The sequence below is a fragment of the Vibrio phycocola genome, from assembly GCF_053850235.1.
The window spans coordinates 115,343-173,013 of record NZ_JBSQDJ010000006.1 but is presented as its reverse complement, the minus strand read 5'-3'; the positions used below and the strand labels follow the sequence as shown (position 1 = coordinate 173,013).

At 40.4% G+C, this 57,671-nt stretch carries 60 protein-coding genes and 2 riboswitches (2 of these 62 running past the window's edge); of the genes, 33 read left to right on the top strand and 27 right to left on the bottom strand.

From position 1 onward, the window contains the following. From nifE to ACWU4D_RS09710, 8 genes are all read right to left on the bottom strand, one after another. Positions 1-138 carry the beginning of a nitrogenase iron-molybdenum cofactor biosynthesis protein NifE gene (gene nifE, locus ACWU4D_RS09745; protein WP_456051230.1) on the bottom strand. It extends 1,287 nt beyond the left edge of the window, so 138 of the gene's 1,425 nt are visible here — the first part of the coding sequence; the start codon lies at positions 136-138; the stop codon falls past the left edge of the window. A 288-nt stretch (positions 139-426) separates the two neighbouring features. Next, the gene (locus ACWU4D_RS09740) at positions 427-729 is read right to left on the bottom strand and encodes a hypothetical protein (RefSeq protein WP_456051229.1); all 303 of its coding nucleotides are present in this window, start codon (positions 727-729) and stop codon (positions 427-429) included. Beyond that, positions 722-1,414 (bottom strand): NifB/NifX family molybdenum-iron cluster-binding protein, encoded by a 693-nt coding sequence (locus ACWU4D_RS09735; protein ID WP_456051228.1) that lies wholly within the window; start codon positions 1,412-1,414, stop codon positions 722-724. Before ACWU4D_RS09735 ends, ACWU4D_RS09740 begins: the two co-directional genes overlap by 8 nt. Before the next feature lie 15 nt (positions 1,415-1,429). After that, on the bottom strand, positions 1,430-1,651 hold the full coding sequence (gene nifT / locus ACWU4D_RS09730) for a putative nitrogen fixation protein NifT (RefSeq protein WP_456051227.1): 222 nt from the start codon (positions 1,649-1,651) through the stop codon (positions 1,430-1,432). 64 nt (positions 1,652-1,715) lie between these two features. Then, a complete protein-coding gene (gene nifK, locus ACWU4D_RS09725) occupies positions 1,716-3,281 on the bottom strand; it encodes a nitrogenase molybdenum-iron protein subunit beta (protein ID WP_456051226.1) in 1,566 nt (521 codons plus the stop codon). 77 nt (positions 3,282-3,358) lie between these two features. After that, positions 3,359-4,828, bottom strand: a complete 1,470-nt coding sequence (nifD, locus tag ACWU4D_RS09720) for a nitrogenase molybdenum-iron protein alpha chain (RefSeq protein WP_456051225.1) — start codon at positions 4,826-4,828, stop codon at positions 3,359-3,361. A 49-nt stretch (positions 4,829-4,877) separates the two neighbouring features. Next, the gene (nifH, locus tag ACWU4D_RS09715) at positions 4,878-5,759 is read right to left on the bottom strand and encodes a nitrogenase iron protein (protein ID WP_456051224.1); all 882 of its coding nucleotides are present in this window, start codon (positions 5,757-5,759) and stop codon (positions 4,878-4,880) included. Positions 5,760-6,135: 376 nt separating this feature from the next. Continuing rightward, entirely contained in the window at positions 6,136-6,687 is a 552-nt protein-coding gene (locus ACWU4D_RS09710; protein ID WP_456051223.1) for a carboxymuconolactone decarboxylase family protein, read from the bottom strand. 152 nt (positions 6,688-6,839) lie between these two features. Between ACWU4D_RS09710 and ACWU4D_RS09705 the strand changes: the two genes are divergently transcribed. The 3 genes from ACWU4D_RS09705 (at position 6,840) to ACWU4D_RS09695 (ending at position 8,491) form a co-directional block, all read left to right on the top strand. Next, positions 6,840-7,430: a TetR/AcrR family transcriptional regulator gene (locus ACWU4D_RS09705; protein ID WP_456051222.1), complete on the top strand. Its 591-nt coding sequence runs from the start codon at positions 6,840-6,842 to the stop codon at positions 7,428-7,430. An 88-nt stretch (positions 7,431-7,518) separates the two neighbouring features. Further along, positions 7,519-8,178 carry a Crp/Fnr family transcriptional regulator gene (locus ACWU4D_RS09700; RefSeq protein ID WP_456051221.1) on the top strand — a complete coding sequence of 220 codons (660 nt, stop codon included), beginning with the start codon at positions 7,519-7,521 and terminating at the stop codon, positions 8,176-8,178. Between the two features lie 103 nt (positions 8,179-8,281). After that, positions 8,282-8,491: a YgaP family membrane protein gene (locus tag ACWU4D_RS09695; protein WP_456051220.1), complete on the top strand. Its 210-nt coding sequence runs from the start codon at positions 8,282-8,284 to the stop codon at positions 8,489-8,491. A gap of 133 nt (positions 8,492-8,624) precedes the next feature. Here the strand turns inward: ACWU4D_RS09695 and ACWU4D_RS09690 are convergent, their stop codons facing one another. Further along, positions 8,625-9,086 (bottom strand): TetR/AcrR family transcriptional regulator, encoded by a 462-nt coding sequence (locus tag ACWU4D_RS09690; RefSeq protein WP_456051219.1) that lies wholly within the window; start codon positions 9,084-9,086, stop codon positions 8,625-8,627. Positions 9,087-9,427: 341 nt separating this feature from the next. On the opposite strand from ACWU4D_RS09690, the gene ACWU4D_RS09685 reads away from it, so the two are divergent. Next, positions 9,428-9,730, top strand: a complete 303-nt coding sequence (locus ACWU4D_RS09685; protein ID WP_456051218.1) for a YfcZ/YiiS family protein — start codon at positions 9,428-9,430, stop codon at positions 9,728-9,730. Positions 9,731-9,848: 118 nt separating this feature from the next. Beyond that, positions 9,849-10,457 (top strand): hypothetical protein, encoded by a 609-nt coding sequence (locus ACWU4D_RS09680; RefSeq protein WP_456051217.1) that lies wholly within the window; start codon positions 9,849-9,851, stop codon positions 10,455-10,457. Between the two features lie 24 nt (positions 10,458-10,481). Here ACWU4D_RS09680 and ACWU4D_RS09675 read toward each other — a convergent pair whose 3' ends face one another. After that, on the bottom strand, positions 10,482-11,600 hold the full coding sequence (locus ACWU4D_RS09675) for a 1-acyl-sn-glycerol-3-phosphate acyltransferase (protein ID WP_456051216.1): 1,119 nt from the start codon (positions 11,598-11,600) through the stop codon (positions 10,482-10,484). A 177-nt stretch (positions 11,601-11,777) separates the two neighbouring features. On the opposite strand from ACWU4D_RS09675, the gene ACWU4D_RS09670 reads away from it, so the two are divergent. After that, positions 11,778-12,389, top strand: a complete 612-nt coding sequence (locus ACWU4D_RS09670) for an AraC family ligand binding domain-containing protein (RefSeq protein ID WP_456051215.1) — start codon at positions 11,778-11,780, stop codon at positions 12,387-12,389. 79 nt (positions 12,390-12,468) lie between these two features. On the opposite strand, the gene ACWU4D_RS09665 is transcribed toward ACWU4D_RS09670, so the two are convergent. Next, entirely contained in the window at positions 12,469-13,614 is a 1,146-nt protein-coding gene (locus ACWU4D_RS09665; protein WP_456051214.1) for a YcbX family protein, read from the bottom strand. Positions 13,615-13,825: 211 nt separating this feature from the next. Here ACWU4D_RS09665 and pyrC point away from each other — a divergent pair, with 211 nt between their 5' ends. The 3 genes from pyrC to ACWU4D_RS09650 all read left to right on the top strand — a co-directional run bounded on the left by pyrC (position 13,826) and on the right by ACWU4D_RS09650 (position 16,505). Beyond that, on the top strand, positions 13,826-14,863 hold the full coding sequence (gene pyrC, locus ACWU4D_RS09660; RefSeq protein WP_456051213.1) for a dihydroorotase: 1,038 nt from the start codon (positions 13,826-13,828) through the stop codon (positions 14,861-14,863). Between the two features lie 394 nt (positions 14,864-15,257). After that, the gene (locus ACWU4D_RS09655) at positions 15,258-15,794 is read left to right on the top strand and encodes an acyltransferase (RefSeq protein WP_456051212.1); all 537 of its coding nucleotides are present in this window, start codon (positions 15,258-15,260) and stop codon (positions 15,792-15,794) included. An 84-nt stretch (positions 15,795-15,878) separates the two neighbouring features. Next, positions 15,879-16,505, top strand: a complete 627-nt coding sequence (locus ACWU4D_RS09650; protein WP_456051211.1) for a glutathione S-transferase family protein — start codon at positions 15,879-15,881, stop codon at positions 16,503-16,505. A 100-nt stretch (positions 16,506-16,605) separates the two neighbouring features. Here the strand turns inward: ACWU4D_RS09650 and ACWU4D_RS09645 are convergent, their stop codons facing one another. Further along, complete coding sequence (locus ACWU4D_RS09645) at positions 16,606-19,449, bottom strand: EAL domain-containing protein (protein ID WP_456051210.1); 2,844 nt, start codon at positions 19,447-19,449, stop codon at positions 16,606-16,608. A gap of 270 nt (positions 19,450-19,719) precedes the next feature. Next, the gene (locus tag ACWU4D_RS09640; protein WP_456051209.1) at positions 19,720-20,625 is read right to left on the bottom strand and encodes a DUF808 domain-containing protein; all 906 of its coding nucleotides are present in this window, start codon (positions 20,623-20,625) and stop codon (positions 19,720-19,722) included. A 182-nt stretch (positions 20,626-20,807) separates the two neighbouring features. Between ACWU4D_RS09640 and ACWU4D_RS09635 the strand changes: the two genes are divergently transcribed. Continuing rightward, on the top strand, positions 20,808-21,731 hold the full coding sequence (locus tag ACWU4D_RS09635; protein WP_456051208.1) for a M14 family metallopeptidase: 924 nt from the start codon (positions 20,808-20,810) through the stop codon (positions 21,729-21,731). On the opposite strand, the gene ACWU4D_RS09630 is transcribed toward ACWU4D_RS09635, so the two are convergent. Beyond that, positions 21,714-22,520, bottom strand: coding sequence for an AraC family transcriptional regulator (locus tag ACWU4D_RS09630; protein ID WP_456051207.1), 807 nt, complete (start codon positions 22,518-22,520; stop codon positions 21,714-21,716). The genes ACWU4D_RS09635 and ACWU4D_RS09630 overlap by 18 nt on opposite strands. A gap of 174 nt (positions 22,521-22,694) precedes the next feature. Between ACWU4D_RS09630 and ACWU4D_RS09625 the strand changes: the two genes are divergently transcribed. Beyond that, positions 22,695-23,147 (top strand): dCMP deaminase family protein, encoded by a 453-nt coding sequence (locus ACWU4D_RS09625; RefSeq protein WP_456051206.1) that lies wholly within the window; start codon positions 22,695-22,697, stop codon positions 23,145-23,147. A 48-nt stretch (positions 23,148-23,195) separates the two neighbouring features. On the opposite strand, the gene ACWU4D_RS09620 is transcribed toward ACWU4D_RS09625, so the two are convergent. From ACWU4D_RS09620 to ACWU4D_RS09610, 3 genes are all read right to left on the bottom strand, one after another. Next, positions 23,196-24,221, bottom strand: a complete 1,026-nt coding sequence (locus ACWU4D_RS09620; protein ID WP_456051205.1) for a 2Fe-2S iron-sulfur cluster-binding protein — start codon at positions 24,219-24,221, stop codon at positions 23,196-23,198. 58 nt (positions 24,222-24,279) lie between these two features. Continuing rightward, positions 24,280-25,941 carry a hydroxylamine reductase gene (hcp, locus tag ACWU4D_RS09615; protein ID WP_456051204.1) on the bottom strand — a complete coding sequence of 554 codons (1,662 nt, stop codon included), beginning with the start codon at positions 25,939-25,941 and terminating at the stop codon, positions 24,280-24,282. A 184-nt stretch (positions 25,942-26,125) separates the two neighbouring features. Further along, on the bottom strand, positions 26,126-26,740 hold the full coding sequence (locus ACWU4D_RS09610) for a LysE family translocator (RefSeq protein WP_456051203.1): 615 nt from the start codon (positions 26,738-26,740) through the stop codon (positions 26,126-26,128). 166 nt (positions 26,741-26,906) lie between these two features. Here ACWU4D_RS09610 and yjeH point away from each other — a divergent pair, with 166 nt between their 5' ends. After that, the gene (gene yjeH, locus ACWU4D_RS09605) at positions 26,907-28,160 is read left to right on the top strand and encodes an L-methionine/branched-chain amino acid transporter (protein WP_456051202.1); all 1,254 of its coding nucleotides are present in this window, start codon (positions 26,907-26,909) and stop codon (positions 28,158-28,160) included. 41 nt (positions 28,161-28,201) lie between these two features. Here the strand turns inward: yjeH and ACWU4D_RS09600 are convergent, their stop codons facing one another. Both ACWU4D_RS09600 and ACWU4D_RS09595 read right to left on the bottom strand, forming a co-directional pair. Beyond that, positions 28,202-29,146 carry a DMT family transporter gene (locus ACWU4D_RS09600; RefSeq protein WP_456051201.1) on the bottom strand — a complete coding sequence of 315 codons (945 nt, stop codon included), beginning with the start codon at positions 29,144-29,146 and terminating at the stop codon, positions 28,202-28,204. A gap of 166 nt (positions 29,147-29,312) precedes the next feature. Beyond that, positions 29,313-29,468: riboswitch (FMN riboswitch) on the bottom strand. Between the two features lie 267 nt (positions 29,469-29,735). Beyond that, on the bottom strand, positions 29,736-30,611 hold the full coding sequence (locus tag ACWU4D_RS09595; protein ID WP_456051200.1) for a LysR family transcriptional regulator: 876 nt from the start codon (positions 30,609-30,611) through the stop codon (positions 29,736-29,738). A gap of 209 nt (positions 30,612-30,820) precedes the next feature. Here ACWU4D_RS09595 and ACWU4D_RS09590 point away from each other — a divergent pair, with 209 nt between their 5' ends. After that, entirely contained in the window at positions 30,821-32,035 is a 1,215-nt protein-coding gene (locus ACWU4D_RS09590) for an MFS transporter (protein ID WP_456051199.1), read from the top strand. A 317-nt stretch (positions 32,036-32,352) separates the two neighbouring features. Continuing rightward, positions 32,353-32,438, top strand: a riboswitch (cyclic di-GMP riboswitch). A 112-nt stretch (positions 32,439-32,550) separates the two neighbouring features. Next, complete coding sequence (locus ACWU4D_RS09585) at positions 32,551-36,291, top strand: hypothetical protein (RefSeq protein ID WP_456051198.1); 3,741 nt, start codon at positions 32,551-32,553, stop codon at positions 36,289-36,291. Positions 36,292-36,621: 330 nt separating this feature from the next. Here ACWU4D_RS09585 and ACWU4D_RS09580 read toward each other — a convergent pair whose 3' ends face one another. Next, entirely contained in the window at positions 36,622-37,566 is a 945-nt protein-coding gene (locus ACWU4D_RS09580) for a hypothetical protein (protein ID WP_456051197.1), read from the bottom strand. A gap of 161 nt (positions 37,567-37,727) precedes the next feature. Next, on the bottom strand, positions 37,728-37,850 hold the full coding sequence (locus ACWU4D_RS09575; RefSeq protein ID WP_456051196.1) for a hypothetical protein: 123 nt from the start codon (positions 37,848-37,850) through the stop codon (positions 37,728-37,730). Positions 37,851-38,072: 222 nt separating this feature from the next. Here ACWU4D_RS09575 and ACWU4D_RS09570 point away from each other — a divergent pair, with 222 nt between their 5' ends. From ACWU4D_RS09570 to ACWU4D_RS09540, 7 genes are all read left to right on the top strand, one after another. Further along, a complete protein-coding gene (locus ACWU4D_RS09570) occupies positions 38,073-38,597 on the top strand; it encodes a DUF937 domain-containing protein (protein ID WP_456051195.1) in 525 nt (174 codons plus the stop codon). A gap of 51 nt (positions 38,598-38,648) precedes the next feature. Continuing rightward, entirely contained in the window at positions 38,649-38,975 is a 327-nt protein-coding gene (locus ACWU4D_RS09565; RefSeq protein WP_456051194.1) for a YegP family protein, read from the top strand. A gap of 87 nt (positions 38,976-39,062) precedes the next feature. After that, positions 39,063-41,441, top strand: coding sequence for a helicase HerA domain-containing protein (locus tag ACWU4D_RS09560; RefSeq protein WP_456051193.1), 2,379 nt, complete (start codon positions 39,063-39,065; stop codon positions 41,439-41,441). Between the two features lie 245 nt (positions 41,442-41,686). Continuing rightward, positions 41,687-42,214 carry a cytochrome b gene (locus ACWU4D_RS09555; protein WP_456051192.1) on the top strand — a complete coding sequence of 176 codons (528 nt, stop codon included), beginning with the start codon at positions 41,687-41,689 and terminating at the stop codon, positions 42,212-42,214. Between the two features lie 15 nt (positions 42,215-42,229). Beyond that, positions 42,230-42,802 (top strand): YceI family protein, encoded by a 573-nt coding sequence (locus tag ACWU4D_RS09550; protein WP_456051191.1) that lies wholly within the window; start codon positions 42,230-42,232, stop codon positions 42,800-42,802. Between the two features lie 296 nt (positions 42,803-43,098). Beyond that, positions 43,099-43,476 carry an MmcQ/YjbR family DNA-binding protein gene (locus ACWU4D_RS09545; RefSeq protein ID WP_456051190.1) on the top strand — a complete coding sequence of 126 codons (378 nt, stop codon included), beginning with the start codon at positions 43,099-43,101 and terminating at the stop codon, positions 43,474-43,476. Between the two features lie 17 nt (positions 43,477-43,493). Further along, positions 43,494-44,093 carry a methyltransferase domain-containing protein gene (locus ACWU4D_RS09540; RefSeq protein WP_456051189.1) on the top strand — a complete coding sequence of 200 codons (600 nt, stop codon included), beginning with the start codon at positions 43,494-43,496 and terminating at the stop codon, positions 44,091-44,093. A 10-nt stretch (positions 44,094-44,103) separates the two neighbouring features. Here the strand turns inward: ACWU4D_RS09540 and ACWU4D_RS09535 are convergent, their stop codons facing one another. After that, positions 44,104-45,018: a DMT family transporter gene (locus tag ACWU4D_RS09535; protein ID WP_456051188.1), complete on the bottom strand. Its 915-nt coding sequence runs from the start codon at positions 45,016-45,018 to the stop codon at positions 44,104-44,106. 94 nt (positions 45,019-45,112) lie between these two features. Here ACWU4D_RS09535 and ACWU4D_RS09530 point away from each other — a divergent pair, with 94 nt between their 5' ends. Further along, positions 45,113-46,030, top strand: coding sequence for a LysR substrate-binding domain-containing protein (locus ACWU4D_RS09530; protein ID WP_456051187.1), 918 nt, complete (start codon positions 45,113-45,115; stop codon positions 46,028-46,030). 2 nt (positions 46,031-46,032) lie between these two features. Here ACWU4D_RS09530 and ACWU4D_RS09525 read toward each other — a convergent pair whose 3' ends face one another. Beyond that, positions 46,033-46,332 carry a nitrogen fixation protein NifW gene (locus ACWU4D_RS09525; protein ID WP_456051186.1) on the bottom strand — a complete coding sequence of 100 codons (300 nt, stop codon included), beginning with the start codon at positions 46,330-46,332 and terminating at the stop codon, positions 46,033-46,035. Between the two features lie 296 nt (positions 46,333-46,628). Between ACWU4D_RS09525 and ACWU4D_RS09520 the strand changes: the two genes are divergently transcribed. Next, positions 46,629-47,123, top strand: a complete 495-nt coding sequence (locus tag ACWU4D_RS09520; RefSeq protein ID WP_456051185.1) for a hypothetical protein — start codon at positions 46,629-46,631, stop codon at positions 47,121-47,123. Between the two features lie 97 nt (positions 47,124-47,220). On the opposite strand, the gene ACWU4D_RS09515 is transcribed toward ACWU4D_RS09520, so the two are convergent. Further along, positions 47,221-47,496 carry a hypothetical protein gene (locus ACWU4D_RS09515; RefSeq protein WP_456051184.1) on the bottom strand — a complete coding sequence of 92 codons (276 nt, stop codon included), beginning with the start codon at positions 47,494-47,496 and terminating at the stop codon, positions 47,221-47,223. A gap of 11 nt (positions 47,497-47,507) precedes the next feature. Continuing rightward, the gene (locus tag ACWU4D_RS09510; protein ID WP_456051183.1) at positions 47,508-47,870 is read right to left on the bottom strand and encodes a winged helix-turn-helix transcriptional regulator; all 363 of its coding nucleotides are present in this window, start codon (positions 47,868-47,870) and stop codon (positions 47,508-47,510) included. A gap of 212 nt (positions 47,871-48,082) precedes the next feature. On the opposite strand from ACWU4D_RS09510, the gene ACWU4D_RS09505 reads away from it, so the two are divergent. Further along, entirely contained in the window at positions 48,083-48,736 is a 654-nt protein-coding gene (locus tag ACWU4D_RS09505; RefSeq protein WP_456051182.1) for a nitroreductase family protein, read from the top strand. A gap of 107 nt (positions 48,737-48,843) precedes the next feature. Here the strand turns inward: ACWU4D_RS09505 and mscL are convergent, their stop codons facing one another. Further along, complete coding sequence (gene mscL / locus ACWU4D_RS09500; RefSeq protein WP_456051181.1) at positions 48,844-49,248, bottom strand: large-conductance mechanosensitive channel protein MscL; 405 nt, start codon at positions 49,246-49,248, stop codon at positions 48,844-48,846. Positions 49,249-49,651: 403 nt separating this feature from the next. Here mscL and ACWU4D_RS09495 point away from each other — a divergent pair, with 403 nt between their 5' ends. Both ACWU4D_RS09495 and ACWU4D_RS09490 read left to right on the top strand, forming a co-directional pair. Then, the gene (locus tag ACWU4D_RS09495) at positions 49,652-50,572 is read left to right on the top strand and encodes a diguanylate cyclase (RefSeq protein ID WP_456051180.1); all 921 of its coding nucleotides are present in this window, start codon (positions 49,652-49,654) and stop codon (positions 50,570-50,572) included. A 73-nt stretch (positions 50,573-50,645) separates the two neighbouring features. Next, the gene (locus ACWU4D_RS09490) at positions 50,646-51,302 is read left to right on the top strand and encodes an NAD(P)H-binding protein (protein WP_456051179.1); all 657 of its coding nucleotides are present in this window, start codon (positions 50,646-50,648) and stop codon (positions 51,300-51,302) included. Here the strand turns inward: ACWU4D_RS09490 and ACWU4D_RS09485 are convergent. Next, positions 51,299-52,219, bottom strand: coding sequence for a DMT family transporter (locus ACWU4D_RS09485; protein ID WP_456051178.1), 921 nt, complete (start codon positions 52,217-52,219; stop codon positions 51,299-51,301). The two genes, ACWU4D_RS09490 and ACWU4D_RS09485, sit on opposite strands and share 4 nt — an antisense overlap. 329 nt (positions 52,220-52,548) lie before the next feature. Here ACWU4D_RS09485 and ACWU4D_RS09480 point away from each other — a divergent pair, with 329 nt between their 5' ends. The 7 genes from ACWU4D_RS09480 to ACWU4D_RS09450 form a co-directional block, all read left to right on the top strand. Next, positions 52,549-53,427: an AEC family transporter gene (locus ACWU4D_RS09480; protein ID WP_456051177.1), complete on the top strand. Its 879-nt coding sequence runs from the start codon at positions 52,549-52,551 to the stop codon at positions 53,425-53,427. 370 nt (positions 53,428-53,797) lie between these two features. Beyond that, positions 53,798-54,025 carry a DUF1127 domain-containing protein gene (locus ACWU4D_RS09475; protein ID WP_456051176.1) on the top strand — a complete coding sequence of 76 codons (228 nt, stop codon included), beginning with the start codon at positions 53,798-53,800 and terminating at the stop codon, positions 54,023-54,025. Between the two features lie 278 nt (positions 54,026-54,303). Then, on the top strand, positions 54,304-55,656 hold the full coding sequence (yegD, locus tag ACWU4D_RS09470; RefSeq protein WP_456051175.1) for a molecular chaperone: 1,353 nt from the start codon (positions 54,304-54,306) through the stop codon (positions 55,654-55,656). Between the two features lie 173 nt (positions 55,657-55,829). Next, a complete protein-coding gene (gene dfrA, locus ACWU4D_RS09465; protein WP_456051174.1) occupies positions 55,830-56,315 on the top strand; it encodes a trimethoprim-resistant dihydrofolate reductase DfrA in 486 nt (161 codons plus the stop codon). After that, positions 56,316-57,155 carry an HAD family hydrolase gene (locus ACWU4D_RS09460; protein ID WP_456051173.1) on the top strand — a complete coding sequence of 280 codons (840 nt, stop codon included), beginning with the start codon at positions 56,316-56,318 and terminating at the stop codon, positions 57,153-57,155. It begins immediately after the preceding gene. A gap of 10 nt (positions 57,156-57,165) precedes the next feature. Then, a complete protein-coding gene (locus ACWU4D_RS09455; RefSeq protein WP_456051172.1) occupies positions 57,166-57,495 on the top strand; it encodes a DMT family transporter in 330 nt (109 codons plus the stop codon). 26 nt (positions 57,496-57,521) lie between these two features. Beyond that, positions 57,522-57,671, top strand: partial view of a GNAT family N-acetyltransferase gene (locus ACWU4D_RS09450; protein ID WP_456051171.1) — the beginning only. The gene runs 273 nt beyond the window's last position; the window shows 150 of its 423 coding nt (coding positions 1-150); the start codon lies at positions 57,522-57,524; its stop codon lies beyond the right edge, outside the window.

Sequence of the window (57,671 nt, the reverse complement as noted above, 5' to 3'; positions counted from 1 at the left end):
AAGACTTATTTGTGCACCATCGAAAGGACACCCTCCCGCGGTAGCTCCTGGAGTTGGCCTTGCACAACCAGTTTTAGGTCCAGAGTTATGTTCACAAGCGGGTTCATCTTGTAATAATTTTATTTCTGACTGCTTCATAACGCCTCCATGCCTTCGCAATTGTTATTCAAAACGAATAATCTTCTAGGTATATTGCAATTAGAACGCCAAACTTAACCTATTGTTTTAATTTAATTAAATTCAATCTGTTCGTTTTTGTTAGGTCAAATTGTCATAAAAGTGACAATCGGGGAACAACACACAAATCACCATTGTGGCAATGATTAAAATCGATTAGAAAGCGAGGGAGCAAAGTGCCACGATTGGCCAGTTATTCACCACAAGTGGGGAATACTGGCTTATCGTGTCGGGGAAAGGGGTAACATATCATTCATCATGAAGGGCAATCACGACTCCTGTACAACTCTCTAGTCTTTCGGTCAGACCGCTGCATCCATTGGTACTATGAGCGACAAGGTGAATGTCATACCCATTGCATTCGATATACGCATCACGCGACCCCATTTCAGAGTCATAACAAAACGTAAACCGCAAATTTGGGTAATCATTTCTTAAATTCGCGATTGTGATGTCGTCAATCGAACTTACCATATCAAGTGATGAAGTAATCTCTTTTAGCGTTGAATGGGTGACCAGTTCAATGGCAAATGGTGCTTCAATATCACTCATAACATTCCTCCAATGCCAACTCAGTCTGCATCGGATTTACCCCTAAAAAACGTCGAATCCAAGGCGGTGGGTTCGTTGCGATTACGTTAGATAACTCACTTAAGACTAGGTCCGCTGAAGTGGCTGCAGGTTTTTTAATTGGGTGAATATTGGCACGAGTTACCCGAGCGGCTGCAGGCCCACCAATCGACAAGGTAAATAACATCTGACAATCTCGGATTTTATCCAACATTGCAATCGCACGCTCTTCGCCTTTCGAATCAGAAGGCATATCACGCACATCCACCAACTGATACTGCGTGGCAGAAACATCGTAGATAAGTACCCGAATACATGAGCCATAGTGACCATTTAACATATTGCCTTGATTCGATGTCATCGCGACTCGGAGGTTTGGTGTGTCCATAAAATTGAATGCTGGCACTTTAGGAACATCATCACCAATTTCCGGATTACATAAAATCGACAAGGCATTAGAGACTTCTTTTCGGCTGATCGTCTCACAAAGAGATGCAACCATGACGCGAAAAGCCTTAGGTGATAAGTCGACGAGCTTTATTTCTGTTAATGGCTCACCCAAGTGTTGAATCAGTAGTCCAAGCAAAGAGCGTAGATCAACGCTGGGTAACTGCTTTGATGCCAACGCAACACGTAACGCTGCAGCATCTGAAATCGTTTGTTTCATCTCCACTCCTCCCTGTTAAGCGGCTTGTAATCGTTTAGCTCTGACGGTAATTGGTAGCTTTGGTTTGGTTGTCATTGGCTCAATATAGTAAATTGCGCCATTCGCGATACGCACTTCGCCACCCCATTTATCGTCACTGTCGAATTCAAAAAAAGTGATCTTCTCTTCAAGATCTTTTTTAGGTAAATAAAGAACAAAATCTCCCGCTTCGTTGTGCTGAATCATTATATTCGCCATAACATTTCCTTTTGCTTGAGGCTGTCAAAAGCCGACGGAAGACAGTAACCGTCGGCTAATTGGATTAGCGTACTAAGTCAAAACCAAAGTCGGTTTCACCAAGGACACTACTTTCACGATCCAGTTTCGCTAATACTTCATTAACCAATGTGGTTAAAATGTACATCGCACCTTCATAACCTAGCGTCGATTGACGATGTAGGTGGTGACGGTCGAAGATCGGGAAACCAATACGCACTAGCGGCACTTCAAACTCAGCACCTTTGGCTTTAGTATCGCGCTCAAGGAATTTACCGTAAGAGTTACCAATCAGAAGATCTGGCTTATCGGTAAACAATAGTGAGCGTAAGTGCCATAAGTCTTGCTTGAAGAATACTTCTGCATTTTCACCATATGGCGTTTCGGCCAATTGAGCTTCGATTTGTTTTTTCCAACGTTTCGAGCCATTAGTACACAATACGTGTTTGATTTCACAACCAAGTTCAGTCAGGAATTTACACATCCCTAGTAGGTAATCTGGATCACCGTAAAGAGAAATAGTCACTCCGTGAAGCCAAGTATGAGAGTCGGTCATCATATCGACTAAACGGCCACGTTCTTTGGTTAATGACGCCGAGATAGGCTTACCTGTGACTTCTGATACTTTCATTAAGAAATCATCCGTCCACTCCAATCCCATTGGGATCGTTGTGCTAGGCACTTCTTGTTTCCAAACACCTTCAATGTACTTCTTGGTCTTTACAAGTTGATTTGGCTGAATAAAGAAGGTTGTTTTCGCGTTCGGCGCGTCTTTCATTTCTTCAATCGTGGTGCCACCAGCATACATGCGGTATTCACCGTCAGCAGGAGTATCCAGCACTTCTGAAGGATCACATAGCAACGAATAATCGACATCCATTTCGTCCATCATGCGACGAATAACGCGATAGTTACCCAGATAGGTTTCAAAACCAGGAACAAGGTTTATTTTGCCATTACTGCCAATCTCTTTGCCTTCCATGTCGGTAAAGTACTTCGCCATTCCTTCAAACATTCCATCCCAACCAGTGACATGACTCCCGACAAATGAAGGTGTGTGAGCGAAAGGTGTTGGCAAACTGTCAGGGATATGTCCCTGTTGTTTGGCATTATTAATAAACGCATTCAAATCATCGCCGATAACTTCCGCCATACAAGTGGTCGAAACCGCCATTATCTCTGGCTTGTAGAGTGCATAAGCGTTCTCAAGACCTTCGAACATGTTCTTTTGTCCGCCAAATACCGCGGAATCTTCTGTCATTGAATCAGAGACACACGCAATTGGCTCTTTAAAATGACGGTTAAAATAAGAACGGAAGTAAGCCACACAACCTTGAGATCCGTGGACATACGGCAAAGTTTTCTCAAAGCCGAGAGCACATAATACTGCTCCCAATGGTTGACATGCTTTCGCAGGGTCTATCGTGATGTGTTTACGTGCAAAGTTAATCTCTTTGTATTCGTTCGTTGTTGTCCATTCAAAAGTTTCACGAACCTTTTCAGCATCAACGCTGTCTTCAAAAGATGCGCGCTTGTTCGCCATCATCTCTTGGTATTCTGGTTGCTGAAACAGCGTATAACCAGTTTTGATATCTTCAACTTTCTGAGTCATAAGTATTCTCCTACCGTGTCACTAATCTGTGAACTCCGGCTCGGGTTACATTAATTGGAAGTCCTTTCCAACTTACACTAAGCCGTTTTCGCCAGCTCTTCTTCAGATTCTTCTACCAACCATGGCGCTTTCACTTTGCTCCAGCATGGGTTGTTAATCGTCAAGTCCATGTCACGAGCAAAGATAGCGAAACCATCGACACCGTGGTATGGGCCTGAGTAATCCCAGCTATGCATTTGACGGAATGGGAAGCCCATTTTCTGGAATACGTATTTTTCTTTAACACCAGAACCCACTAGGTCAGGTTTTAGAGCTTTCACAAATTCTTCAAGCTCATACGCACTCGCATCATCAAATAACAAGGTTGAATCTTTCACGTCAGGTTTGGTCTTTACGTAATCATCGTTGTGAGCAAATTCATAACCGGCACCTGTGATTTCCATGCCGAGATCTTCATAAGCACCAATAATGTGACGAGGACGTAAACCACCGACATACAGCATCACCGACTTGCCTTCGAGACGTGGACGATACTTATCGATAACGGCTTGCCACTGCTCACGATAACGGGCAATCACTTCTTCAGTCTGAGCTTGGATTTTTTCATCAAAGAAGGCCGCAATCTTACGCATTGACTCTTCGATTTTGGTTGGCCCAAAGAGGTTATACTCAATCCATGGAATCCCATTTTTTTCTTCCATGTAACGAACGATATAGTTCATCGAGCGGTAACAGTGAACCAAGTTCAGCGCCACTTTGGGGGTGTTTTTCATTTCAGGTAACGTACCGTCGCCAGACCATTGAGCCACTACACGCAGTCCCATATCTTCTAAAATGATACGAGAGGACCAGGCATCACCACCGATGTTGTAGTCACCAATAATGGCAACATCGTATGGCGTTGACTCAATTTTATCTTCTTCCGCTGACGCATCGAGCACATAGTCACGAATAGTGTCGTTCGCAATATGGTGCCCCAATGATTGAGATACACCACGGAAACCTTCACATCGTACAGGCACGATGGTTTTATCTATTTCCGCACCTTTTACTTTTGCGACCGCTTCGATATCGTCTCCAATCAAACCAACAGGACACTCAGATTGAACTGAGATGCCTTTTGATAATGGGAATAAGGCTTCTAACTCATCAATCGCAGCTGAAAGCTTTTTATCGCCGCCAAAAACGATGTCACGCTCTTGGAAATCAGTCGTAATATTGAAGGTTGCAAATGAATCAACACCTGTAGTACCTGAGTAGTAGTTACGACGCCCTGCACGAGAATATTGACCACATCCAACTGGACCGTGTGAAATATGAATCATATCTTTCACTGGCCCCCACACTACCCCTTTAGAACCCGCGTAAGCACAACCACGAACAGTCATAACTCCCGGAACCGTTTTGCGATTTGATGTAATACATGTGCCTTCCGCGGCCGTATCATTAACGGCGAGGTGTTTTTTTCGATCTTCACGCGCGGTTTCTGGATAGACTTCCAACACCTCGTCGATCAAAGCTTGAGCTTGTTCTTTATTCATAGACATAAGTTGACCCTCATTGTCTTAAACATAGTTTGAAGAATTAAACGCTTGCTTACGCTTGTGCTTCTTCAGCTGCCGTTTTACCAACGATGGTTTCGTCTTCTACATCCATGATGCCGAATTCCATGAGTAGGTCTTCTAACTCATCCATCGTACAAGGCTCTGGGATAACGAACATTTTGTTGTCGATGATTTTTTTAGCGAGTGTGCGATACTCATCCGCTTGATTACACGTTGGGTCATATTCGATAACCGTCATACGACGAATTTCAGCGCGTTGTACGATATTGTCACGAGGGACGAAGTGAATCATTTGAGTACCGATTTTTTCGGCTAATGCGATGATGAGTTCATCTTCACGGTCTGTGTTACGAGAGTTACAGATAAGACCTGCAAGACGAACACTACCGGTTGCCGCGTACTTACAAATACCTTTTGAGATGTTATTTGCTGCGTACATTGCCATCATTTCGCCAGAACATACGATGTAGATTTCTTGTGCTTTGTTTTCACGAATTGGCATCGCGAAACCACCACATACAACATCACCCAATACGTCGTAGAATACGAAGTCTAGGTCATCTTCATATGCGCCTTCTTCTTCTAAGAAGTTAATCGCTGTGATAACACCGCGACCAGCACAACCTACACCTGGCTCTGGGCCACCTGATTCAACACATTTCACATCACCGTATCCAGTAAGCAATACATCTTCTAATTCGATGTCTTCAACCGTACCCGCTTCAGCCGCCATTTCCATAATGGTGTTTTGCATTTTGGTATGTAGAATAAGACGTGTTGAGTCCGCTTTAGGGTCACAACCGATGATCATGACTTTTTGACCCGCTTCTGCCAGTGCAGCAACCAAGTTTTGTGTGGTCGTTGATTTACCGATTCCGCCTTTACCGTAGATAGCACATTGACGAATTGCCATAATGGTTCCCTCCATAGGATAATTTGAAAAAACAATTCTCTTATCCTGTTGCGAAATCCAAGCCAAGTGGCAAGCAAACCAAAAAAACAATAAAAATCAACACTTTAAATAAAAGTAAAATTAAGAGATAGTACTAGAAACAGAGGTTTGTAAGGTTAACTACAATTTTTGTCTGCCAATTTGTAACCGCACGACAAACCAAACAAAGCCGCTGTAAAAAAGCCGTCGAATTAGAGAGAACAGTGAGAAAGAAATGGAATAAAGAGGAATGGAATGCATCCAACCGACAGACAAAAAAAAGGAGTCGGCATACTCTGCGACTCCAAATGTCGTTATTAATAGATTAAGTATTCAGTGTTAAATTTTACTGATTAACTTATGCTTTTTTCCAAGCAAACTTTTCAAACACAGCATCAACTGGCGTTTCTGCAAGGTGGTTAGTGTAGTTACTCATCAATTTTTGAGCTTGACCTAGTACGAGCTCAAGCATCTGACGCTGGGTGTAACCGGCTGCAAAAAAGCGATCAACCTGTTCTTGGCTAAGGTAACCACGCTCACGTGTCATTGCTAACGTTGTGTCATGCAATACTTGTAGTCTTTCTGTTGGCATTGGAGCACTATTGCGCAGAGCTTCCGTTAGAGAAGGATCAACGCCCATCATATGTGCAATACCCGTGTGCGCAGGTACACAATAATGACACTCATGCTCAACGTTAATGGTCTGCCAAATTACCGTCTTCTCATCAACATCAAATGACGATTCAACGAACAACTTATGCAGTATTTGATAACCTTCTAGTAGACCCGGTGCTTCAGCCATTACGCCATGAAGCCCAGGTAAACGGCCATTTGCTTTAAATGAGTTTTCTGCGAATTCTTTGCTCTCCGCAGGAACCGTGTCCATTGTATGAATTTTGAAATTACCCATCTTTTTAGTTCCTTTCATCATTTGTATTGTCAATATCGAAGTGATTTTTTGACTTCGTCTTAGTGTGTATAGCGAATATAACTGGATTTGAACGATCGTTCAAGATAAAATTGAACACGTGTTCAAAAAATATTGATAAGCGAGAAAGTTCTATGGGGAAAAGTGCGAAGTTCGACCGTACCCAAGTCATTGAGAAAGCGACCGATCTCTATTGGGAAAAGGGCTTTCATGGCACCTCGATGCGTAATCTTCAGGATGTGATTGATATGCGTCCAGGAAGTATTTATGCCACGTTTGGCAGTAAAGAAGGATTATTCAAAGAAAGCTTGAAGTTTTATACTGAGCAGGGCGTGAACCGTTTAGCTCAGTGTCTTGACGCGAGTACATCTCCGTTAGCTGGACTCAAGTTATTTATGCATAAACTGGTCATCAATGCTGATACTTGCCCACCAAGTGGAATGTGTATGTTGGCAAAGACCGTTTCCGAGCTCACCGATGAACAACCAGAATTGCTTCAAGCGGCAAAAGATTCGCTTAAAGTGATGGAACAAGAATTTGAAAAAGTCATAATACAAGCTCAAGAAATTGGTGAACTTGATAAAAATAGAGACTCGAAGGTACTCGCAAGGCATATCCAAATTCAGATTACTGGATTACGCTCATACGCAAGAATTCATGATGGTGCAGCCCCATTAGAACAGATGATTGAAGACGTATTCGAGTACTTTCCTTTCAAAGACTAGAACGACACAATGCTTTGTACTTATCTTTTTATTATCGGATAATATTAGTCTACTCTGTTGACTAAGTGACAATGTCAAAGGCTTGCGTATGGATTCTAAAATTAAAGAAGAACTGTTTACCCTGTTTCCTTCGCTAATTCGTTTAGATGATGATTTGCTACGAAGGTTTAAGCAAGAAAGTCGTTATATCGATGTTCCATCGGGAACCGTACTCTTTGATCTCAATAGCCCATGTACTGCCTTTCCTCTTATACTTTCTGGTTGTGTTCGCGTGGTTTGTCAAAGTGACACCGGCCGTGAACTCCATCTCTATGATGTGAATCCAGGAGACAGTTGTATCATCACTAGCAGTTGTCTTCTTGGTCATAGCGCTTATCCAGCCCGTGGCGTCGCGGATGGTCAATTAAATGCGGTGATGATACCTCGGGCATTATTTTCTAAATTAATGGAAAAACACCCTGAATTTAGCCTCTACATTTTTTCACTTTTTGGCGAACGACTCGTCGATCTGATGCGCTTGATTGAAGAGGTTTCGTTTCGCAAACTCGATCAACGCTTAGCCGTCTTGTTACTGCGTAAAGGAAGACACATCCAAACAACTCACCAAAGTCTTGCCGATGAACTGGGGAGTGTTCGAGAAATCATTAGCCGACTTTTAAAAAACTTTGCTGAGCAAGGAATAGTGGAACTCGGCCGAGAAAGAATTACGATTTTGGATGAAAAAGCGTTAGAAGCGATCACGGTATAGGTACACGTCAATAAAAAGCCAACCCTATGTAACAAAAGTCACATACGTTAAAATCACCTTTCTCTAATATATCCATCTCAATAACAAAGATTGGACTATTACTATGAATAAAAACGTAGGCGGCATCGACAAAACTTTACGCATTATCGCGGGAATCGTACTCCTAGCATTGACGTTTGTACTCGCAAATGAAAACGGTTTATGGCTGTGGGGCTTAATTGGGATTATTCCACTAGCAACGGGCTTACTCAGCAGATGCCCTATTTATCCACTGCTCGGGTTTAGCTCTTGCCCACTAAAACGTTCTGAGTAAAAACTCGTCTAGATAAGCGCGAAGGTAACGTTGTTTAACATAAGTCACCGAACATAAAACACAAAAAAGTCGCCCAATATTGGCGACTTTTTAGGGTGTTTGCCCTAACTCTACTCAATGATTAAAATATCAACTAACGGGACATCTTAACCAGCGACTTTCCAAGTAAGCAATCAAGAGTATGTTCCGCTTCACTGCCTAATTTCTCTACGCTTATTTCATACAAGCTATCTAAACCCTTTTTAGAAAAGTTTAACGACCCATCCGCAATCACAATGTGGTGGATAAATAATCGGAGAATAGCAACAAACCGATAGCTGGATAACGCTTCGGTCCAACTTTGTTTAAACGTTTCGATACCGCCATCGAATACTAAATGCTCAACAAATATTTTAAATAGAGTTCCATCTATAGCATCGGTAAAGTCGGTTTTTCTCGGAAAATGATGGCTAATTCCGGTACGAGAGATCCCTGTGTATTCACTTAATGTCGTATATGACATTTTGTCATAGCCTAATTCAAGCATCTGTTCGACAACGGCTTCTTTTATAATTCGAATCGTTTGCTCTGTGTCTTCTTTACTTCTTTTTGGCATACTTTAGGCTCTCCCAAACGCGCATAGGAACTACAGCACCCACATACCGAATTGAAGGGATTCAATTCATTCATGAGTTATAAAACGATGGTGTTGCAAATATCACGGTCTACCTTGTGTAATGAATAATCTCGATTCATTGAGGCTACGGCAATCATTCTGCTTAAATTATGCTAGCTCAATGGCATAATGCATGTTGGATTCGTGAAGACAATCACATAGGTAGCGCGCCACGCCATTGATTAGCAAACTTATATCGATCAACATTTTGTTTTTTAGTCTGGCGCTAGAGGTTGGTTAAGATCTACAATACCAACATTATTATCAAGGGGATTTAGATTATGAGTAACAATACCAATGTAGAAAGCGATGTTTGTGAAGCGTGCGGAACATCTGGTGAAATTGGCTTTATCATTAAAGAAGGCGATGAGGTAGCGGAAGTTTCCATTACGGCGTCTTCGAAAGAGTTGCTTGAGTCGGAGTTATCTAAATACATCGAATTGGCAAAAACGGTATGTTCCGCAGTAGAGTATGAAAGCAGTGAGCTCACAGACGAGTCAACTCAATTAGAAGCTCGTTTTAAATTCGAAGTCAGTGCTGAAAAGCTCATTTTTGAACTTAAATCGCGTTCACTTACGCGTTAATCTTAGTATAAGATCCAATAAAGCGGCCTCGTGTCGCTTTTTGTCTTTTTAGTCCTCAATTTTGCGAGTCGGTAAGATCTGACCCATACTCTAAAAAACCAATGACTAAAGCCCGTTTATGCACCGACCTCTCTTCCTTGTCCTATTTCTTGTTTTGCACTCATTCTCTTTTTCAGTGAGTAGCGAGCCTTTAACTCAACTTCATATGCTCAACTATCTCGATAACTACGGCAATTTAGACTTACGCCAACGAGCATTCACCGCACTACCGGATGGATTGGTCGTTAAGAATGATCTCGATATATCTAGAACAAAAATGACGCAGTTACCACAAGGGTTAGAAGTCAACGGCAACCTTATTGCGACCAACTGTTTATTGGAGAAGGTTCAACCTGGTACGAAAGTCGTTGGTTTTGGCAATTTTATTGGTGCCAAAATCAAACGTTGGCCTGCAGGTATTATTATTGGAGGCTACCTGAATTTCACCGATACCCCATTAAACAGTTTGCCACCAAACCTCTCGGTAAAAGGCGATCTAAGTGTCATACGCACACCACTTTCAGAATTACCGAATAGAATAAAGATCGCGGGAAATCTCTACATTGGGGGCTCCGCCATTACGCAATTTCCAGACACAATGACGGTAGAAGGCAATATTTACTTAGGAGGTAACGTTATTACCAAGTGGCCTACCAACCTAACGTTAGGAGGCGCTGTCGCAAAATAAAGCCCCGCAATTGCGAGGCTAACATTAACTAATATCGTGAAGCTTATTCGCGACTGGATTGGCGTATGAAGCGAGGAGATATGGATGAGCTTCTGCGGGAAGTTTGGATAACTTCTCATCGAGACACTCTCGTGTCGCGTCAGTAACCTCTTCATCTTCATTTTTCGCAGCGAGATTATTAATAGGGAAAAGTTTGTAGTTAACATGTATTTGACGGTCGATCTCTTGGGCTAAAGCTTCTGGTGTCTCGAAATCACCATCGATAACGTCACCAAACGCGACTTCTACACGCCCTTTATTGCCCACAAGACCTTGAATGATACTATCAATATCTTCAAATTCACTCTTCTTGTAACTGCCATGGGCTGCTTTTTGGTATAACTCATTGGCTTTCGCTAAATCACAAGGATCGTTTTCATATGAAATTGATACCGGTACAATTTTAAGCTCTTTGATATAGTCAGAGAATTGAACTTTCTGTTTACGTCCTTCAACAAAAAGCATTTTTAAAATCGCTGGATCGGTAAAGTCATTGCCATCTTTCGCACGCCCCTCTTTCTGAGCAATCCAGATCGAGTTTTTGGAATCCAAAGAATGTTTAATGTAACTAGACAAAGTACCCAGCGCCTTCATCATTTCTCTCGGAGCCTTAGCGGAACGTTTAACAATAAAGCTCTTATTAATTCTCATTAACTCAGTCACACAAGGTTTGCGTAATAAGTTATCGCCGATAGCAATGCGTACTGTTTGGTGGCCAGTAATATATAACCCATAATTAACGAGTGCTGGATCCATTGCGATATCACGATGATTCGAAATAAATAAGTATGATGTCGACTTATCGAGCTTATCCAAACCGGTATACGCAACTCCATCAGTCGTAGATTCAAGAGAACGTTCTAGATAGCTCTTAACTTCTTTCTGAATAGCGTCCACACTCGTCAATTTTACCCATTTATATTTAAGGTAAACCTTAACGAAAGGAGACATAAGTACACGTACTAAGTGATTTTTACTGGAAAAACGATGCTTAATGATGGCGTTAATAAATTCATCATCATTAATTAAACGATCAAGAGCTGCTGGGATTTCATCGTCGTTGTAAGGGCGAATATCAAAGTATGGATCGTTGTCTGAGTTCATAATCACTACGGTCGGTTAAAAAACTCGTCTATTCTACGCGTAGTTGACATAAGTGATAGGTATCGATGAAAAAAAAGTAAATGGTCTGACCTCTAGTAAGGTTAATCTCACGCTTAAGTTGGCCTTTTAGCCTCTAAAGCGGTACCCTTGCCGAGAATTAGATGAATGAGAAAAAAAATGAACTACGCTGTAAACCTTGAATACCATGATTGTAAACATTTGATAGTGACACCAAGAAAACGGTCACTCAAACACAGTTTACTTTATGTTCATTCGGGTTTGGTATTACTGCGCTTAGGTAAGCGAGAATATGCTATTGAGGAAGGCCAAGCATGGTGGATTCCAGCAGATTGCCTTGTCAGTCTATCTTTTGTGCCTAACTCTCAGTCAACTCAAGTTGATTTATCACAACGTACGGTTTTAAATTTTCCGAATCAATCTGGACGTGTTGAGCTCTCAGAGCTTGCTTTACAAAGCCTTTTACGTCTTTCATCTATAGAACGTAGCCATCCACTTTATGCACCTATTTCAGAATTATTGAAATATGAGGCCACTCAATTCAAACCACTGTTAATTGATTCTCCAATGAGTAATGCTATTTCTCAATGGAAACCTAACTCTGTTAAGCACAACGATTCAATATTGGACGCGGAATTGCAACTTGCTCTATTAATACGAGAAGCGCGTAAATTGGAACTATCAGGTAGAGCAGAGTCACAAATTGCCGCTCAATGGTTCGATGGTAATACTCTGCAATATCAGCAACTAAAAGCCATATTGTTGGCCTAAATCCAGATATGCTTCAGTCGAATGCATTCGCTTTTTTTAATTGTGCTCTGCTACCGTTAAATCGTAAAAATGATAAAATCTAGAATTCAATCTCTACATCAGTAAGTGGAACGCAACAACACGCCAGTACCATTCCGGCTTCGGTATCGATATGAGCCAATGCAGGCGCATCTTGTTGCTCAACCTCTCCTTTCGTTACTTTAACTCGACATGCTCCACATAACCCAGCTCGACAACTGCTCGCAATTGGAACACCGTTTCGCTCACTCTGCTCTAATAATGTAAACTGATTGTTTCCTAAGATAGAAACACCGTTAAATTTCAAATTTAGCGTACTATGAGAAGTGTCGTTATCTGTGGCTAAAGCATTATCTGCATCCAAAAGGTTTGCAGCATGAGTATTGTCTTCATAATGATCACCATCTTGATATTCCAAAACTTCTACAACATCATTTTGATGAATAAAACCTTCATTTAATGGCACGAGATTCTGACCAAAGAAGATACCTCCTCGCTCGTCCGCTCTAAAGGTTGCCAAGGTTTTCAACGGCTCTTGTGAGGGTCTAAAGTCACCTTTTTCTACGTCAACAGTGGTCAACACACAACGTTCACAGGGCTTTGATATAAGAAACTCAACCTCACCTATTCTAATTTTTTTCCATTTATCTTCAGCAAACGGCTCACTTCCAGCAACGACTAAGTTTGGCCGAAATTGAGCCATCTTATGATCTACCGAGCTACGAGAATTTAGCTCTTCTAACGATGCTTCGCCAATCAAAAGTAAAGGATACCCATCAGCAAAACTAACATTATGCCCAAACTTCTCGCGTACTCGATTTGACTGTTCGCCACTATAAAGTAGCTGAACGGGCTCGCCAACAATATCGCTAAACCATTCACTCGCCTGTTTGGTCGTACTGTATGCAGAAAAAGTATCACTCCAGACCGACGTTTCTACTTCTGATAAATCAAATTGATGGTATTGGATCACCAGATCACTTTTATTGGGATAACTAAAGCGAATACCATTGGCCAAAAATGCCGAACGTATTTTAACCATTTGTGGAAAACGCCTCGCGGTCACCATTCTCCCATTATAGAGCGCTAACATAAATCTGCGATCAAACGTAAGGCCTTGTTTTTCGACCCATACAGATGAAAATGAGACACCTGCTATGGATTTCACGGGATAAACAGTAACTTGAGATAATTCCAGTTGGGACATTTTCACTTCCTAGCTCAGCTAACAGGTTTTAGCTCTCGATAATAATCGAAATTATTTCGTATGACTATTTGTTTAATCTGATGTTCTCATCTCGAATTATCGGATGAAATTTTTCTGTATATCTTCTATTATGCTGGCGATTCAATTAGGGTTGGAGTGACTAATTGGGGCTTTTTCTAGGTATTATTTACATTAATTGGTGGAGCTTAAAATGACTAAAATAACAATGACTCGTCCTGACGATTGGCATGTACACTTGCGAGATGGTGACGTATTACCTGATACCGTTCGTGATATTAGCCGATACAATGGACGCGCACTCATTATGCCCAATACCGTTCCACCGACAACAAATACCGAACAAGCATTAGCATACCGAGAGCGTATTTTAGCACACAACACCAATTCAACTTTCTCGCCTTTAATGTCACTTTATCTTACTGATAGCACCAGTGTTGAAGAGATCACGAAAGCAAAAGAAACGGGGTTAATCGTAGCGGCAAAACTCTACCCTGCTGGAGCGACAACGAACTCCGACTCAGGTGTTACTGACCCGAAGAATATTTATCCAGTACTTGAAGCGATGGAAAAAGCAGGAATGCTTCTTCTAATTCATGGTGAAGTCACAACACATGATGTCGATATTTTTGATCGTGAAAAGCAATTTTTAGAAACAGTCTTGGCTCCGATAGTGAATGATTTCCCAAATTTAAAAATCGTTATTGAACATATTACGACGAAAGAAGCTGCAGACTTTGTAATAAATGCAAATGAGAACGTTGCAGCGACGATTACTGCTCACCACTTAATGTTCAATCGAAATCATATGCTGGTAGGTGGAATCAAACCTCATTTTTATTGCTTACCTATTCTAAAACGCAGTACCCACCAACAAGCGTTAGTCGCAGCTGCGACATCTGGTAGCAAGAAGTTCTTTCTAGGGACAGATTCAGCACCACACGCAAAAGGCCTAAAAGAGAATGCCTGTGGGTGTGCTGGCTCATATACTGCGCACGCCGCGTTAGAGCTCTATGCAGAAGTGTTTGAACAAGCAGGTAAATTAGAAAACCTAGAAGCCTTTGCCTCATTCAATGGTCCAGATTTCTACGGATTACCACGTAACAGTGACAAAGTAATATTAGAAAAGTCAGCATGGACAGTTGATGCAGTGATGCCATTTGGTTCAAATGATGTCGTACCAATAAAAGCAGGTGAAACTGTTGAGTGGTCGGTAAAAGAGTGTCTCTAATATACTGATTTATTTAGTCCAAAAATAAACTGATCCTTCTTAGTCGATCAGTTTATTTTTGGATACTCATATAGACATAATAACTGTTTCAACTCCAACTCATTCATGTGATTTACACCGCACCATCTCAGAGTATCGTCACCCCTTTTTTGTTATCAAAAGAAAGTGATATTTATTATCAAAAACGTAGCCACCCTAACATTGTTACTCTATAATTTTTAACTATTAAAGATATTAGCATTCACATTTGTCCATATGTTTGTATTAGTTAAGCTATATAATTAAAGCCTTATTTAGCTTTCTCCACGATACAAAATGTCTGTACTATGCAATTGATAGGTTCAGTTGTTGTAGTTACAAATTAACATTCACCTGTTTATCCGTGAGCCTAAAAATGATCAAACTAGCTTTTTATTACATCTTTTTAAGTAAATTACCTTCTGCACGTTTTACGCCTATCTTTTCAAATTGGCGAGTTTGGTATTTTCAGAATATCTTAAAAATAATGAAAAAGGGTGGAAACCCAGCCATGATTGGCAACAATGTTTACATTGCGAAGGGAGATAAAGTGAGCTTTGGAAGCGGCTGCCGTATCAATGAAAACCTTTATCTAGAAAAAGTAACAATTGGCGATGACGTTTTAATTGCACCTAATGTTACGATTCTAAGCCGTATGCATGAATTTGAACGTATTGATATACCGATGTCACTACAAGGATATCGCGAAGAAAAAATTGTCACAATTGGCGACGATGTTTGGCTTGGTCGGAATGTTGTTGTTCTTCCTGGTGTGACAATAGCGAAAGGAGCCATAGTCGCAGCTGGAGCCATTGTGACAAAGGATGTACCTGAATACGCGGTTGTCGGCGGTGTGCCAGCTCAAATTTTAACAAACCGTAAAAAAGATGATACTAATGGTGCTGGAAACTAGTACCGAGGTGTAAATACTGAACTTCGCCAAATAGCACTGCATCTATTAAGTAGTGCTAGGTCTTATGAATAAGGAAAAATACAAATGTCTCTCGTCCTATACTACTCTCCGGGCGCTTGTTCTGGAGTGACTATCAATGCCATCGAAGAATTAGGTTTAGAATGTGAATACCGTAAGATTGAACTATCAACGGGGGCACATAAAACGGAAGAATACCTAAAAATTAACCCGTTTGGTAAAGTTCCCGCTTTGGTAAAAGATGGTCAGCTTTTAACTGAAAACCCTGCAATCTTAATTTATCTCAATTCTCTTACCACCGACGCTCGTGTGATTCCTGATACAGATGATGCTTACCAGCGTTCGCTTTATTATTCTGATCTAATGTGGCTTTCTAGTTCGGTACACCCTTCCGTTAGACATGTATGCATGCCGGGATATTATACCTTGAACGAAGACACAACGGATGTCGTTGCTAAAGGCCGACTTGCACTAACTAACTATCTCAAAATGGCAGACGATCGTTTGGCTACGTCGAAATTTTGGTACGGTGATGAATGGGCAATTGTGGATACCTATCTACATTGGTGCTACACCCGAGCAGAAAAAGGCGGTTTTGCGTTGGATGATTTCCCTGCTTTGATTGCACATCGACAAAGAGTCGAGCAAAAACCAAGTTTCAAACGTCGATTTAACGTTGAGTTTGGTGAGTAATCAAACTTTCCTCTCCAAACATTAATTCAACTTGTTAATATTTCGAAGTTGACGATACCGCGAATTAAGTCGTCACTTCGAATTTTGATAACTATTAACACTAGATAAATCTATCATCTGCCTTTAAGAAATTATCACAAAACGTATTTGCGTCGACAGGCTTGCTATACATATAGCCTTGGGCCAGTGAACATCCTTGAGAAATTAAAAACGCCTCTTGCTTTTCATTTTCAACACCTTCTGCGATAACCCCAACCTCCATATTGTTCGCGAGATCAATGATGGTCTTAACGATGGCACAATCTCCTTTGTCCTCGGGTACATCATTCACAAAAGAACGATCTATTTTCAACGTTGAAATTGGAAGTTTTTGTAAATAACGTAGTGAAGAGTAACTGGTACCAAAGTCATCAATCGAAACACTAATGCCTAAATTCCGCAACACTTGCAGTTGTTTAGCTACGTTATTCATATCGTTCATTAGATAACTCTCCGTTACTTCTAATGAAAGTGAACTTGGTGACAACCCTGTCGTGACTAAACACTCCTTTACGATATCGGTAAAGCTAGCTTGAAGAAGCTGATTGCCAGACACATTTACCGAAATCGTACCCATGAAACCATAGAGAGATTGCCACTCTTGCATTTGACGACATGCTTCATATAAAACCCAATGACCCATGCTAAGAATCACACCACTCTCTTCTGCAACTGGAATAAACTTATCAGGTGGGATCATACCAAGCTTAGGGTGCATCCAACGAATTAGAGCTTCAGAACCGACAACTGTGTGGCTATTCATATCGATCTGGGGCTGATAGAAGAGGCAGAACTCATTATTCTCTAACGCAGAGCGCAGGTTTTTCTCCAAATTAAATCGCTCTGTAACCTGTAAGCGTAAGTTCTCATTAGATAGTTGGTAGGTATTTCTCCCCAACCTTTTGGCTTGGTACATTGCCGCATCTGCGCTTTGAATCAGCTCTTTCTCATTGGTAGCATCGTAAGGGTAAATACTGACACCAATGCTTGCAGACACAAACAGCTGATGTTCATCAAGTAATACTGGCTGATTGAGCTCTTCTAATATTAATTTACAAAGCGACTCTACATTTTCCGGATCATCAAAGTCATTTAACAGCAACAAGAACTCGTCGCCACCCGAACGAGCAAGAACATCCGATTTACGAATGTGTCTTTGCAACCGCTTGGCGATATCTTTCAGTACGTTATCCCCAATAACATGCCCTAAAGAGTCATTGATCACCTTGAATCGGTCTAAATCTAAGAAAAATACCGCAAGTAATTTATCATTGCTCTCTGCATCCAACAGCGATTTTGCTAAGTATTTAGAAAAAACTCGTCGATTAGGTAAACCAGTTAAAATATCATGGTCAGCGATATACCGAAGTTGTTCTTTGGTTCTATAGCGCTCAGTAATGTCGTCGATTTTAACAACCACACCTTCAACTTCATCGCTATCTTTCGGGTAGTAAGGATGATAGCTCACATTAATAAAGCGTCGCCCTAAAGAAGGGAACGAAACCCAAGTTTCATAGCTCACTTCCTTGCCACACAACGCTTGATCGAATTTCGGTTTTATCACATTGTGGAAAAAACTATCACCAAATAGTTCTCGAGACGTTTTACCAATTATCGCGTGATGGCTTAACCTAAAGGCATTTAGATATGTTTCGTTGACGGCTTGATAGGTATAATTTTTATCTTCATATGATAGAAAGTCTTGAGATACCGACATGATTTTCTCATATTGCATTAAAATCTGTTCAGCTTTGCGCATTTCAGTAATGTCATTGGCAATAATCAATATCTGTTGTTCGCCTTTCTGATTTACAAACGGCTTTTTGGTCGACATATAATGATGCCGATTCCCCGTTTTTACATCGAAAGAATCTTCATAGACAATCTGAGTTTCGCCCTTGTCCATAATGGAACGCACATTGTGTCTAAAGTTGTCTGCGTGTTTCAGATGGGGCAAATAATCTCGATCGTCTTTACCTATCATCGAATCTGGTGAATCAACGTTATATAAATTCGCTAATGCTTTATTAGTTAAAACAAACTTACCATCGTAATCTTTTACGATGAAAGGACTTGGGAGTTCGTCGATCACTTGCCTAAACAGATTTTTCTGTTCTTCGAGATCTGTTTGAATATTTCTAAGCTCGGTAACATCGGTCGCAACCAGCAAAATGTGTTTTTCATTATTGTTGTGAACAAAGGGCTTTTTAATCGACTGAAAATTTCGAAGGTTTCCGGTATGCACATCGATAGAATCTTCGAATACGGTTCTCGTTTTTCCGTCATCCATTATCTGACGAACATTTTTCCTAAACAATTCAGCCAACTTTTTATCAGGAATATAATCGCCATCATCTTTTCCTATCATGGATTCAGGAGACGGAGCGCCGTACAATTCAGCCACGGCTTTATTAGTCAGAACAAACTTTCCATTATAATCTTTTACTACAAGAGGGCTTGGTACTTCGTTGATTAGAAAACGTAAAAGTTCATTTTGATCGGAAGTATGAGATTCAATACAACAATTTAATTCTTCTTTACCTAATGAGAATTTCGACATATCTGTAACATGAATGACAATACACTCATCTTGTGAATTTTTTTCATAAGTGATGGTCAAGTAAACCGGCAGTGTGTCTTTACTATAAGTTTGAAAACATAACTCCAAGGTTTGAAAAGGTGTTTTTCTTTTTGCTTCAGAAAAATAATCATCAATCAAAAAAGTCGGCGCAATATATTGAATAGACTGATTTTGGAGATGTTGAGATGTATATCCTAATCGTGTTGCAATTAGCTCGCTGGCGTATAATACAATGCCACTACGATCAACGATAAGTATTGAACTCGGCAACTTACTGGAACTCGAAACAATAATATCGGAATACTGCTCAGATCGTGATGTCATAAAGATGGGTACCAATGTGAAGAATAAATTTAGCAACAACTAGTTATATAGAAATAATGTTCAAACTAGTGTGACCAATATAAAGAATAGCAGCATTCATATAATCCACTAGTTACCCAACTGTGAAAATTAAATTCCAATAATAAAAAACGCCAAGCTATTTTTATTAGCTTGGCGTTTTTTATTTAACATGAACTAGTGGCGCGCTATTTAGGTACTCACATAGCCGTACACTATCGATTAAACTAATTGCAGCTTAGCATCGCATGGTTAATGTGCAGTGCCCCGGACTTTATGAACGACTGACATTAGCGCCATCACCACAAGCCCTACAGCAAAACCAATCACCCCTGTAAGAAGTGATTCAGCGACAATTGTAAATGAGCCCATAGATTCTGGCTTAATCAGCGCAACCAAGATGTGATGCACCCATTCAATATTGTGAACAACAATCCCACCACCGACGAGAAACATTGCAATTGTGCCAACAAACCCTAATGTCTTCATTAACTTGGGAGCAAACGAAATAATCCCTTGCCCAATAGAATTTAGCACTCCTTCACCACCAGATTTTCGTTCTAAATAAAATCCTAAGTCATCGAGCTTAACGATTCCAGCGACTAAGCCATAAACCCCAATTGTCATTGCAATTGCAATTAAAGAGACTACCAGTATCTGGCTTATAAGAGCCGCACCTTGAACCGTTCCCAGAACGATAACGATAATTTCCGCAGATAAAATAAAATCGGTTCTAATCGCACCATTTATCTTCTTACGTTCATACTCTTCAACTGACATACCTTTCAAAGGATCTGCATCTTTATCTTCTGCTGACTTCTTGTGAAAGAACTTTTCTACTACTTTCTCTGCACCTTCAAAGCAAAGATATAGTCCACCCATTAACAACATTGGGATAATAATCCAAGGGATAAAAGCACTGAACAATAAAGCGACTGGGACGAGTATGCATTTGTTCTTCATTGAGCCTTTAGCAACCGCCCAAACCACCGGAATTTCACGTTCAGCCGAAACACCCGAAACCTGCTGAGCATTCAGAGCTAGATCATCACCCAATACACCCGCTGTTTTCTTTGCAGCCACTTTTGACATCACAGCAACATCATCCAATACTGTTGCGATATCATCTAATAGAGTTAATAAACTCGCTCCCGCCATAATTTTATCTCTTGTTGAATTATTGTTATTACGATGTAATTTAACATTCTAACCCAATAATTAGCACCAAATAAATTTCAACAAGTCTCATATATAAAACACAATCTAAAATTTGCAACTTCAACTAACTTGTTTATACTCAAATATGCAATCAAGCACTTAATTTACACAAGGATGAAATTATGAGCATTGAGTATCGCTATCCTATAGGCTCCGCTGGCCACACATGGAATGACATCGATAAAGGTCAGTGGCTTGAACAAGCAAAAAACATACAACGGAGCTACAAAGACGACATCGTTGATCTCATTCAGAGTACAGCAGAAACCTTCTCAGTAACCCGCTATGGAGCATTAACCTACGATCCCGATAGATACCAATTGTATTGCCTTAAATCATCACAATGGGATGACACCAAACCAATCGTATTGATCACTGGCGGGGTTCATGGGTACGAAACGAGTGGCGTTATAGGAGCACTTGAATTCGCGCAACAACACGCTCAACAATTCAGTGACAAGTTTAATTTCCTAATCTTTCCATGTATCAGCCCATGGGCTTACGAAACCGTCAACCGCTGGAACCCTCAGTGCATTGATCCAAATCGTTCTTTCTATTTCAACTCTCCTAGCGAAGAAGCCTCTAATTTTATTCATTACATCGAGCCTTATTTGAATGATGTTGTTGCGCATTTCGACCTGCACGAAACCACAGATACGGATGCGACCATTTTTAGGCCAGCGGCAGCAGCTCGTGATGGGCGTGAGTTTTCTTCCTTAGACATACCCGACGGATTCTATGTCGTCACCAATAGCGAACTGCCAGTTCTGGACTTTCATTCAGCCATTATTAACGCCGTAGCCAACGTAACTCATATCGCACAGCCAGACGAAAATGGCCGACTTATCGGTACAAGAGTACAGCAACCCGGAATCATTCAGTATGCGATGAAACCTCTTGGACTATGCGGTGGAGTTACGCCATGTTTGTACTCAGTAACCACTGAAGTCTATCCGGATAGTAAAAATATCGATGATGAAACCTGTGTATTGGCGCAAGTCACTGCGATTCAAGCGGGGCTAACTTTCTTAAAGAATAAGGGATAAATAGCGATTCTTGTATTGCTCCGGTGTAAGTTTGGCATAACGCTTAAACATGGTGATAAATGGGCTGGTTTGTTGATAGCCTAGCGCCAGCGCAACTTCTTTAACTGATCGTCCACTACGCAACAACTCCATCGAATAGAGATAGCGGACTCTTAATCGCCACTCAGTAAAACTCATTCCCAATTCCGCTTGGCAATATCGTGCTAATGTTCGCTCTGTTGTATGAACGGCATCGGCCCATTGTTTAAGGCTAGTATCGTCCGCAGGGTCCTCTTCCACCGCCGCAAGAATCGGAGCAAGATATTTATGTGTTGAAGATGGCACAAAGTGATGCTCGATCTCCTGAGATCCAAATTGGTCTAAAATAACCTGCACCATACGCAAATCTTGCTCGCGGTTAGGAACGTCGATGTTTCGTTGACGAAAATTCTCAACAATAGAGGCAACGATTGGAGTAACTTGGATTAGGCTAGTCCGCTGGGGAAAGGACGATGTCATTGAATCAGAAATATTTAGCGAACAATACTCGATTGGCTTGCGGTTATAGCTACGATGCTGGACCCCAGACGGAACCCAAATTGCCAAATGTGGCGGTGCTAAAAAACGGGTGTCTTCAGCTTCCATTTCAAGGATACCACCAGAAATTAACTGAACCTGCCCCCATGGGTGACTATGAACTCTGGTTTCGGTATTTGATAAAAAAGCGTCAAAATTCATAAATACATCCGCAGGAGCTTCTTCTATCGCCAACTTTGGATGAAGATTACGAGTAGGGGAGACTTTTTTCATACAAGGGCTATTTCGCTTCAAGGAAAGATTTAAGATTCAATTAGATAACATTTATCATAACATAGTCACGTTTGATCGAAATATGCCACTTTGCCTATATACTGATTTCTCTATATATTAAGATAAAGCAGTTAAGATAAACCTAACGTGTCACAGTGAAACAGGAATAAAACGATGATTTCTAAATGGGCTTTTCGCTTTAATCAAATGGCGGAACTAGTAGCTTCATGGAGTAAAGATCCCTCCACTCAGGTTGGAGCGGTGATCACAAAAAACAACCGAATCGTTTCTGTTGGCTTTAATGGCTATCCTCACGGTATTTCAGACCGTGCAGATATAGATGAACGTGAAATGAAGTACCTCAAAACATTACATGCTGAAGAAAATGCCATTTTGTTTGCTAAGCGCGATCTCGACGGTTGCGATATTTTCGTTACTCATTTCCCTTGCCCAAACTGCGCAGCCAAAATTATTCAGACCGGAATATCAAGCGTCTATTGCCCAGAACAAACGCCCGACTTTCTGTCGCGCTGGGGTGATAAAGTTAAGGTAAGCGAAGAGATGTTTATTGAAGCAGATGTCAAAGTACATTGGTTACCAACTGAAGAAATCTTATCCCATCAATAAAGCATAGTTAAATGAAATAACCCGCTTTATGTATGCGGGTTATTTTTATTATCCAATTTCAACTTCAACGTCAGAATGAACAGTGGTAGAACATGCAAGAACATAGCCATTTTCTATATCTTCATCACTGAGTGTTTCTCGGCTTCGTCGTTCAATGTCACCCGACACAACCTTACACTTACACGAACCACACATTCCACTACGACAAGCGATAATAATAGGCAAGCCAGACTCTTCGAGTTTATCTGCCAATGTTGCTCCTGCTTCAATTTCAGCTTCGATGCCAAAACCGGGCACATTTAAGCTAAACGACTCTCCACTGGCTTCTCCTGATTCGTCGCTTTGCTCTGGTTGATTAAAGCTCTCTTGATAGAACATCGACATATCAACGCCTAATTCAGATGAATACTGCTCTACATCATTCATAAATGTTGCGGGGCCACAAGTGAAAACTGAACGAGAAGCAATATCTGGACATAGTGACTCAAGCCACTCTCGACTGAGGCGTCCCACCGCAAACCCAAGTTCATTCTCTTCTTTAAGCAAAAGTTTTAGCTTAAATTGATCATGCGTTGCCGCCAGCATTTGCAATTCTTCAAAATAAATAGTGTTTTCAGGATTGCGAGCAATATGAATAAACTCAATATCCACGTTACCATCGAGTAACCATTGCTTAGCCATTGACATCACTGGAGTGATTCCACATCCAGCAGAGATCAATACGACCTTGTTCTCATGATGACAATCGCGTGAATTAAATTGTCCTTGAGGTGCAAGCACTTTAACTTCGGCCGTTGCCGATAACGTATCGACAATATGGTTAGAAACTAATCCATTTTCAACTCGCTTAACCGTAAAACATAATGAACCAGAGTGAGGCAATGAACTGATCGAGTAAGCCCTATAATGGTACTGCCCATCAATTTCAAAGCCTAAACTCGCAAACTGCCCCGGTTTAAAATCGATGGGTTCTGGGCTTTCTGTAGTTTGTAATTCGAAACTGACTGAATCGGGGGTTTCCTGCCATACATCACTACAGTGGAATTCTAGCGGTACACTTTGTGACCACATCATCGTTTTTCTCCCAAATAAAATTGGCCCTGATAATCAGGGCCAAGCATTGCGTGATAACTTACGCGGCTAAGATTGTTTTCAGATCTTCGTCAACAGTAGAAATACTGCGCATATCAAATTCTTTCTCTAATATTTCCATTAGATTTTCTGTTAGGAATGCCGGTGCTGTCGGACCGGTATAGATTCCTTTTACACCAAGAGCTAATAGAGTAAGTAAGATAACGATCGCTTTTTGCTCAAACCATGAAAGCACAAGTGTTAGTGGCAAGTCGTTAACACCACAGTCAAATTCTTTTGCCAATGCTAAAGCCAATTGAATGGCAGAGTAAGCATCATTACATTGGCCGACATCGAGGAGACGAGGAATGCCATTGATGTCGCCATAATTATTTTTATTAAAGCGATATTTACCGCATGCCAACGTTAAGATTAAGCTATCTTCTGGTGTCTTATTCGCAAACTCAGTGTAATAACTGCGTTCTGCTTTATCACCATCACAGCCACCAACAAGGAAGAAATGCTTAATGTTGCCTTGCTTAACTTGATCAATCACGGCAGGAGCAGCTTGCATCAGAGCATTGCGCCCAAATCCAATTGTGATCATTTGCTCTAACTCATCGTGTTTAAAACCTTCTAAGCTCAGCGCCGAAGCAATCACCTCAGAAAAATCATCTCCTTCGATATGAGATACGCCAGGCCAACCCACAATGCTGCGCGTGAACATACGATCGCCATATTGTCCTGTGTTAGGGTTTAATAGGCAGTTAGATGTCATCACAATAGGGCCAGGGAAGTTAGCAAATTCCTTCTGTTGATTCTGCCACGCACTACCATAGTTACCCACTAGATGCTTATATTGCTTAAGTTTTGGATAGGAGTGGGCAGGAAGCATTTCACCATTGGTATAAACATTAATGCCTTTGCCTTCGGTTTGCTGAAGGATTTTCTCTAAATCATGTAAATCATGTCCAGAGACTAAAATACATTTTCCCTTAACAGCTTTAACATTAACCGTCGTCGGCTCTGGATGTCCGAAGCTCTCAGTTTCTCCTAGATCAAGCAGCTCCATAATACGGAAATTCATCAAACCAATTTGCATTGCACAATCTAACAACGGTTTTGCATCAGTAGGATCACTTCCCAACCAACCCATGATTTGATGGTACTCGCCATATACTGCTTCATCAGTCTGACCCAATACAAGTGCATGCTCCATATAGGCAGCAGCACCTTTCAAACCATATAAACAAAGCAGGCGTAAGCCCATGATATCTTCATCAACCAAATCTTTACCGCGGTTTACCGCAGCTTGAGGTGCCAGTGAAAGTATTTGAGAATCATCTTCAGGAAGGTCAAATTGAGCCGCAGCTGTCAACGGTGGAAGTTCTTTATTCTCTAGCGCAAATGCAGCTCTCACTTTTTGTTCTAATGAACGTCGAAATGCATTTGATTGCTGTGCGAATTCAGTGACACGTTGCGGATCAAAGTTAACGTTAGTTAATGTTGAAAAGAAGGCTTTTGGAGACCATTGATCGATCTCACTATCAATGATACCTACCTGACGACCGAGTTCAGCCCAAAACGATACACCTTGTAGGGAATATACTAATATATCTTGTAGATCAGAGACTTCTGCTGTTTTACCACACATACCTTGCGCGAATGAGCAGCCTTTTGCTACAGGCGTGTCCATTGTTTGTTCACATTGAATACAAAACATTTTTTAGCTCCAGTTATTATTATGCTGTGCGTGAGAACGCGTTTCTTTAAAGTAAACATTGCACGTCTCATGCCAACATCTAACACACTGAAAAGTAAGAGTTATATTCTATTTACATACTATTAACAAGGTCATTTAAACCTAAATCTCTTATAAAAAATACACAATAGTGTCTAAATGACTACTACGTAGTAACAATTACACGACACGCCAACCCTAGTAATACCAAACCAGACAACTGATCAATCAGTTTCGATTTTGCCTTCATCTTTTGAAATACATGAGGATTGGACACCAAAAGTGTAATCATCGTATACCACAATCCATCCACTGCAACTGGGGTAATGACAAGTATCACTTGGCTAAAAAGTTCGTGCCCTACTCCAACAAATTGGCTAAATAATGCGGTAAAAAAAAGCGCTATCTTTGGGTTTAGAATTGAAATCATAAACCCTTCTCGAGCAGACACCGTTAATCGGACCGTTTCCTGGCTCTCTAATTGGTCAGCCACTCCACCACTAGAGCGAATCGCCTTCCACCCTAAGTAAGCTAAGTAAGCCGCTCCAGCGTAACTGATTGATAAAAATAGCCAGTGCACCTTGTGAAGTAATATAGAGAGCCCTAACAATGATAAACATGCATAAATTCCAATGCCTAATGCGTGTGCCCAAGCTGTTGCAAGACCATTTAGCTTTCCTCCCGCCAGCGAATGCTTTAACACCATTGCCAAACTAGGCCCTGGAGACATAGCCCCCAATAAACAAACAACAAAGAGAGAAAACCATATTGAAACTGTCATGAATCATTCCTTAGTACATCCCGGGGCATAAGCATCGAAGTGAGTCGTGTATTTTGCCAAGTAGACTAAATATTTAAAATAAATACTGCAGCCCTATTTTTGTCTCGTGTATTATAGAGCCCGAACAATATGCAACCAAGAAATTATCAATAATTCAGGTGAATCTGTGGCCCAAGAACTAAAAAAAGAAATTTCTCTCGTGTCGGGAATTTCCCAACTTTCGACGACATTAATGGGAACAGGGCTTTTTATGATTCCTGCTATAGCAACCGGAATTGCAGGACAATACACACTCTGGGCTTGGCTATTTCTTTTTATTGCGGTTTCCCCTATTGCATTAACTTTTGCACAATTAGGTAAACAGTTTCCCAGTGCAGGAGGAACATCTCACTTCGTACGTCTCGCATTTAATGAACGGTTAGAGCATGCCGTTGCTTGGTTATTTGTCAGTGTAATCCCTGTTGGCATACCTGCTGCCGTAGTACTCGCCAGTGGTTTTTCTTCGCAGCTTTTACCAGAACCGTTGAACATACCGTGGATAGCTCAAAGTATCACAATAATACTTCTCACCATTGTTAATCTACTCGGAACGAAATCCAGTGGTCGTCTTCAATCACTAATAGCGCTTAGTGTCTTTGCCTTAGTTATTGCATTAGTATGGAAAGCCGATATAGGTAGTGTGGATATCTCATTGCCTGACTTTGACCAGAACCAATTCCCCGCAATCGCTTCTGCACTTGGGGTTATGTTTTGGTGCTTTGTCGGTATTGAAGCCTTTGCTCACATGGGAGAGGAATTTAAAAATCCACAACGAGATTTCCCAATCGCGATATTGGTAGGATGTCTAATCGCGGGAGTAACCTATTATGCCTGCTCTGTTGTTGTCTATAAATTAGGAGCATACGGCAGTAATGAATTTGATAACGCTTCAATCCCTTGGATAAGTGAGCACCTATTTGGCGCTCGATTTTCTGCAGTAATCAGTATTGTTGGGTTTTTCGCGTGTTTTGCGAGTATTAATCTATATGTCCAAAGTTTTGCACGAATGATTTGGGCGCAAGCACGGCAGTATCGTAGCCAAAGTCGCATTGCTAAAGTGTCAAGACGAGGCGTTCCAGTAAACGCAACTCTCGCGGTAATCATCACTATATTCATCTCGATGACATTAGGCGAAGTCACTGACTTAGATTTAGCATTTTTCCTGAAACTCGCGAATGGGATTTTTGTTCTGGTATATTGGCTTGCAATGCTAGCGGCTTACCGACTACTTGAAGGAAAACCGAAACTCTTAGCCGCTGTGTCATTAGCCTTATGCAGTGTTGTTATCTTTTGTTTAGGCTGGGCAATGCTGTACGCAGTCATAATATTCTTGTGTCTGAGTCAACCATGGTCCAAACACACCAATGAAAAACTGGCCTAAGGGATGTTTTAGGCCAGTTTCGTATCCAAATCCTTAAAAAACTACGATTGTGAGACCTGTTTAGGTTTTGAATGTTTGTCGAACAATGAGACTTCTTTGTAACGTAAACCAACATTTCCCAAAATCAGCATCGTTGCACCAAGAATTTGATACCAGTTTAATGACATATCAAGTGCCACCCAGTTTATCACCGCCGCAAAAACTGGAAACGTCATTTCAACCAATGTTGCATGTTGAGCACGAATACGTCCTAAGCCACGATAATATAGCCACATACCAACTAAACCACTTAGCAAAGCCATTCCTACAATCCAACTAATATCACTCGTTGGAATTCTGTTCACATTTACGTTCATCGAAACTGCAAACACAGAAAGTACCATTAACCCAGATAGGAAACGCCCCGAAAGATTCGCATTCGCAGGCACTTTATTGTTTGCTAAATACTTACCACAGACGGTTGCACAACCCCACGCAAACACTGCCAGCAACGTAAAACCGTAACCCAAGAAAATCGATTGAATGTCGTTGCTATAGTGAAGTGAAGTGGCACTTAGACCAGAAATATCCGGCCAAATCATAACCAAACTGCCCAAGAAAATAACACCTGCCCATTGAATGAAGCGTCTCTCTACCAGCTCTTTTAAAAATAGATAAGCCATAACAACAGCCACTATTGGCTGAAGTTTTTGCAATAGAATCACAACAGTTGGGTTTATGTATCGAAAGGCTTCGGTAAATGCGAGCGTACCAATAGCAGACCCAACTCCCCCAATAAAAAATAGGGCGAAATATGACTTGGTCGACAAATGGAACAAAACGCTTCGATTTCGCCAGATCAAAGGCAAAGTCACGAGCGCGAGTGTTATGTGTTCAAGAAGAACGATTTGTAAAGTGCTATAGCCTTGTTCTAATAAAGGGTAGCGAATAAGCGTGTCTAACGCCCATGTTAGGCAAGCTAACATAATAAAGAATGTACCTGTCATCTTTTTAATCTCCTACAAAGATGCACAGGGGTGATGATTGAATGGCCAAACGAACGTCACTCACTGATACTGACTCATCAGAATAAGAAGCTTCTTACCTAAAAAGTTTGGTAACACAGGTGATCACTCAGGTAGATCCACCGAAATGGATCACTAAGTTGTATTGGTCGATCTTCTTTCATCCGGACTATAACCGTCGGCTCTGGAATTTAACCAGATCTGCTGTCCTTATTCTTAACCGAATAAGCGCTCGCGGGCTTGCTTAGTTCTTAGCACTTAGCTTACCGCCGGTGGGGAGTTCCGCCCCGCCCTGAAGTTCGAAAAATAGTATATTTTGTATTCTCATACCCTCCTGTACAGCAAACTGTATAAGGGCAGTATGAAACGCGTTATTTATAGCTTAAATAACATCAATGTTGTAGTAATAAATGCTTCAGAAAATGAATTGTGAATAACTCATTCTTCTAACAATAATTTTCAACTTAGCAATATGAAATAATTAAAATAATAAATTCAAATAGATAGGAACAAACTATTTTACTTATACCTAATATAACTCCATTTCACCCGCCAGCTACTCATCAAACTATTAGCCACTAACTTGATCTAATACAAAGTCGCGGAATACCTTATTCGCCCTTGATAGGTAGCTATCATGGCGCCATGCTAAACTGAGATCGACTGAAAATGATTTCTCAAAAGGACGAGTTACAATGCTATCATCAGCTTGAATTGCAACTTTCCACATTGGCGAAACCGCATAACCCTGACGAATAATTGACTTAATCAACGGTAATAAATTACTGCTAAACGCCACCTTTGGAGCTAAATTAACTTCTCTACTTATCCGTTCAATTAATATGTGATGATAATAACCTTTTCGGAACAAGACCAACTCATGCGAAAGAAAATCATGGTAGCTAATCACCTCTTTTTCCGCTAACGGATGGTCGGCGGCCATGCAGACCACCATTTCTTCACGAATCAATTTTCCACTGGCTAATTCTGGAGTTAAATCTTTGTCCGCAACAACACCTAGTTCAACGGTTCCCGCCAACAACAGGTCGCGAATATTACGCGTTCCCGTATCCGTGACATTGATGTTTAATCCGGGGTATTGATGCTTAAATGCCATTAATAACGGAGGGAAATAGTAAGAACCCAGCACACTAGGCACGCAAATTTCGACTTCTCCAGTGTCCAATCCCTCTAAAGCTTGCATTGCCAATTTCGCGTCCTTTGCTTGACACAAAACTCGCCGAGCATGTTCGGTAAATTGAGTCCCAGCGGTCGTAATACTGACACCGCGTTCACGACGATGAAAGAGGTCAACTTTAAGCTCGGCTTCCAGCTTTTTAATGCTGGTACTAACCGCGGGCTGAGCTAAATTGAGTTGCCTTGCTGCCGCTGAGATCGATCCTGTTTCAACGACTGCAATAAAGTGTTTTAGCTGTCTTAATTCCATCTATCCCTCACCTATCTAACATCGAATCTCTTAACCAATTTGGCACGTATCGCATTCACTCCATTGCTAACTATACCTATAGTTTATATTTATGGAATTAATAAAAACAACATATTTTATTTATCATCATTAACTGGTTACTCTTATTGCATATCTATTTATTACTAACTGAATTTTTCAACCAACTTACTAGTAGCGAAAACGAAACAGTGAAAAAATTAACCCACTATAGCCGCATTATTACCGCAATCTGCCTTTCTTCAGTTGTAACATTCGCAAATATCTATTGGCTACAACCGTTACTCCCTGTCATCCAGCAAGAATTTAATATTGAACCATTGTCTGCTAACTTAGCGATGTCAGCGCCATTGTTAGGAATGGGTATCGGTTTACTCTTTTTCGCAAGCTGGTCAGATGCTATTGGCCGCTGTCGGATCCTAATAGGTGGTATCGCTCTTGGAATACTTGTTTCATTACTTTTACCCTTTGTCCATGACTACTCCTTGTTCTTAATTTTACGTTTTGCTCAAGGCTTATTGCTGGCAGCTTGCCCGGCGGTCGCCGTTCCTCTATTGGGAGATGAACTAAGAAAAAGTTGGCTTCCATCAGCCGTTGGGTTTTACATTGCTTCTAATACTCTAGGCGGCATTTGTAGTCGACTGATTGGGGGAGTTACAGCGGAACATCTCGGTGGCTGGCAGTCAGCAGGTTGGATAATAGCGGGCATCACATCACTATGTTTTATGGTTATTGTTTGGTTATTACCCAACCAGAAACATTTCACCCCAATAAAATTCCATTTAAAGCCTAGTGTTCAAGCCTTCGGGCAGCATTTAGCTCGACCTCAATTATTGCTTATTTATCTGATGATTGGTCTTACGTTTGGATGTTTCGTCAACCTTTCTAACTATCTCATGATGATATTGGAAGAAGCGCCCTACCATATGACAAGTGATCTTCGCAGTATGATGTTCTTAACCTTGCTAGGAGGCACCACAAGTTCATCGCTAGTAGGGAAATTTACAAAAAATCATTCTCTAATTTCAGGCGTTGTAACAGGAATAGCCGTTATGTTTGCTGCGAATTTACTGATGACTGGAGGACAGATTCAGCTGCTCATTATCGGAATGATTCTCACGTCAGTTGGGTTCTTTTTCTGTCATGCCCAGGCAAGTACTTTAGTGGGCAAAAGTGTGAAGAAGGCAAAAGGAAGTGCCCAAGCTCTTTATAGTCTTTTCTACTATAGTGGTGCTAGCTTAGGTGTATTTGTAATAGAGCCACTCTATCAGCTTTGGGGCTGGCAAGGTGTATTAAGTAGTATGCGAGTTGCACTTGGGTTAGCTTGTCTACTTATGTTTATCTATTATATTCTTACAAAAAAACAACTTAAAAAGAACACAGAACAAACACAAATTTCATATTAAAACAACTAGATACATTCTTACATAAAACAAACAAAAAAAGAACAGAACTCACACACAGGTCGATTGCTCAAACGAAGAACGAAGTGTTATTTTTATTAATAGTACACGGATGTATATTGGCTAAGTCGATATACTTTCGACGTTTGACTTTTTTTACAATTGCAGTCGAATGAGCCTAAGAAAAAATATGATCGCATTTATTGCCCTTAAAACAATTTATGCTATTGTTAATAAGAGAGTGAAATAGAGTAAAAACTATTTCATTTTTTGTAGGTATCATGATTGCTAATAACGTGATGCTTTTCATGTATATAAATTGTAGAAAATGGCAAAACTGTCGAAAGGCAGTGACGCAAAGTCTCCGGTCCGACGGTGAGTTAACCAGGATAGCGGGATTACCTCAAAAATTGAAGAGCGTTTTAGTAGTCTGATTGACCTAGTGTTAATTTCAAATTAGTAATTCGCAACATTTGCGGTGCGTCATGCCATCTCTAAAGTCATATCTTGGAGATAGTATGAACATATTTAAAAACATATGCTTAAAGAGTATTTGTTACCTTTCATTATTTACCGCATCGATAGCATCTAGTGTTGTCCTTGCAGACTCTTCTGTTAATTTTAATGGTGTCGACTCCTACGTTGAAATGACGCCTTGGGAACCAACTGGAAGTTATGAGATCGTTGCACAATTTAGCGACCTATCGTTCGATTCCCAAAATAGAGTGTTCATTACCTCCAGCTCTCAAGATAGAGAATATGTTTCTATCTTTCCTAAATCGGTGCAAACCCAATTCGGATCAAATTACCCTGGTATTTGGGGGAAATTCGATTTTGAAAGCACCAAATACGTAAAGATTCGTGTTAAACAAGGTAGCCTTTATGCTTCTGATGGTGTAAATGAAAGTACCATTTATAACTCTAGTATTTCTCCGTCATCTGCTGATTTCGACTATTTATTCCGTAGAAATAGCGTATATTCGGCAGCCGGATTAGAATCGATTACGTTTTCTGATTTAAACAACTCTTCCAATGACCGTACCATTACGTTTGATGATAACGGTCAAGCTGTTGTTACATCAACAGATAACTCATCTGCATACACCGTAAACGTTAATGCATCCGATGCTACTGTTACGAGTGGTTCAACTTCAACGAACAATTCAGCGTCAACTGATGAAATGTCATTAGTCGAATTCAATGGGTCAAATTCCTATATCGAAATGACACCTTGGGTACCAACAGGTAGCTATAAGGTAATGGCATGGATTGATGGCGTCTCAAGTAATAAGACAGATAGCGTTTATCTTGCTTCAGACTCTAATACCAACGAATTTATAAGTTACTTCCCTAGCTCTTTTCAATCTAAGCTCGATTCAACATGGTCCGGCGTTTGGGGAACTATGGATTTTGCTGAAACTGGATATATTGAAGTCACTGTAAACTATGGCTCAGTAACAGCATCAGATGGTAAAACCACAGAAACAGCATACAACAGTAACATCACACCAACCGCAACGAGTTTTGACCGTATATTCCGCCGAGCAAGCAGCTACTCAGAAGGAAGCTTACTTGCTATAGCATTTATTGATTTAAATAACGACGACAATTATCGAGCTATAACATTTGATTCTAGTGGTGAGCCAGTAGTGACTTCTGCGTCAAGTGTTGATGTAACTATTGAAGGGACGGTCTCAGCTATTGAAACCGACAGCGACGATCTCACTGATGAACAGTCTGCTGCTTTAACTAAGTTATCAGCCTCTTACTCACTTAGCCTAACTTCGAGTAGCAATAGTACTGATACAACGACTTCAAATACTGACTCAACAACTTCAGACAATGCAAGCAGTGATGATGTTTCGATAGAAACGAGTTCTACGACTCAATTCAACGGTACCAATTCATACATCGAAATGACACCTTGGGTACCAACTGGTAACTACAAAGTGATGGCATGGCTCGACGATGTATCAAGCAATAGCCAAGATAGAGTGTTCCTCGCTTCAGACTCTAACACCGATGAATTCATAAGCTATTACCCTAAATCAGTTCAGACAAAACTTAGTTCAACTTGGTCTGGAATCTGGGGGAAAATGGATTTCGCTACAACTGGATATATTGAAATCTCTGTTAATTACGGGTCAATGAGTGCGTCTGACGGGACAACTGAAAAAACGGTTTACAACAGTAATATCTCTCCAACTTCTACGAGTTTTGATCGTATATTCCGCCGAGCTTCTACTTACTCAAAAGGAAGCTTAACTGCTATCGCATTTATTGATTTAAATGACGACGAGAATTATAGAGTCATCACGTTTGATTCTAGTGGTGAGCCAGTTGTCACTTCCACTTCTAACGTTGATATCAGTTTAGAAGGTTCAACGACTTCAACATCAACCAGTAATACTCTAACCGATCAGCAGACTGCTGCATTAGAGAGGCTAGAAACAGAATACTCTATTGGGGTTTCTACTAGTGATACGTCTAGTAACACAACTTCAAGTGATTCAAGCAACAACACTACTAATAACAATACAACTGATAGCGTCTCAACCGACTCAGATAACTCAACATCAACGAATACTGTTTCAACGTCAAATGATGGCGACAATAATGGTATTGAGTTTGATGGTGTTAATATCTATGCGCAAATGACAAAATGGGTACCAACTGGTGAACACCGCGTTGTCGCTTGGTTAGAACCAACAACAAGCACGGAAGGTTACCTTGTATCGAATTCATCATCTGGTGGAGATTATATTTCATTTACAAAGAATACGGTTACTGTAAGCATTGATTACGTAAAATACACCGCATCAGGTATAAACATTACGAATACTGACTTCTTAGAAGTAACCATTAAATATGGTTCGATTACCATTTCCGATGGTGACAATGAATCTACAACGTCAAACAGCAAAATAAACCCTAGGAATATTTCCTATGATAGGTTATTCCGCAAAGACAATACATTTTCAAAAGGAATCTTACAATCAATCGCATTTGTTGACGTCAATACAACAACAAATGGTCGTACGATAGCATTCGATGAATATGGCTCTACTCGAGTGATCTCTGACGATAACGCAACCGTGACTCTATACAATGTGAACAGCTCTGATATCGTCACTGGATTAAGCGTACCTGATCCTGAATTCACTTCAACTTCAGCAGTGGAACTTGGTCAGTCAATTATCGACCGATACAATGGGCTACCTTATGTTAATGATAACCTAGATGACTTAGGTGGTAACGATTACGCGTGGCAAGCACACTATTGGTTGAGAACCTATATTAACTTATACAAAATGACCGACGACACTAAATATATTGATTGGGCGGTTGAACTGACTGAATCTATGTTTAGCAACACCGATGAGAAAAGAGCGGAAAGAAAAGGTTTAACGAGAAACAGTTATACAATAGCGCCAAAATACTATTTGAATAACACCAATAAATTTGTTCCTGGATGGTCACGCTATTCTAGAACGGAATCCTTGGTACTTACTGATGGTATGATTCTTAGCCCAATTATGCGACTTGTTGATGTTATCAAAACTGATAAATTATACAGTTATTACAGCGACGCGGACGAATTCATGAGCCGAAGTGTAGAAATCGTAGACTCACATGAATCAGCTTGGAGCGAAACTAAACAGAGCGCTATAGCGGGTAGTTGGTACTTCGTTAACATTCGCAACTCAAATTACGGTGATTCAGGGTTGTACTCTAACCCACTAGGCTATAACCATTCATTAGCTATGGGGACGGCTCTAATTTATCTCGATAAATGGTTAGGTGGTGTCGACGACTATAAAAATAAAATTGAGAAGCTAGAAACATTCTTCGAAACACACATGACATTTGAAAACGATGGAACGTGTGAATGGAACTACTCATGGGCAAGTAATGGCGTTGTTAAAGTTGAAGATACTAACCATGGTCATATAGATGTTGGGTTCTTTGCTACGTCATACAAAGAAGGCTATTTAAACAATGAGAACATTCCGAAATGTATGGCCGCAACAGTGGTAAATAAAATACTAATAGGCCCAGGTGTAGCATCTTATCAAGTTGATGGTAGCGGAGTTGATGATGACGGCAGTCAGCACACAGTGAACTATGACTATAGAGATCTTGCTACTTTTGAACCATCAATCATCGAACGTGCAAACAATAATGCTCGTCAGTTTGTTAACCCAACATGGTCTCGCGAATACTTAGCGCTTTCGGAGGCTCTACTTGACGACAATTAAACGCACACAATAAACATGTGCTAACTTAACTACCGATATTATTCGTTCACTTTGAATCTTATATTTCCCCCAATATAGATTTATTGTGAGCGAATATTCATTTTTGTGACCTTTAGACTTCCCCCCTCACGTTCCGACTATCATCGCTTATAAAAAGCACTTTCTCCCCTATCGGCACTCATACGGATGACAATTTAGCTAGAATGGAATAGTTTGGTCAGAGTAAATGGCTGGCATTTCATAAGGCATGAAATCACCTTGAATATCGTGTTACCAACCAAGTTGCTAATGAAGTTATCTTTGAAAAGAGGAATCGAGTGTGCCTATACCCTATCTGAGAGCAGCGGGAACGCGAAGTTTATAAAGTGGAGAAGGTACCTTCTCACTAGTAACGTAGAGGTATTGTCCAGATTGGTCGAACCCTATTGCCTCAGCTTGTTTCATATTGGGTAACTCAATTTCGATAGGAGGTTTGGAGAAAATGCCGTCCCAAGGGTTTTCACTCGAATTTTGATATAGATATACGCCTTCATAAGTCAAAATAGCAAGGTTTTTACCGTCGGCAGATATATCCATTGCAGTAGGCCTATTTCCGTAATTAAAAAGCCTAACAAACGAAAAGCCTTTACCCGAGGCATCTGGAATCGGATAAATTTCACCAAGATCCGTAGCCACCATCTTGCCATTTGCAACTAGCGGAAGTTCAAAAAGTTTCGGGACATCGTCTCGTTTAGTCAACAACATTATTCTTTCACGTTGAACATCTACGGCGACTGCTTCGCTGTCATGCGATCCATCAGGATAACTAAATTCAATATGCCAGGTAGGCTCGATCACAATGTCTGTTTTTGCTCTATAGCTCAAATCAGGCTCTGGAATGATATAGATGTTGTAGCTAGTCCACTCTTCATCATTGTCTCCAACATCTGCAACTAACAAATAAGGTTTACCCTTGAATGTGAAAGAAGCCAAATCTTCCCAATCGCGATTCTCAACACCCGCTAAAGTAATAGAGGTCCGAAGTTCACCTTCCGTTGTTACGGCATAAATAGTATTGGCATTCCCACTGTCATTGTTTAACCAAAGTAATTGCTCATCAATACGGGAAACGGCTATACCGCTTGCTTCGGACAGGCGATGATCATCAATTTGAAAACGAGAATTAACATTGGAAGCATGGACGTTGCTGACCAGTAAATAACTTCCCGAAATGGCGACACACGAGATACCTAGCAAAGCCATCGATTTAATTAACGAAGCGCGATGAAATGTCATATTGAGACTAAAGCTCTAGTAATGATAACTGCATATCTTATTGGCTAATCAATGAGCTATCTGTTCATAGGTATCTGACTAAACTAACAAATTTTTCATCATATTGCTCTAATATTTACAAAATCCACTCATAATGTAAGCTCTAGATCTTAAACTAATGCTTACGCAACATGATCAACGGCAAATATCACTTTGCTACAACACCCAGTCTCTATAACTTCGTAAATACCCAAGCTACTTAAGCAATAATCACCAGAACCAATGATCGCTAGAATATGGAGCATTAATTATTCGTTCCACGATTACCAACAGGTTCTATCAATAATCATCGCTAGTTAAAAGACACGATCCAGCTCCGGGTAACCTTCCACCGAACTTGTTCAATTTTGAGAATGAGCCAAATTGTATCGCTCTCGTATTGACCAAAACTGTTTTAAAATGTTATCAAAATGTAGGTTATATATTAATAAAAAAAACAATCAGTATTTCTGGTTAAAAGGAAAAGTATGAATATTTTAAGCACTCTTTTACAAAGCGGACTTGATGAAAATCTGATTAGTTCGATTGCCGAGAAAACAGGTATCGATGCAGGTTCTTTACCTTCTCTTATCTCAGAGGTGGCACCACAACTGCTAGAGGGCGCGAAAGCGAATCTTGCTGGTGAAGGGGATTCTTCTGATTTAATTAGCATGATTTCAAATACGAGTTTAGATGATGTCGTCAGCAATCCATCAAGCCTTCTCGATATGGATACATCTGGCATGATTGGTCAGTTATTCTCATCTGGCAATCAAGATGAAGTCGTTAATGCCATGAGTGAAAAGAGTGGTTTCGATGCGTCTTCTATCTCTGCTTTGTTGCCGATGCTTGCGCCTGTAGTTATGGGTGCATTAAACAAACAAACAAACTTGGGTGACACCGACACTTCGGATACCAACGGAGTCACGTCAATGTTAACAAATATGTTAGACCAAGATGGCGATGGATCGGTAGCCGATGATCTATTAGGCATGGCGAAAAAATTCTTTTAAGTAATGAAAAACATAATATACCGTCTGTATATGTAAATTAAGGAATAAAGAATGATCATTAAATTGAAAAAAAGTGATGCAAAAGAACCGTTTACTTTCGCTTTCTTGAACACGGAAGGAAAAACGATTGTAAAAAGCGAAAGCTACTCAAAAAAAGCCAGTGCTAAAAACGGTATCGAATCTGTGATTAAAAACTGCGCTGTTGATGCGCGCTATGAATTTAAAGAATCAAAAAATGGTAAAGCATTCTTCAACGTGAAAGCGACCAATGGTCAAGTTGTGGGTACCAGTGCTTTGTTTGCTTCTGAAGCTGAAAGAGATGCAGCCATTGCTGAACTCAAAGCCGATAGTGCAAAAGCTGAAATTGTAGAAGAGTAAAATATTCTTCGAGATAAAGAGTGAATATCTTCCGGGTATTCACTCTTTTTATTCCCTTCCGTAAAAATCATCCCAAAAAGGTCGCTCATGAATAGTGCAATTGATTATGAAAAATTAAAGCTATTTTATATCGGAAAAGAAACTACCAACGATGATAGCCATATTCCACTGGTGTATAAAAATAAAGATCTTAGAACACATGCTGCGATTATCGGCATGACTGGAAGTGGTAAAACGGGGTTGGGAATTTCTCTTCTTGAAGAGGCGGCGATTGATAATATTCCATCAATCATCATCGATCCTAAAGGAGATATGGGAAACCTGCTTCTCACCTTCCCAGAGTTGAAAGCAGACGACTTTAAACCGTGGGTTTCTGAGCAGGACGCGACCAATAACGGAGTAAGCTTAGATGAGCAGGCACAAAATACAGCCGACATGTGGAAAAACGGAATTGAAGGCGATTTCCAAAGTGCGCAAAGAGTTGAAAAGCTAAAAAACAGTGCCGACTATACCATCTATACCCCAGGCAGCACTGCAGGGGTTCAGATTTCAATCCTATCGTCGTTTAAATGCCCTTCTAAAGAAGTGTTAGAAGACAATGATCTACTTGTCTCTGTTATCAATTCAACGGTGTCATCGATATTGTCTTTAATCGGTGAGAAAAACGATGCGTCTTCAAAACAAAGCATCTTAATTTCGTCAATTTTTATGAATTATTACTCTCAAGGTAAAGACTTAAACCTTGAAGAGCTTATATCTTTGATTGTTACCCCACCCTTCGCCAAAGTGGGAATTTTTGATTTAGAAACTTTCTTTGCTCAGGCAGACCGTCTCAAACTCGCATTAAAGCTCAATACCATTATTGCAAATCCGGCGTTTAAGACATGGATAGAAGGCGAATCATTGGATATCTCGAACCTTCTATACGATAAAAATGGTAAAGCAAAAGTCTCTATTTTCTCGATTGCGCATTTAGATGATACTCAGCGCATGTTTTTTGTTTCTTTGCTATTGAATCAAATGGTCTCTTGGATGAGGCGACAGGAAGGCACTTCATCACTCAAAGCTCTGCTGTATATGGATGAGATCTTCGGTTATTTTCCACCGAGTGCGAATCCGCCTACAAAGCAACCAATGCTTACTTTATTGAAGCAGGCTCGATCGTTCGGCATAGGAATCATCCTATCAACGCAGAACCCAGTCGACATCGACTATAAAGGGCTTTCAAACATCGGAACGTGGTTTATTGGGCGGCTGCAAACCAAACAAGATAAAGAAAAAGTCATCGATGGCTTAAGCAGTGCAAATGAAGGAGCTATAGATAAAAGTGAATTGTTTGATTTACTCTCAAACCTAGAAAAACGTTCCTTTATTCTCAAGAATATTAATCAAGATGGAATTAAAGTCTTTAAAACGCGTTGGGCGCTATCTTACCTTAAAGGGCCAATATCTAAGGATGATATCAAAACACTGATGGCGCAAAAAAAGGCTGAGAGAGTCTCGGCTCAAAGGTCAGCTACACCAGATACCAAACCATCAGCTGTCCATAAAGTTCCAAGTGAAAATCACAACGCCAAGCCTGTTATTTCAAACAGCTTAGAGCAAAAATACACATACCTTTCGCAGAGTGAGCATTACTATTTACAGCCCTACTTGCTCTTATCTTGTGATGTCCAATTCGTAAACAGCTCGAAAGGTATCGATAAAAAAGAGCACCATGCCTACAAACTCTACCTTGATGAAAGTATGTCTGATATCGATTATGAAGACAGAGAAATCATTGAGAGCATTGAATTCGAAGGAAAACAGCGATTAGGTTCGTCATTCTATGGAGTACCCACGTTTGTTCAAAATGAGAGAGAGATAAAATCCATAGTTAAAAGCTTTAGCGATTATCTATATCGAAATCGCAAAATGACTTTGTATAAAAATCGATCGTTGAAGCTTATTTCAAAACAAGATGAATCTCTCGCCGATTTTAAAATTCGCATGCAAGACAAACTCAATGAGCTTATTGATGAAAGTATTGAAAAGCTCCAAGTAAAATATAAGAAGCTTGATGACTCATTAGACAAGAAGCTCGATAAACTCAATGATAAGCTCGAGAAAGAAGAGTTACAGGCCCGTGCAACGACCACTAATACACTTCTCTCGATCGGCAGTTCATTACTCGGTGCTTTCTTTGGTAAATCAGTTGTGAATAAAACCAATATTGGCAAAGTCGCTACAAGTGCTCGTGGCGCAAGTCGAGTTATCAAGGAACGAAATGATATTAAATATGTCGAAGAAGACATCGCTGAAATAACCACTCAAATTAGTGAACTCGAAGACAAACTTAAAATCGATATTGAAGCGATCAACAACAAATATGTATTGGAGAACTATGAACTTGAGGAAGTCATTGTTAAGCCAAGAAGAAGCGATATATTTAATGTCAAAATAGCGTTGTTGTGGCAAGAACAATAAAACGAACAGTGAACATTCAATTACAAAATAAAAGCATAAGCGATTGATTTTAATATTAAATAAATCATTCATCGGAGTGCGGCTTTCGGTATAAGTTGTACTCCGCTTTCAGTCCTAATACCCTCTCAAACTTTTTTAAAATTAATGTAACAACCGATAACTTTAACCTTGTTATGACAAAATATTTACTTTATTGTCTCAATATTATAACAACTCATCGCGATTTTCTAATTTAGGGTTTTCGCATGGCCAAAACTGCTTATTCATATAATCGAACCGCAAAAGCACTGCATTGGTTATCCGCATTGTGTGTGATCAGTTTATTTATTTTAGGCTGGTGGATGGTTGATCTCACTTACTACAGTCAGTGGTATCAGATTGCACCGATATGGCACAAGTCTATCGGATTTTTCTTATGCATTGCCACGGTATTTCGTTTTATCTGGAAGATGACAACAACGTCACCAAAACCAGAAGGAAAGAGATGGGAAGTTACACTCGCTAAGCTTGTTCATGGCTGCCTTTACCTTCTGCTATTTGCTCTATTTATTAGTGGATATCTAATTTCTACCGCAGATGGACGCCCCATTGAAATATTTAATTGGTTCGCGATTCCTGGTTTGGGATCATTTATCGAAAACCAAGAAGTTATTGCAGGAGATATCCACTATTACCTTGCTTACTCGTTGATTAGTTTAGCTTTGCTTCACGCACTCGCTGCGCTAAAACATCACTTTATCAACAAAGATAATACGCTTAAAAAAATGCTATAAAACAGAGGACACATAATGAAAAATTTACTTCTAAGTACCGCGTTAAGTTCAATTTTAGCAGTGCCTATGTTTGCTAACGCTGCTGATTACATCATTGATACCGCAGGTGCACATGCTTCAATTAACTTTAAAGTAAGCCATTTAGGTTTCAGTGTAATTCAAGGTCGTTTTAATACATTTGATGGCGAATTTAGCTACGATGAAAACAACGTAGAAGCATCAAAGGTAATGGTGAATATCGATACAACAAGCCTTGATTCAAACCATGCTGAACGCGATAAGCATCTGAAAAGTGACGACTATATCGATGCTGGTAAATTCTCAACGGCAACATTTGTCAGTACAAAAGTCTCCAAAAAAGACGATAGCAATCTTGCAATCATGGGTGATTTAACCCTTCACGGAATGACCAAGCCCGTGACTATTGACGCAAAATTAATCGGTGCAGGCGATGATCCTTGGGGCAACCGTCGCGCTGGATTTGAAGGTACAACTCGTATAGAGCTTGCTGATTTTGGCATAAAAGCGTCCGGTGCCTCAAGCTATGTCGACTTGGATCTTTACGTTGAAGGTATCCAAAAGAAATAATTGGTTGAAACGAGCATTTAGCTTCTTTTGTAGCGATACTTGTCGGTCATAAGATCAATGATTGTGAGACCACTAGTATCGCTTACTCTATACAAATTCATACTACCTCAATCTCATTAGATTTTTTCGATGCTTTACCCTCCCATTCAACCACAATAGATTTAGACTTCACCTTGTGTGTGATACCAACCAAATATCAGGTTGACAAATGCATACTCCATGAGTTGAATAACGTATGTACTCTTACTCTGGTGAACCAAAAAACGAGAGAATTCCCGAGAAATAGGAACCGAGCTATGGATATAACAGAGTTTAATAGTTTCTGTCAGATGTTTGTTGCAACCAGCCATGTCGTACAATGGAACAACGCTGAAGTTTGGAAAGTCGGAGGAAAGGTTTTTGCCATTGGTTTTACATCAAAAATTGGCGAGCCCGCTTATACATTTAAAGTATCAAACCTAAACTACGACTTTCTCAGTGATGAAGATGGATATCAGCCAGCTCCTTACTTTGCTAGTAGAGGGATGAAATGGATTCAACAAACAGAAACATCAGGCCCACTAGACGATGATTTAAAATACTACCTTTCAGAATCTTATAGAATTGTAGCCAGTGGTTTGAGTAAAAAGAAACGATCTGAATTGGGTATCGATATTACGCCTAATAAGAGTTAGCAGAACTAAGAGAAAATATGGCTGATAACAGTAAAGCAATATGGCGTGAGTACTATCAGAAGTCGCTAACCCGACCCCATTCAAAACGCACTGAGTTTATTATTCAACATAATGAATCGAACAGCAATATAGCAATTGATTGTGGGTGTGGAACGGGCGCAGATATCGATTTTCTTGTTCAGAAAAATTATAACGTCTATGGGTTTGATATTAACCCTGACTCCATTGAATTATGTAAGGCTCGATTTGCAACTGAACCGCTAGCAAACATCAGTCTTTCATCATTTGAACATTACGAATATCCCAAGGCAGGCGTTATCATTGCAAATTCCAGTCTCTTCTTTTCTCAGGCTTCGAGTTTCCATGAAACATGGGGCCGTATTGAGTCTAGCCTACTCATTGGTGGTGTTTTTGCCGGAGATTTCCTTGGAGTGAAAGACAGTTGGGCCTTCAATTATCACGGCCCGACTAATTCGTTAACTAAGGATCAAGTAGAAGAACTTTTCACTAACTTCGATATCATTCGATTCAATGAACGCGATGAAGATGCCACTACGTCATTGGGAAAAATGAAGCATTGGCATACTTTCTCTATCATCGCAATCAAACGACGATGATTACATAGAATCAATCTGATTTTCTTAACGACGTTACCATCACACTAATGAAAATCAACATACCACCCAATCCTTGCAACATCGTAAGAGTTTCATTCAGCCACACAACTGCAAACAACGCTCCGAATAACGGTTCACTTCCCATCAATAAAGAAACTCGTGTTGGCGATACACGACGCACTGCGTAGTTTTGGGCGTAAAATGCAAATAGTGTACAGAATATCACTAGGTACCCCATGATTAACCAGAATTCAAATTCGGAAGGTAGTTCTAGCCCAATTGGCGACAACGTAACGCCAATAGCAGCCATTATCGATACCACGCCCGATTGAATTGCCGTAAGAGTCGTCGTGGTTATCTTTTTATTATGTGTAAAACGCTTAGTCGTCGTAACCATGAGTGCTCGTAGTATCGCTGCAACCAGAATTAACCCATCACCCAAATTAAAGCTCAAATTATCTACCCACGGCGATGAGGTCGTCAGGCATAGAACACCAACGACACTAAGAAACGTCATAGCCAGCAAAGACCTACTCACGGGTTTTCGATTAATCAATGGCTCTAACAACGCCGTTAAGATAACCGATAGGCTGATGATAAATGCCGCCTTAGCAGCAGAAGTATGGAGCACACCATAAACTTCAAAAACAAAAATCGCCGACAAAATAACTCCGCCTGGTAACGCCGAACGCCAGTCATTATTGAGGCCTGCGTAAGTATCTTTCATCGTTTTGGGCAATAAGCTCAAAAACGTTAGACAAAATCGTATCGCAATAAATATGAATACGTTGGTAAAGCTTAACGCTTCTTTCGTCATTCCATAGCTAGTGCCCCAAAACAACGCCACCATTAACAACATAAGTTCCATAATAGGGATACGATGTCCAAATAATCGTATCGGAGTCACCACGGCTTGTGTATTCATCTTCATTTTCCAGAACAAGTAACATTTGATTTTCTAAGTATCAATTAGTAACCTGAAAAGATAAATACATCTTGATACATAGGACTTGTGCATTTTGGATACAAATAAACTTCTACCTCTGCTATCTGAAATGGGTGTATTTGTTAAGGTTGTTGAGTTAGGTAGTTTTTCTAAAGCCGCCATTCACCTCGGCACCGCGCCCTCTTCCATCAGCCGCACCATCACCAAACTTGAGCAAGCTCTAGAAGAAAAACTACTCGAACGAACGACGAGACAAATGCATCTAACGCCGAAAGGGGAAATTATATTTGCCCACTGTCGAGATATGCTCAATACCGCCCAAACTGCCGTTTCAGCCGCTTACGCAGACAAAACTGACATTTCGGGAATACTTCGTGTTGCCGCTCCAAAAGCATTCTCGAGACAAGTTCTGATGCCGTTGATCTTTCAGTTCCGCAAAACCCACCCAAATGTTTCAATACATCTGAAAGTTGCTGATCACGTGATCGACCCAATTGGAAATGAAGTCGATGTATTGATTCACATTACCCGAGATCCAATCCTAGGGTTGGTTGCTAAACGACTCGGACATTGCAAAATGAAGATATGTGCGAGCCAAGCTTACATTGAACAAAAAGGGATTCCACATCATCCATCGGATCTTGCACAACATAACTGCATTTGCCTAGGTGAAACCCCTAAGGACAGTGTGTGGACATTTAACCGAGAATCCGACGTAGTAAAGGTCAATGTCAAAGGCAGCTTTAGTGTCAATCACAGCGAAATTAGACGTGAGGCCATTCTTCAAGATATCGGTATTTCACTCTTTCCGGATTTTGCGATTCAAGAGCAGATATCATCAGGGCAAGTTGTTGAACTTTTGCCAGATTGGCGGATGGGAGGGAGCTACCAAGGAGAGATCGTCGCGCAATATGCTCAATCACGTTACGTACCAACCCAAATACTAGGGTTTGTAGATTACCTAAATAACCATTTTAACGAGATGAAGTAAAGTTAACGTCGTTGACAAGATAAACATCCTCGACACGCTGATCGAGAGTGTTTGTCCAATCGTCCACGTTGTATTTTACAATAAGCATTTTTTAGCGCCCTCCTCGCTGAAAACCAATCCTCTGGCTTTTCCAACAGTAGATTACCATTAAACCGCTTCGCCAATAGCACGCCATATTCGTCGATGAACTTACTATCAAAATCAATTTCAAAATAGTCTAGCGCTTGTTCGATGGACGTAAACGCTTTTATCACTTGTAGAATATCTGAAGGGACATTGAGTTCGGGGGACGATTTTTCCATTGGTCTCTTCTCTTCCTTGAATGCATCGCCAGTGTAAAACGAGAACAGAAACGATGAACTGAACCAAATCAAACTTTGAACTGTCTCACGTATCAAGAATGAAAGGCTCCTGACGGTGGGCTTGAAGTAGGGATTAATGCTCTTAGGTGATTGTTTTTTCCTAATCTGCCCCAAAATTATTGGAGTAAGTGTTTTGATTGTCGTAAAACCTGATTCATCGCATAGTGGGAACAACCCAAGCCATGTAGGTTAACGAATGTATTTTTGGATTGTTAAGTAAAAGGCTGGAAAGATAGATGTCTGAAGTAGCAACAAATGTAACCAATAGCGAGTCCGTAATGCAGACAGTGCTAGACACACTCAATTCTGGCTGGGGATATACTATCGGCGGCATTATCATTGTCGTCGCCGCAGGGTATTGGATCTACAAAAAACTCAATACACCTCGTTTCATGGTGCAACAAATACGCCGTCGTAATCTCAAGGAAATGAAAAAACAAGGGGCGGATGCAGAAGGTTCAGAAGCCATGGCTGATTTGGATAGATTGCTCGATTCTGTAGAGACCTATGCGACCAATCAGGGAATGACTGGCGCAGCAATGTCTCAGTTGCTCGCTCCATTACAAAAAGTCAATGACAATAAATCCGGTGCCAGCTTTTATCATTCTATGGCGCACATTGCGAAAACTATCGGCGACGTTAACCTTGCCAAAAACCTGTCGAAGAAGTCAAAACAGGTTAAGTCTAGTTCAGCGTTAATGGCCGGCTTGTTAAAGCGTGCTGGAGTTTAAAATTTAGTACCGTTCATACTTTATAAAAAATAGGTTCAGCATTGTGCTGAACCTATTTATATTGTGAATAGTATTTTTGCGCATCACTCAGTGTCTGCTAAAGTCGGCGGTTTCTCACTAACGCCCTTCTCACATTTTTACACAACTTGCCAAAACGATATAAGTCATCAAAACCAGGAGAAACACCATTGTCAATTTGATGCTGCCAATAGGTCAAGTCCGTGTCGACAAGTTCCATGAGTTTCTTGGGACAGCCAATACACGAATTATCAACGCCACACTTGAATGTGTCCTCTTGATACAAAGGAAATTCTCGTTTGACCGCATCAATGATTTGCTGCATCGCCGTTATTCGATCAGGTTTTTTCGTCATTATGTCTGCCGCTAAATTCCGTTGTGTTCAGTCCACTCTTTCAACTCTTTAAGAAAGCCCAATGCCGTTCGTCCAAAGTCCGTAATTTCATAACTTACCGCAACAGGTCGAGTATTGAGCACATTTCGCTTAACCAATTTACGCTCTTCCAACTCTTTCAAGCGTTGATCTATCATCTTTTTGCTTGCACCACTGATCATACGACAAAGCTCATTAAATCGAACAGGCTCGTCTCTTAAATGCCACAGTATCGTCCCTGTCCATTTCCCACCTAATACATTCATTCCTCTTTCAATAGCACAAGGAGAGGTACAGCGAGTATCCCGTGATACGATCTTCTCTGCCTTTTTCGGACTCGTTTTGATTGTATTCATCTTATCGCCCATTTTCACAACACTAGGTTACTAAAAGTATACTAGTTGACTTAAGTTACCTTCAAGTGCAACATTATCACAATCACATTGATATGACAGTGTTTATGGTTACTTTTTCAGGTTGTCGCCCAACAGAAATAACGGCCAATGTCAGCCCATACTAACGCCCAATATAGTTAGAAACACTTTTAACAGCCACTTGGATTAAAACAATGAATACGATTCTAAACGACCTTCAAAACCGCTATACCGCTAAAAGCTATGACCCAAGCAAAAAAGTATCTTCAGATGACCTAAATATTTTTCTCGAAGCGTTGCGTCTCTCAGCATCATCTATAAATTCACAGCCATGGAAGTTTATCGTTATTGAATCTGACTCAGCCAAACAACGTATGTTTGATTCATTTGCCCACAAATTTCAGTTTAATCAGCCACACATTAAAACCTGTTCTCATATCATTTTATTTGCTCATAAGACCGAGTATTCTCGTGCCGATTACGAGGCGGTTATCGATCAACAAATTGCTGATGGACGAATGCCTGCAGAACAAAAAGAAGCGGCATTTTCAGCCTATGCGTTTGTTGAACTCAATAAAGATGAGCAAGGGCAGCATGCTGACTGGACTAAGTCACAAACTTATATTGCTCTGGGAAATGCTCTTCATACCTTGGCTCGTCTAGGTATTGATTCAACAACAATGGAAGGTATCGATTCTGATATGCTGAAAACGCTGTTTTCAGAAGAATTAGATGGGTATGAATGTCATGTAGCGTTAGCGATTGGCTATCACAACAAAGAAGAAGATTACAATTTGGGATTGCCAAAATCCCGCCTTAACTTTAATGAAGTTATTGATATTATTTAATTTAAGCGTAGTACTACTGGTTTTATCTTTGTTTACATTAATTAAAATAAAAATGGTGCTCAATTGAGCACCATTTATCAATTCTAAACTATTATCTCATCGAATGATTAAGATTTAGTTTTCAATAAATCACGAATTTCAGTTAAAAGCACTTCTTCTGATGAAGGAGCAGGTGGTGCTTTTGGTGCTTCTTCTTCTTTTTTCTTCATTGAATTGATGCCTTTAATCATCATGAAGATAGCAAAAGCAACGATAGTGAAATCTAACATCGTCTGAATAAATGCACCGTAACTGATTACAACGGCTTCAGCATCTCCAGTCGCTTCTTTAAGTACGATCGCTAAATCAGAAAAATCGACACCGCCTAACATTAAACCAATTGGTGGCATGATTACGCCTGATACTAATGCCGTGACAATTTTACCGAACGCTGCGCCGATAATGATACCAACGGCCATATCGACAACATTTCCTTTTACAGCAAATTCCTTAAATTCTTTCATCATACCCATAATATTCGCTCTCACTTTGTCTTATTAATTAAATTTAAAATTCTGCGCTTCAACTCTACTAATATCTGTTTGATCTAACGCAGCGTTGGACATTAGAACTTATCTCTTTTGCAAAAAAATCATTTACAAAAAAACAATGACCTAAATCAATTTTTACATGGATATTTCATTCTCTACCAGTAATTTCAGTGACTAAACCCATAAGATTCCATCACTTCTCGAAATTAAGAACATGAATAAGTGATTCGCGATAAATGATTGAGCATATGAAAATACACTAATAGCCTATTTTCTCTTGAGAATTGTAATTTCTTCAAATTTTTCCTACGCTTAAATCAGTTTCTTATGTAACTCAAAACCAAACCGGATAAAACACCCTACCTATATAGTGAGAATTGACCATATGAATAACATTTCTGATTTGACGTTGTACAGAGAGGTTATGGACATCCTACCAACACCGGTTCTGATTAAGAATAATGAACTACGATACGTCTTTATAAATAAAGCATTTGAAGATCTGTTTCAGGTCGATAGAAAAAATATCATTGGTGAACTCGACAAAGATGTGTTCGCACAACGCCAAGTCACTCAATGCAGTTCTGGTGACCTTAGGGTACTTGCTACTGGTGAAGTAGACGAATCCTATGAAACAGTATTTGATAAAAACTCAGAACAACGAGAAGTCATTACTCGGAAAAATAGGTTAATTGCTGAGAGTGGTGAACCCTATTTGGTTGGTACTATTCATGATATTACCGACGTTTCAGTTACGAATAGACAATTAATTGAAAGCGAAGCCAAATTAAAAGAACAATCTAATGCATTGGAACTAATGGCAAACACTGACCCACTAACTGGAAGCCTAAACCGACGCTCATTAGATGAACGCCTTCCACGATTGTTTACCGAGCAAAACAATATTGGCGGCGTCATCGTTCTAGATATCGATCACTTTAAGGCAATCAATGATGCCTACGGACATCACGTTGGAGATATCGTACTAAAAGACTTAGTCGACGCGATATCCAGTATTGTACCCGAAGGCTATGATCTTATCCGAATGGGGGGAGAAGAGTTCTTAGTTGGATGTCCAGGAATTGATGCGAGTACATTAACGGAACTTGCAGAAAACTTGCGTCAATACATTGAGAGAGCAACCATTATTACTCCTAGTGTCAAACTCTCAATCACAGTGAGTATTGGTATATCACACACTCAAGCCGTAAATAAATGGGACTTGGACAAACTGATTCATCTGGCCGACCAAGCTCTATATCAAGCGAAGGAAAGTGGCCGAAATCAAGTCGTCAATTATCTCTAGGTTCCAACTCATGTGACGAACAAGGAAAACAGTGGTAACTTGTTCGTCTATTCATTCAGCGGAGCCTGCATTCATGAGTAAAGTCGCTATAGTGATCGGTGCAACCGGTTTAGTCGGTAACGCCCTTGTACAACAACTCTCTACCGATGACTCATTTCACAAGATAGTCTGTATTACCCGCCGACCGATATTGATTAATGATGGCAAAATCGTCAATCAAGTTATTGATTTTGATAACTTAGAACAACATGCGTCATTATTTTCTGGTGACTTTTTATTCTCGTGTCTCGGCACCACACGCCATCAAGCTGGGAGCATTGATGCGCAGAAAAAAGTGGATATTGACTATCAATTAAAGGCCGCCCGACTCGCCGCAAAGAATGGTGTAACCCAATACCTTTTAGTTTCATCTGCAGGAGCCAATTCTCGAAGTAAAAGCCCATATCTAAAAATGAAGGGAGAGCTTGAGGATCAAATAGCTTCGTTGCCGTTTGAACGTATTGCTATTGTACAACCCTCGGCACTATTGGGATATCGTGAAACGCCACGTATCAGTGAAAAAATAGGAGGTTGGATTCTTCCAATACTGACTTCGATTCCTCCTTTAAAAAAGTATCGCCCGATCACTGGCTTTCAAGTCGCTGCTAAACTCATCAATATTAGTCAGCAACAAACGCAGAGATTCGAGCGATTTCAACTGGATGAACTGTTTAATATCGAAATCCGTTAATCAGACTTATTACGTTTACTGATCACCACCACCGATCCCACAACCAGTGCAATTCCTATGGCGTGGAAAACGGTGAAGCTTTCACCTAACAATGAAACTGCAAACAACGTCGTAATTACTGGACCAATATTGCCTGTTAAACTCAACACCGACGGAGTTAACCTCGCCATACCAGCCGCCATAAGATAAGACGGCAAAACAGTACAGAAAAAACCCGTCGCAATACCCAATAAAATCAGCTCGGATGACATATCACTAAATGAAGTACCATAGAGACTATATTGCAATAGAATGATACTTCCAGCACTCCCCATCCCAACACTGGTAAACAGTTGACTACCTAATACCGTAATCAGGCGCTTACTCAATATCAAATAAACCGCAAATACAAACGCTGAGGTGATAGCAAGCATGCTGCCAAACCAAACTTGCTCTCCAAAGTGAGATAAATCATGAATAACGATAAATGCAATTCCGATATACCCCATGAAGATCGCCTTAATAAGACCTGGCTTTAGACGATCTTTAAATACAACCGCACTGATCACGACCACAAATGTAGGGTAAAGAAATATCAATAAGCGTTCTAGCTGAGCTGAAATCAATGATAAAGATACGATGTCCAAAAAGCTGGCACAGTAATATCCAAGAATTCCGACCAATGCTGCTTGCCATCCATAAGTTTGAAGTGCACTACGCGCGCGGCTTTCACGACACAACCAGAGTAATATGATGATATAGAATGGTAGCGAGCTAGCCGCACGTAAACTCATAATCGCTGTCGCATCACCACCTGCGTCATACGCAAGCTTAATCAAGACTGGCTTAATTGAAAAAAGTGCGGTCCCCAAAAGAGCATATACAATACCAATACTGTATTGAGATATATCTTGAGATCGAACAGAGGGATCATTCATTACTCGTTCCTTAATTTAATAAAAAAGGCTACGAGATAAATGACGAAACGGCTGCATTCACTCGCAGCCGGACACAACAACGTCTACCGACTGCAGGGCATAAGAAGGAGCCAGAGTTTAGTAGTGTGTTGATACATTGAAATTTCCTTAAGATTGAGAAGCCACGTTATCAGACCATTTGAATAGTGACAAGCAATATAAATTCATGGCCTAAGTTTGTGCTATGGTAGACGGATTAAACGGATTAAAATGACACCTTATTTTTCGCTCGGTTTCTTCGTCTATTTTCTTTAGCTTATTTTGAAACCAAATGACCACTAGAGCACGCTATGTTTGAGCTAATTATCGGAATACTCTTCCCAATGTTTGCAGTAACCACTGTCGGTTTTTGCATCGGTCGTTGGATAAAACTGGATTTTGCACCAATCAATCGAATTAATATGGACTTTTTTATTCCAGCACTCGTTTTTTCGTCTGTTGGTACGATGCCACTTGATATCACAAAGATCCCACTTCTTAGTGCTGCGCTACTCGCGATCTTGATCCCTTGCATTGTGATGTTGTTGGTTTGTCGCGTATTCAAGCTCAACTTTAAAGTGTGGGCACCACCTCATATGTTTCGCAACAGCGGCAATTTAGCGATTCCCCTTTTTACCTATGCGTTTGGCGACAAAGCATTGGCATCTGCCGTATTAATTTTTGTTGTGTCTTCGTGTATGCATGTCAGTCTTGGCTTAGCCTTGGTAAGCAACGGAAACCCACTTAAGCAAGTCATTCGAATGCCCATTTTTATTGCGGCGGTTATTGGCCTAGGTTTAAACCTAAGCGAGATCGGGATCTGGAATCCACTGTATGAGGCAAGCGCATTATTAGGGCAGACCGCTGTGCCTATCATGCTCGTTTCTCTTGGAACACAAATGTGTTTTATGCGTCTTAGTGGATTGAAAGTGGGGCTAATCTGTACTCTGCTTTCACTTACAACCGGCGCCATCACATTCAGTATTATCTACCTATTTATTCCCCTACCCGCCATGCACTTACAAATGATGTTGTTATTCTCGATGTTGCCACCTGCGGTTATGAACTATCTCCTCGCTGAACGTTTCAACCTTGAACCAACTAACGTTGCTTCGATGGTCTTATTCAGCAATTTCTTTAGCATTTTCACCTTACCGATATTACTCACCGTAGCTTTCTCGTTGGGGTGATTTTTTCATTAAAAAAATATTGCACAAGTAATAATGTGGCATAAATCAAATACGAGACTTGTCTTAATATGGCGAGTCTCGAAAGAAGATCATTGATAACTCGCAACAAGTCACCTATCAATAAGTCGACCAATCATGTTTTATTCAAGTAATATCAATGATCCAAGCTGATCACAATTTTCTCGCTAACGATTCAGTCACGACTGCCAATCAATCCACTGCCATAAAACCACAAATATTATAATGTTAATAGTTTCTCTTTAGTTAAGTTTTACTTAACTAAATGTCAATTTCTATCGTTTGTTAAATTGGTATATCTGACTAATAATTATGTCTAGAAACATTGGAATTTATAACTTTGGGGGCAACTATGGCACATTCGATCGACCGTTCGTTCACTTTGCAGCATATTGCGCCAACGGAATGGCATAAGAAAATCTATACGGAAATTAAAATGTGGCACCGCGACGCGGTAACAAGAAAACAACTTAAAAACTTACCTGAACATCTCTTTGATGATATTGGAATCAATAGAGAAGAAGCGATGCAAGAAGTAAATCGTTTTCCATTTAGAGACGCTTTATTCTTTTGGGTATAACTCGCTAGACCAAATTAGAACACCAAAACAGATAACGGGAATTGACTTTTTTAAATGAGAATACATTCCCGTTGAAATACCTTTTCCCGCTGCACTTCTCTTTTCTAATTTACCTTCATTTCGCTTTACTCTGATAAACTAACGCTCGTTCAATCTCATCAAGTTTCTATCAGCTCAAATACATATAAATATTTTCCGAAAAACGATAGAAAACCGCATCAATTTCAGTTAGATTTCTACCCCTTTTTTGAAGAATATAACAAGTGGGTTGGCGCGATATGTATATTGGATTTGATTACGGAACATCAAACTGCTCCGTCGCAACAATGAAAGACAACACTCCCATATTCTTACCACTCGAAAACGACCAATTCTATATTCCTTCAACTGTGTGCGCACCAACCCGAGCGTCAATATCCGAGCATCTTTTCCGTCACCTAGATATCTCACCAATCGGTGAAGTTGGGGAGCGTGTACTTCGTACCGCACTCGCGTTTAATCGTGATGAGGACATAGACCTCGAACCAAACGATATAATGTTTGGAAGAGCGGCACTGGCGGCCTATCTTGATGATCCAAGTAACGTCTATTACGTAAAATCTCCCAAATCTTTTCTAGGCGCATCTGGACTTTTAGATACGCAAATCAGTTTCTTCGAAGACTTGGTTTGTTTAATGATGACCAATATTAAACGTAAAGCCGAGCAGACAACAAATACACAGATTGCCGATACGGTAATCGGACGTCCGATCAACTTCCATGGTCGAGGTGGTGATGTCGCCAACCAACAAGCCGAAACCATTTTATATCAAGCAGCAAAGCGAGCTGGGTTCAATAATATCGAGTTTCAATTTGAACCGGTTGCGGCAGGCTTAGAGTACGAAGCAACGCTAAACTCAAATCAAATTGTTTTAGTCGTCGATATTGGCGGCGGTACTACCGACTGTTCCGTCATCGAAATGGGACCAAGCTTACGAGGAAAGGCTGACCGTTCTCAATCTTTACTTGCGCATTCAGGTCTGCGTGTCGGTGGAAACGATTTAGATATTGCGCTCGCGTTTGATCAACTCATGCAACCTTTTGGAAAAAACAGCCAGTTTCTAAGTGGGCTTGAAATGCCGTTAACACAGTTTAGAAACCCTATCGCGATCAATAATGTCGCCGCACAGAGTGATTTCTATAGCCGTCAGAATTTAGCGGAATTAACACGCCTACACAAAGATGCACAGCACCCTAATAAACTGGCGCGGCTACTAGAGGTATACAATGAAAAGTTGGGCTATCGAATTGTCCGCCGAGCAGAAGAAGCCAAAATCGCGCTCTCAAATCAAGATGCATATCTAACTAAACTAGAACTACTCGAAGAAACATTACAGATTGATATCGAGCATCAGAAAATGGTCGATGCAATTGAGTCTCCGAAAAATAAGATGATTGAATTGGCTAAAGATGCAGTAACACAAGCTGGAGTGACACCGGACACAATTTTCGTCACTGGTGGTTCTTCTCGCTCACCGGTACTGCGTCATGCAATAGAACAAGCGTTTCCCAATATTCCCATCGTCACTGGAAACCACTATGGCTCGGTTACCGCTGGCCTTGCTCGTTGGGCAGAGATTTGTTTTAAGTAAAATAACTCTGGCAAACGTCACGCTTTATTACATCGAATAATGAGTGACGTTTGTATTTTAATCCTCTCTTCATTTGACCTAGTCACCCAATTCATACAGTATGATTAGTGCCTTATAACGCATTGTTTATCTTAGTATTGAAATGCTGTTCCTCTTACCTTCAATGGGATCACATGAAGTTATCATTAATCGCTGCAGTTTCTGAAAATGGCGTCATTGGATCTGGGTTAGATATCCCTTGGTCTGTCAAAGGGGAACAATCACTATTTAAAGCCATGACGTTTAACAAATGGTTAATTGTTGGACGAAAAACGTTTGAATCGATGGGAAAGCTTCCAAATCGAAAATACGCGGTGATTACACACTCTCCAATTGTTTCTACTGATGAAGGTGTTCAATATTTCTCTTCAATCGACGATGCATTAACGGCTCTGGCGCACGTCACTGACCATGTTTTTGTTTCGGGTGGTGGAGAAATCTATCAAGCTCTGATCCATCAAGCGACAACGTTACACCTTTCGACAATTCATAAACACATTGATGGCGACGTGTATTTTCCCGAGATTCCAAACGATTATCACAAGGTATTTGAGCAGAGTTTTAACTCAAATCTTGATTATACCTACCATATTTGGCAAAAGAGCAAGGGGGGAATATAGATGAACTCAAATGACATTCTATACATCTCTGATCTTGATGGGACCTTACTAAACGATGATCAGACTGTGTCACACAACACTCAATCGTATCTAGCGACAGCGATCCAAGAAGGCGTAAATTTTACTTATGCAACAGCAAGATCGATTACCTCTAGTCAGTTCGTTCTCGACAGCCTTAACATAAGGCTTCCTGTGATTTTATATAATGGCGCGCAAATATATTGTCCAATTCGAAAAACTTATATCCACAGTGCGTATATGGAAGCAACAGCATTCACATCCCATTTAAATCAATTTCTAACCGATGGTTTAGATCCCGTTATTCATTGTTTGGATAAAGAGGATAACCTCAGAGTTTATTTTCGATCCGCAGCCAATGAAAGTACCGCAACTTGGATCAATTCAAGACTCAAAAATGGCGACAACAGATTCCGCATTACCGAAGATTTCTCCGAAATAGACCAAACCAAAGTCATTGAACTAATGGTGGTAGCACCGCAAGAAATGCTCATTCGATATCAAGACTCCTTAACCAATGAGCCAAGTGTCTCGTCCGTTCTTTCGGAAGATATTTACTGCAAAGGTTTCTATTGGTTAGAGTTAAGCCATCGAAATGCCAATAAAGGTTATGCTGTTAAAAAGCTAGGAGAACATTTAGGCATAAGCAAAGTTGTCACGTTCGGGGACAATCATAATGATATCCCTATGTTTGAACATTCATATCGCTCTCTTGCGATGAGCAATGCGCAACCATCCGTTCGAAAAGTCGCTAGTGATGTGATTGGTTGTAATAATGACGATGCAGTTATTCGTTATATTGAAGGACAAAGAACGAAATAAAGAGGTGAATATGGGATTTTGGTATTTAGTCATTGCCATTTGTGCCGAAGTCGTCGGTACGTTAGCGCTAAAGGCCTCGAATGGCTTTACTCACGCTATCTCTGGTACTATTTGTGTTCTAAGTTACGCCATTACCTTTTACTTTTTCTCACTGGTGCTAAAAACGGTGCCTATCGGTATTGCTTACGCGATATGGGCGGGAATGGGCATTGTGCTTATTGCATCCATCGGTGCGGTGATTTATCGTCAAGTTCCGGATATTCCGGCTATATTAGGAATGGTACTCATTGTCTCTGGCGTCATCGTTATCAACGTTTTTTCCAAAACAAATGTGCATTAATACCTATCGAGAGCAAAAATAGAATCATGGTTGAGATAAAAACAGTTCCTTATGACGAAGAACATAAACACAGTATTCAGTCTATTCGGCAACATGTATTTTGTGTAGAACAAGGGATCGACCGCGAACTCGAATTTGATGGATTAGATAGTACTGCCATACATGTAATCGCATCG

Coding starts and splice junctions, on each gene's coding strand:
- ACWU4D_RS09705 (WP_456051222.1), top strand. CDS start 6,840: ATGGGGAAAAGTGCGAAGTTCGACCGTACCCAAGTCATTGAGAAAGCG.
- ACWU4D_RS09670 (WP_456051215.1), top strand. CDS start 11,778: ATGAACTACGCTGTAAACCTTGAATACCATGATTGTAAACATTTGATA.
- nifD (WP_456051225.1), bottom strand. CDS start 4,828: ATGTCTATGAATAAAGAACAAGCTCAAGCTTTGATCGACGAGGTGTTG.
- pyrC (WP_456051213.1), top strand. CDS start 13,826: ATGACTAAAATAACAATGACTCGTCCTGACGATTGGCATGTACACTTG.
- ACWU4D_RS09545 (WP_456051190.1), top strand. CDS start 43,099: ATGGATATAACAGAGTTTAATAGTTTCTGTCAGATGTTTGTTGCAACC.
- ACWU4D_RS09480 (WP_456051177.1), top strand. CDS start 52,549: ATGTTTGAGCTAATTATCGGAATACTCTTCCCAATGTTTGCAGTAACC.
- yegD (WP_456051175.1), top strand. CDS start 54,304: ATGTATATTGGATTTGATTACGGAACATCAAACTGCTCCGTCGCAACA.
- ACWU4D_RS09540 (WP_456051189.1), top strand. CDS start 43,494: ATGGCTGATAACAGTAAAGCAATATGGCGTGAGTACTATCAGAAGTCG.
- ACWU4D_RS09510 (WP_456051183.1), bottom strand. CDS start 47,870: ATGAATACAATCAAAACGAGTCCGAAAAAGGCAGAGAAGATCGTATCA.
- ACWU4D_RS09495 (WP_456051180.1), top strand. CDS start 49,652: ATGAATAACATTTCTGATTTGACGTTGTACAGAGAGGTTATGGACATC.
- ACWU4D_RS09635 (WP_456051208.1), top strand. CDS start 20,808: ATGAGCATTGAGTATCGCTATCCTATAGGCTCCGCTGGCCACACATGG.
- nifK (WP_456051226.1), bottom strand. CDS start 3,281: ATGACTCAGAAAGTTGAAGATATCAAAACTGGTTATACGCTGTTTCAG.
- ACWU4D_RS09460 (WP_456051173.1), top strand. CDS start 56,316: ATGAACTCAAATGACATTCTATACATCTCTGATCTTGATGGGACCTTA.
- ACWU4D_RS09575 (WP_456051196.1), bottom strand. CDS start 37,850: ATGCTCCATATTCTAGCGATCATTGGTTCTGGTGATTATTGCTTAAGT.
- ACWU4D_RS09595 (WP_456051200.1), bottom strand. CDS start 30,611: ATGGAATTAAGACAGCTAAAACACTTTATTGCAGTCGTTGAAACAGGA.
- dfrA (WP_456051174.1), top strand. CDS start 55,830: ATGAAGTTATCATTAATCGCTGCAGTTTCTGAAAATGGCGTCATTGGA.
- ACWU4D_RS09565 (WP_456051194.1), top strand. CDS start 38,649: ATGATCATTAAATTGAAAAAAAGTGATGCAAAAGAACCGTTTACTTTC.
- ACWU4D_RS09665 (WP_456051214.1), bottom strand. CDS start 13,614: ATGTCCCAACTGGAATTATCTCAAGTTACTGTTTATCCCGTGAAATCC.
- ACWU4D_RS09485 (WP_456051178.1), bottom strand. CDS start 52,219: ATGAATGATCCCTCTGTTCGATCTCAAGATATATCTCAATACAGTATT.
- ACWU4D_RS09735 (WP_456051228.1), bottom strand. CDS start 1,414: ATGAAACAAACGATTTCAGATGCTGCAGCGTTACGTGTTGCGTTGGCA.
- ACWU4D_RS09525 (WP_456051186.1), bottom strand. CDS start 46,332: ATGGAAAAATCGTCCCCCGAACTCAATGTCCCTTCAGATATTCTACAA.
- ACWU4D_RS09505 (WP_456051182.1), top strand. CDS start 48,083: ATGAATACGATTCTAAACGACCTTCAAAACCGCTATACCGCTAAAAGC.
- ACWU4D_RS09630 (WP_456051207.1), bottom strand. CDS start 22,520: ATGAAAAAAGTCTCCCCTACTCGTAATCTTCATCCAAAGTTGGCGATA.
- ACWU4D_RS09610 (WP_456051203.1), bottom strand. CDS start 26,740: ATGACAGTTTCAATATGGTTTTCTCTCTTTGTTGTTTGTTTATTGGGG.
- ACWU4D_RS09625 (WP_456051206.1), top strand. CDS start 22,695: ATGATTTCTAAATGGGCTTTTCGCTTTAATCAAATGGCGGAACTAGTA.
- ACWU4D_RS09700 (WP_456051221.1), top strand. CDS start 7,519: ATGGATTCTAAAATTAAAGAAGAACTGTTTACCCTGTTTCCTTCGCTA.
- ACWU4D_RS09520 (WP_456051185.1), top strand. CDS start 46,629: ATGTCTGAAGTAGCAACAAATGTAACCAATAGCGAGTCCGTAATGCAG.
- nifT (WP_456051227.1), bottom strand. CDS start 1,651: ATGGCGAATATAATGATTCAGCACAACGAAGCGGGAGATTTTGTTCTT.
- ACWU4D_RS09680 (WP_456051217.1), top strand. CDS start 9,849: ATGCACCGACCTCTCTTCCTTGTCCTATTTCTTGTTTTGCACTCATTC.
- ACWU4D_RS09555 (WP_456051192.1), top strand. CDS start 41,687: ATGGCCAAAACTGCTTATTCATATAATCGAACCGCAAAAGCACTGCAT.
- ACWU4D_RS09600 (WP_456051201.1), bottom strand. CDS start 29,146: ATGACAGGTACATTCTTTATTATGTTAGCTTGCCTAACATGGGCGTTA.
- ACWU4D_RS09645 (WP_456051210.1), bottom strand. CDS start 19,449: ATGACATCACGATCTGAGCAGTATTCCGATATTATTGTTTCGAGTTCC.
- ACWU4D_RS09640 (WP_456051209.1), bottom strand. CDS start 20,625: ATGGCGGGAGCGAGTTTATTAACTCTATTAGATGATATCGCAACAGTA.
- ACWU4D_RS09585 (WP_456051198.1), top strand. CDS start 32,551: ATGAACATATTTAAAAACATATGCTTAAAGAGTATTTGTTACCTTTCA.
- ACWU4D_RS09535 (WP_456051188.1), bottom strand. CDS start 45,018: ATGAATACACAAGCCGTGGTGACTCCGATACGATTATTTGGACATCGT.
- ACWU4D_RS09695 (WP_456051220.1), top strand. CDS start 8,282: ATGAATAAAAACGTAGGCGGCATCGACAAAACTTTACGCATTATCGCG.
- ACWU4D_RS09690 (WP_456051219.1), bottom strand. CDS start 9,086: ATGCCAAAAAGAAGTAAAGAAGACACAGAGCAAACGATTCGAATTATA.
- ACWU4D_RS09475 (WP_456051176.1), top strand. CDS start 53,798: ATGGCACATTCGATCGACCGTTCGTTCACTTTGCAGCATATTGCGCCA.
- ACWU4D_RS09560 (WP_456051193.1), top strand. CDS start 39,063: ATGAATAGTGCAATTGATTATGAAAAATTAAAGCTATTTTATATCGGA.
- ACWU4D_RS09515 (WP_456051184.1), bottom strand. CDS start 47,496: ATGACGAAAAAACCTGATCGAATAACGGCGATGCAGCAAATCATTGAT.
- ACWU4D_RS09650 (WP_456051211.1), top strand. CDS start 15,879: ATGTCTCTCGTCCTATACTACTCTCCGGGCGCTTGTTCTGGAGTGACT.
- hcp (WP_456051204.1), bottom strand. CDS start 25,941: ATGTTTTGTATTCAATGTGAACAAACAATGGACACGCCTGTAGCAAAA.
- ACWU4D_RS09655 (WP_456051212.1), top strand. CDS start 15,258: ATGATCAAACTAGCTTTTTATTACATCTTTTTAAGTAAATTACCTTCT.
- nifH (WP_456051224.1), bottom strand. CDS start 5,759: ATGGCAATTCGTCAATGTGCTATCTACGGTAAAGGCGGAATCGGTAAA.
- ACWU4D_RS09550 (WP_456051191.1), top strand. CDS start 42,230: ATGAAAAATTTACTTCTAAGTACCGCGTTAAGTTCAATTTTAGCAGTG.
- mscL (WP_456051181.1), bottom strand. CDS start 49,248: ATGGGTATGATGAAAGAATTTAAGGAATTTGCTGTAAAAGGAAATGTT.
- ACWU4D_RS09570 (WP_456051195.1), top strand. CDS start 38,073: ATGAATATTTTAAGCACTCTTTTACAAAGCGGACTTGATGAAAATCTG.
- ACWU4D_RS09580 (WP_456051197.1), bottom strand. CDS start 37,566: ATGACATTTCATCGCGCTTCGTTAATTAAATCGATGGCTTTGCTAGGT.
- ACWU4D_RS09620 (WP_456051205.1), bottom strand. CDS start 24,221: ATGATGTGGTCACAAAGTGTACCGCTAGAATTCCACTGTAGTGATGTA.
- ACWU4D_RS09685 (WP_456051218.1), top strand. CDS start 9,428: ATGAGTAACAATACCAATGTAGAAAGCGATGTTTGTGAAGCGTGCGGA.
- ACWU4D_RS09740 (WP_456051229.1), bottom strand. CDS start 729: ATGAGTGATATTGAAGCACCATTTGCCATTGAACTGGTCACCCATTCA.
- ACWU4D_RS09490 (WP_456051179.1), top strand. CDS start 50,646: ATGAGTAAAGTCGCTATAGTGATCGGTGCAACCGGTTTAGTCGGTAAC.
- ACWU4D_RS09455 (WP_456051172.1), top strand. CDS start 57,166: ATGGGATTTTGGTATTTAGTCATTGCCATTTGTGCCGAAGTCGTCGGT.
- ACWU4D_RS09710 (WP_456051223.1), bottom strand. CDS start 6,687: ATGGGTAATTTCAAAATTCATACAATGGACACGGTTCCTGCGGAGAGC.
- ACWU4D_RS09675 (WP_456051216.1), bottom strand. CDS start 11,600: ATGAACTCAGACAACGATCCATACTTTGATATTCGCCCTTACAACGAC.